Annotated in this window: 82 protein-coding genes; 35 read left to right on the forward strand and 47 right to left on the reverse strand. The window is 61.6% G+C overall.

Features of this window, described 5'->3' with window-relative positions; translation table 11 throughout:
- Positions 1 to 610: 610 nt before the first annotated feature.
- From C487_RS16740 to C487_RS16760, 7 genes are all read right to left on the reverse strand, one after another.
- Positions 611 to 805, reverse strand: a complete 195-nt coding sequence (locus C487_RS16740; RefSeq protein WP_006187014.1) for a hypothetical protein — start codon at positions 803 to 805, stop codon at positions 611 to 613.
- 24 nt (positions 806 to 829) lie between these two features.
- Positions 830 to 982, reverse strand: a complete 153-nt coding sequence (locus C487_RS19810) for a TFIIB-type zinc finger domain-containing protein (protein WP_083864650.1) — start codon at positions 980 to 982, stop codon at positions 830 to 832.
- Complete coding sequence (locus C487_RS16745) at positions 979 to 1,674, reverse strand: GNAT family N-acetyltransferase (protein ID WP_006187015.1); 696 nt, start codon at positions 1,672 to 1,674, stop codon at positions 979 to 981. Before C487_RS16745 ends, C487_RS19810 begins: the two co-directional genes overlap by 4 nt.
- 150 nt (positions 1,675 to 1,824) lie before the next feature.
- Positions 1,825 to 2,745 carry a hypothetical protein gene (locus C487_RS16750; protein ID WP_006187016.1) on the reverse strand — a complete coding sequence of 307 codons (921 nt, stop codon included), beginning with the start codon at positions 2,743 to 2,745 and terminating at the stop codon, positions 1,825 to 1,827.
- Entirely contained in the window at positions 2,742 to 4,007 is a 1,266-nt protein-coding gene (locus C487_RS16755; RefSeq protein ID WP_006187017.1) for a bifunctional DNA primase/polymerase, read from the reverse strand. The genes C487_RS16750 and C487_RS16755 overlap by 4 nt, the downstream gene beginning before the upstream one ends.
- Positions 4,007 to 4,165 (reverse strand): hypothetical protein, encoded by a 159-nt coding sequence (locus tag C487_RS21130; protein WP_006187018.1) that lies wholly within the window; start codon positions 4,163 to 4,165, stop codon positions 4,007 to 4,009. Before C487_RS21130 ends, C487_RS16755 begins: the two co-directional genes overlap by 1 nt.
- Before the next feature lie 126 nt (positions 4,166 to 4,291).
- Positions 4,292 to 4,519, reverse strand: coding sequence for a hypothetical protein (locus tag C487_RS16760; RefSeq protein WP_006187019.1), 228 nt, complete (start codon positions 4,517 to 4,519; stop codon positions 4,292 to 4,294).
- Between the two features lie 164 nt (positions 4,520 to 4,683).
- On the opposite strand from C487_RS16760, the gene C487_RS16765 reads away from it, so the two are divergent.
- The 11 genes from C487_RS16765 (at position 4,684) to C487_RS20725 (ending at position 14,528) form a co-directional block, all read left to right on the forward strand.
- Positions 4,684 to 5,076, forward strand: coding sequence for a hypothetical protein (locus C487_RS16765; protein WP_241431101.1), 393 nt, complete (start codon positions 4,684 to 4,686; stop codon positions 5,074 to 5,076).
- Complete coding sequence (locus C487_RS16770) at positions 5,077 to 5,427, forward strand: hypothetical protein (RefSeq protein WP_006187021.1); 351 nt, start codon at positions 5,077 to 5,079, stop codon at positions 5,425 to 5,427.
- Between the two features lie 4 nt (positions 5,428 to 5,431).
- A complete protein-coding gene (locus C487_RS16775; RefSeq protein ID WP_006187022.1) occupies positions 5,432 to 6,274 on the forward strand; it encodes a hypothetical protein in 843 nt (280 codons plus the stop codon).
- Positions 6,275 to 6,276: 2 nt separating this feature from the next.
- Complete coding sequence (locus C487_RS16780) at positions 6,277 to 8,919, forward strand: outer membrane protein assembly factor BamB family protein (RefSeq protein ID WP_083864652.1); 2,643 nt, start codon at positions 6,277 to 6,279, stop codon at positions 8,917 to 8,919.
- Positions 8,920 to 9,026: 107 nt separating this feature from the next.
- On the forward strand, positions 9,027 to 9,641 hold the full coding sequence (locus C487_RS16785; RefSeq protein ID WP_006187024.1) for a hypothetical protein: 615 nt from the start codon (positions 9,027 to 9,029) through the stop codon (positions 9,639 to 9,641).
- Positions 9,638 to 10,525, forward strand: a complete 888-nt coding sequence (locus C487_RS16790) for a hypothetical protein (protein WP_006187025.1) — start codon at positions 9,638 to 9,640, stop codon at positions 10,523 to 10,525. Before C487_RS16785 ends, C487_RS16790 begins: the two co-directional genes overlap by 4 nt.
- The gene (locus C487_RS20715) at positions 10,518 to 11,726 is read left to right on the forward strand and encodes a hypothetical protein (protein WP_006187026.1); all 1,209 of its coding nucleotides are present in this window, start codon (positions 10,518 to 10,520) and stop codon (positions 11,724 to 11,726) included. The genes C487_RS16790 and C487_RS20715 overlap by 8 nt, the downstream gene beginning before the upstream one ends.
- 439 nt (positions 11,727 to 12,165) lie before the next feature.
- A complete protein-coding gene (locus tag C487_RS20720) occupies positions 12,166 to 12,966 on the forward strand; it encodes an HNH endonuclease (protein WP_161605724.1) in 801 nt (266 codons plus the stop codon).
- Complete coding sequence (locus tag C487_RS16805; protein ID WP_006187028.1) at positions 12,963 to 13,445, forward strand: division/cell wall cluster transcriptional repressor MraZ; 483 nt, start codon at positions 12,963 to 12,965, stop codon at positions 13,443 to 13,445. Before C487_RS20720 ends, C487_RS16805 begins: the two co-directional genes overlap by 4 nt.
- Entirely contained in the window at positions 13,442 to 14,197 is a 756-nt protein-coding gene (locus C487_RS16810) for a hypothetical protein (protein WP_006187029.1), read from the forward strand. Before C487_RS16805 ends, C487_RS16810 begins: the two co-directional genes overlap by 4 nt.
- Positions 14,198 to 14,369: 172 nt before the next feature.
- Positions 14,370 to 14,528 carry a hypothetical protein gene (locus C487_RS20725; protein WP_161605725.1) on the forward strand — a complete coding sequence of 53 codons (159 nt, stop codon included), beginning with the start codon at positions 14,370 to 14,372 and terminating at the stop codon, positions 14,526 to 14,528.
- A gap of 33 nt (positions 14,529 to 14,561) precedes the next feature.
- Here the strand turns inward: C487_RS20725 and C487_RS16820 are convergent, their stop codons facing one another.
- The 4 genes from C487_RS16820 to C487_RS16830 all read right to left on the reverse strand — a co-directional run bounded on the left by C487_RS16820 (position 14,562) and on the right by C487_RS16830 (position 16,604).
- Entirely contained in the window at positions 14,562 to 14,867 is a 306-nt protein-coding gene (locus C487_RS16820; RefSeq protein WP_006187031.1) for a hypothetical protein, read from the reverse strand.
- Entirely contained in the window at positions 14,864 to 14,992 is a 129-nt protein-coding gene (locus C487_RS21770) for a hypothetical protein (RefSeq protein ID WP_275039954.1), read from the reverse strand. Before C487_RS21770 ends, C487_RS16820 begins: the two co-directional genes overlap by 4 nt.
- Before the next feature lie 12 nt (positions 14,993 to 15,004).
- Positions 15,005 to 15,514: a hypothetical protein gene (locus C487_RS16825; RefSeq protein WP_049908234.1), complete on the reverse strand. Its 510-nt coding sequence runs from the start codon at positions 15,512 to 15,514 to the stop codon at positions 15,005 to 15,007.
- Positions 15,515 to 15,809: 295 nt separating this feature from the next.
- On the reverse strand, positions 15,810 to 16,604 hold the full coding sequence (locus C487_RS16830) for a hypothetical protein (RefSeq protein ID WP_006187033.1): 795 nt from the start codon (positions 16,602 to 16,604) through the stop codon (positions 15,810 to 15,812).
- Between the two features lie 314 nt (positions 16,605 to 16,918).
- Here C487_RS16830 and C487_RS16835 point away from each other — a divergent pair, with 314 nt between their 5' ends.
- Both C487_RS16835 and C487_RS16840 read left to right on the forward strand, forming a co-directional pair.
- On the forward strand, positions 16,919 to 17,368 hold the full coding sequence (locus tag C487_RS16835) for a type IV pilin (protein ID WP_006187034.1): 450 nt from the start codon (positions 16,919 to 16,921) through the stop codon (positions 17,366 to 17,368).
- Between the two features lie 49 nt (positions 17,369 to 17,417).
- Complete coding sequence (locus C487_RS16840; protein ID WP_006187035.1) at positions 17,418 to 17,774, forward strand: hypothetical protein; 357 nt, start codon at positions 17,418 to 17,420, stop codon at positions 17,772 to 17,774.
- Here the strand turns inward: C487_RS16840 and C487_RS16845 are convergent, their stop codons facing one another.
- A complete protein-coding gene (locus C487_RS16845) occupies positions 17,775 to 18,149 on the reverse strand; it encodes a hypothetical protein (RefSeq protein ID WP_006187036.1) in 375 nt (124 codons plus the stop codon).
- 123 nt (positions 18,150 to 18,272) lie between these two features.
- Here C487_RS16845 and C487_RS16850 point away from each other — a divergent pair, with 123 nt between their 5' ends.
- Complete coding sequence (locus C487_RS16850) at positions 18,273 to 18,560, forward strand: hypothetical protein (protein WP_152422528.1); 288 nt, start codon at positions 18,273 to 18,275, stop codon at positions 18,558 to 18,560.
- Here C487_RS16850 and C487_RS16855 read toward each other — a convergent pair.
- Positions 18,543 to 18,857, reverse strand: a complete 315-nt coding sequence (locus tag C487_RS16855) for a hypothetical protein (protein ID WP_006187038.1) — start codon at positions 18,855 to 18,857, stop codon at positions 18,543 to 18,545. The genes C487_RS16850 and C487_RS16855 overlap by 18 nt on opposite strands.
- Before the next feature lie 231 nt (positions 18,858 to 19,088).
- The gene (locus tag C487_RS16860) at positions 19,089 to 19,400 is read right to left on the reverse strand and encodes a hypothetical protein (RefSeq protein WP_152422529.1); all 312 of its coding nucleotides are present in this window, start codon (positions 19,398 to 19,400) and stop codon (positions 19,089 to 19,091) included.
- 257 nt (positions 19,401 to 19,657) lie between these two features.
- On the opposite strand from C487_RS16860, the gene C487_RS16865 reads away from it, so the two are divergent.
- Together C487_RS16865 and C487_RS16870 are read left to right on the forward strand one after the other, a co-directional pair.
- A complete protein-coding gene (locus tag C487_RS16865) occupies positions 19,658 to 19,885 on the forward strand; it encodes a hypothetical protein (protein WP_006187040.1) in 228 nt (75 codons plus the stop codon).
- Positions 19,886 to 20,264: 379 nt separating this feature from the next.
- The gene (locus tag C487_RS16870) at positions 20,265 to 21,443 is read left to right on the forward strand and encodes a hypothetical protein (protein ID WP_006187041.1); all 1,179 of its coding nucleotides are present in this window, start codon (positions 20,265 to 20,267) and stop codon (positions 21,441 to 21,443) included.
- An 845-nt stretch (positions 21,444 to 22,288) separates the two neighbouring features.
- On the opposite strand, the gene C487_RS16875 is transcribed toward C487_RS16870, so the two are convergent.
- The gene (locus C487_RS16875) at positions 22,289 to 22,525 is read right to left on the reverse strand and encodes a winged helix-turn-helix domain-containing protein (RefSeq protein WP_006187042.1); all 237 of its coding nucleotides are present in this window, start codon (positions 22,523 to 22,525) and stop codon (positions 22,289 to 22,291) included.
- Positions 22,526 to 22,919: 394 nt separating this feature from the next.
- Here C487_RS16875 and C487_RS16880 point away from each other — a divergent pair, with 394 nt between their 5' ends.
- The 12 genes from C487_RS16880 (at position 22,920) to C487_RS16935 (ending at position 30,104) form a co-directional block, all read left to right on the forward strand.
- Positions 22,920 to 23,627 carry a hypothetical protein gene (locus tag C487_RS16880; RefSeq protein ID WP_006187043.1) on the forward strand — a complete coding sequence of 236 codons (708 nt, stop codon included), beginning with the start codon at positions 22,920 to 22,922 and terminating at the stop codon, positions 23,625 to 23,627.
- Between the two features lies 1 nt (position 23,628).
- Entirely contained in the window at positions 23,629 to 24,360 is a 732-nt protein-coding gene (locus C487_RS16885; RefSeq protein ID WP_006187044.1) for a hypothetical protein, read from the forward strand.
- Positions 24,361 to 24,699 (forward strand): DUF5658 family protein, encoded by a 339-nt coding sequence (locus C487_RS16890; RefSeq protein ID WP_006187045.1) that lies wholly within the window; start codon positions 24,361 to 24,363, stop codon positions 24,697 to 24,699.
- On the forward strand, positions 24,699 to 24,995 hold the full coding sequence (locus C487_RS22100; protein ID WP_006187046.1) for a DUF7563 family protein: 297 nt from the start codon (positions 24,699 to 24,701) through the stop codon (positions 24,993 to 24,995). The genes C487_RS16890 and C487_RS22100 overlap by 1 nt, the downstream gene beginning before the upstream one ends.
- Positions 24,992 to 26,746: a DNA cytosine methyltransferase gene (locus C487_RS16900; protein WP_006187047.1), complete on the forward strand. Its 1,755-nt coding sequence runs from the start codon at positions 24,992 to 24,994 to the stop codon at positions 26,744 to 26,746. Before C487_RS22100 ends, C487_RS16900 begins: the two co-directional genes overlap by 4 nt.
- Complete coding sequence (locus C487_RS16905) at positions 26,739 to 27,068, forward strand: helix-turn-helix domain-containing protein (protein ID WP_006187049.1); 330 nt, start codon at positions 26,739 to 26,741, stop codon at positions 27,066 to 27,068. Before C487_RS16900 ends, C487_RS16905 begins: the two co-directional genes overlap by 8 nt.
- A 23-nt stretch (positions 27,069 to 27,091) precedes the next feature.
- Positions 27,092 to 27,631: a hypothetical protein gene (locus C487_RS16910; protein WP_193787935.1), complete on the forward strand. Its 540-nt coding sequence runs from the start codon at positions 27,092 to 27,094 to the stop codon at positions 27,629 to 27,631.
- 88 nt (positions 27,632 to 27,719) lie between these two features.
- Complete coding sequence (locus C487_RS16915; RefSeq protein ID WP_152422530.1) at positions 27,720 to 28,223, forward strand: hypothetical protein; 504 nt, start codon at positions 27,720 to 27,722, stop codon at positions 28,221 to 28,223.
- Positions 28,220 to 28,834: a hypothetical protein gene (locus C487_RS16920; RefSeq protein WP_006187052.1), complete on the forward strand. Its 615-nt coding sequence runs from the start codon at positions 28,220 to 28,222 to the stop codon at positions 28,832 to 28,834. Before C487_RS16915 ends, C487_RS16920 begins: the two co-directional genes overlap by 4 nt.
- Complete coding sequence (locus C487_RS16925) at positions 28,831 to 29,046, forward strand: hypothetical protein (protein ID WP_006187053.1); 216 nt, start codon at positions 28,831 to 28,833, stop codon at positions 29,044 to 29,046. Before C487_RS16920 ends, C487_RS16925 begins: the two co-directional genes overlap by 4 nt.
- Positions 29,043 to 29,264 (forward strand): DUF7511 domain-containing protein, encoded by a 222-nt coding sequence (locus tag C487_RS16930; protein WP_006187054.1) that lies wholly within the window; start codon positions 29,043 to 29,045, stop codon positions 29,262 to 29,264. The genes C487_RS16925 and C487_RS16930 overlap by 4 nt, the downstream gene beginning before the upstream one ends.
- A gap of 3 nt (positions 29,265 to 29,267) precedes the next feature.
- The gene (locus tag C487_RS16935) at positions 29,268 to 30,104 is read left to right on the forward strand and encodes a DUF6009 family protein (protein WP_006187055.1); all 837 of its coding nucleotides are present in this window, start codon (positions 29,268 to 29,270) and stop codon (positions 30,102 to 30,104) included.
- A gap of 22 nt (positions 30,105 to 30,126) precedes the next feature.
- Here C487_RS16935 and C487_RS16940 read toward each other — a convergent pair whose 3' ends face one another.
- Positions 30,127 to 30,744 carry a hypothetical protein gene (locus tag C487_RS16940; RefSeq protein ID WP_006187056.1) on the reverse strand — a complete coding sequence of 206 codons (618 nt, stop codon included), beginning with the start codon at positions 30,742 to 30,744 and terminating at the stop codon, positions 30,127 to 30,129.
- 116 nt (positions 30,745 to 30,860) lie between these two features.
- Positions 30,861 to 31,115, reverse strand: coding sequence for a hypothetical protein (locus C487_RS20850; RefSeq protein WP_152422531.1), 255 nt, complete (start codon positions 31,113 to 31,115; stop codon positions 30,861 to 30,863).
- Positions 31,116 to 31,265: 150 nt separating this feature from the next.
- Here C487_RS20850 and C487_RS16950 point away from each other — a divergent pair, with 150 nt between their 5' ends.
- The 3 genes from C487_RS16950 to C487_RS16965 all read left to right on the forward strand — a co-directional run bounded on the left by C487_RS16950 (position 31,266) and on the right by C487_RS16965 (position 32,948).
- A complete protein-coding gene (locus C487_RS16950) occupies positions 31,266 to 31,694 on the forward strand; it encodes a hypothetical protein (protein WP_006187059.1) in 429 nt (142 codons plus the stop codon).
- A gap of 460 nt (positions 31,695 to 32,154) precedes the next feature.
- Positions 32,155 to 32,553, forward strand: a complete 399-nt coding sequence (locus C487_RS16960; protein WP_006187061.1) for a hypothetical protein — start codon at positions 32,155 to 32,157, stop codon at positions 32,551 to 32,553.
- Positions 32,553 to 32,948 carry an EF-hand domain-containing protein gene (locus C487_RS16965; protein ID WP_006187062.1) on the forward strand — a complete coding sequence of 132 codons (396 nt, stop codon included), beginning with the start codon at positions 32,553 to 32,555 and terminating at the stop codon, positions 32,946 to 32,948. Before C487_RS16960 ends, C487_RS16965 begins: the two co-directional genes overlap by 1 nt.
- 484 nt (positions 32,949 to 33,432) lie before the next feature.
- Here the strand turns inward: C487_RS16965 and C487_RS16970 are convergent, their stop codons facing one another.
- From C487_RS16970 to C487_RS17035, 14 genes are all read right to left on the reverse strand, one after another.
- Entirely contained in the window at positions 33,433 to 33,822 is a 390-nt protein-coding gene (locus tag C487_RS16970) for a hypothetical protein (RefSeq protein WP_006187063.1), read from the reverse strand.
- A complete protein-coding gene (locus tag C487_RS16975; RefSeq protein ID WP_006187064.1) occupies positions 33,819 to 34,619 on the reverse strand; it encodes a ParA family protein in 801 nt (266 codons plus the stop codon). The genes C487_RS16970 and C487_RS16975 overlap by 4 nt, the downstream gene beginning before the upstream one ends.
- A 57-nt stretch (positions 34,620 to 34,676) precedes the next feature.
- Positions 34,677 to 35,654: a hypothetical protein gene (locus C487_RS16980; RefSeq protein ID WP_006187065.1), complete on the reverse strand. Its 978-nt coding sequence runs from the start codon at positions 35,652 to 35,654 to the stop codon at positions 34,677 to 34,679.
- Entirely contained in the window at positions 35,651 to 35,989 is a 339-nt protein-coding gene (locus C487_RS16985) for a hypothetical protein (protein ID WP_006187066.1), read from the reverse strand. The genes C487_RS16980 and C487_RS16985 overlap by 4 nt, the downstream gene beginning before the upstream one ends.
- Positions 35,982 to 36,581 carry a hypothetical protein gene (locus C487_RS16990; RefSeq protein WP_006187067.1) on the reverse strand — a complete coding sequence of 200 codons (600 nt, stop codon included), beginning with the start codon at positions 36,579 to 36,581 and terminating at the stop codon, positions 35,982 to 35,984. Before C487_RS16990 ends, C487_RS16985 begins: the two co-directional genes overlap by 8 nt.
- Positions 36,578 to 36,760, reverse strand: coding sequence for a hypothetical protein (locus C487_RS16995; protein WP_006187068.1), 183 nt, complete (start codon positions 36,758 to 36,760; stop codon positions 36,578 to 36,580). Before C487_RS16995 ends, C487_RS16990 begins: the two co-directional genes overlap by 4 nt.
- Positions 36,753 to 37,151, reverse strand: coding sequence for a hypothetical protein (locus C487_RS17000; protein ID WP_006187069.1), 399 nt, complete (start codon positions 37,149 to 37,151; stop codon positions 36,753 to 36,755). Before C487_RS17000 ends, C487_RS16995 begins: the two co-directional genes overlap by 8 nt.
- Positions 37,138 to 37,356 carry a ribbon-helix-helix domain-containing protein gene (locus C487_RS17005; RefSeq protein ID WP_006187070.1) on the reverse strand — a complete coding sequence of 73 codons (219 nt, stop codon included), beginning with the start codon at positions 37,354 to 37,356 and terminating at the stop codon, positions 37,138 to 37,140. Before C487_RS17005 ends, C487_RS17000 begins: the two co-directional genes overlap by 14 nt.
- Positions 37,357 to 37,608, reverse strand: coding sequence for a hypothetical protein (locus C487_RS17010; protein WP_006187071.1), 252 nt, complete (start codon positions 37,606 to 37,608; stop codon positions 37,357 to 37,359).
- 108 nt (positions 37,609 to 37,716) lie between these two features.
- A complete protein-coding gene (locus tag C487_RS17015) occupies positions 37,717 to 37,953 on the reverse strand; it encodes a hypothetical protein (protein ID WP_006187072.1) in 237 nt (78 codons plus the stop codon).
- Positions 37,946 to 38,281, reverse strand: a complete 336-nt coding sequence (locus C487_RS17020) for a hypothetical protein (protein WP_006187073.1) — start codon at positions 38,279 to 38,281, stop codon at positions 37,946 to 37,948. Before C487_RS17020 ends, C487_RS17015 begins: the two co-directional genes overlap by 8 nt.
- On the reverse strand, positions 38,274 to 38,681 hold the full coding sequence (locus tag C487_RS17025) for a hypothetical protein (RefSeq protein WP_006187074.1): 408 nt from the start codon (positions 38,679 to 38,681) through the stop codon (positions 38,274 to 38,276). The genes C487_RS17020 and C487_RS17025 overlap by 8 nt, the downstream gene beginning before the upstream one ends.
- Positions 38,674 to 38,895, reverse strand: a complete 222-nt coding sequence (locus C487_RS17030; protein ID WP_006187075.1) for a hypothetical protein — start codon at positions 38,893 to 38,895, stop codon at positions 38,674 to 38,676. Before C487_RS17030 ends, C487_RS17025 begins: the two co-directional genes overlap by 8 nt.
- Positions 38,892 to 39,182, reverse strand: coding sequence for a hypothetical protein (locus C487_RS17035; RefSeq protein ID WP_006187076.1), 291 nt, complete (start codon positions 39,180 to 39,182; stop codon positions 38,892 to 38,894). Before C487_RS17035 ends, C487_RS17030 begins: the two co-directional genes overlap by 4 nt.
- A gap of 320 nt (positions 39,183 to 39,502) precedes the next feature.
- Here C487_RS17035 and C487_RS17040 point away from each other — a divergent pair, with 320 nt between their 5' ends.
- Positions 39,503 to 39,778, forward strand: coding sequence for a hypothetical protein (locus C487_RS17040; protein WP_006187077.1), 276 nt, complete (start codon positions 39,503 to 39,505; stop codon positions 39,776 to 39,778).
- 11 nt (positions 39,779 to 39,789) lie between these two features.
- Here C487_RS17040 and C487_RS17045 read toward each other — a convergent pair whose 3' ends face one another.
- The 16 genes from C487_RS17045 to C487_RS17115 form a co-directional block, all read right to left on the reverse strand.
- Positions 39,790 to 40,065, reverse strand: coding sequence for a DUF3892 domain-containing protein (locus tag C487_RS17045; RefSeq protein ID WP_006187078.1), 276 nt, complete (start codon positions 40,063 to 40,065; stop codon positions 39,790 to 39,792).
- Positions 40,066 to 40,130: 65 nt separating this feature from the next.
- Positions 40,131 to 40,445 (reverse strand): hypothetical protein, encoded by a 315-nt coding sequence (locus tag C487_RS17050; protein ID WP_006187079.1) that lies wholly within the window; start codon positions 40,443 to 40,445, stop codon positions 40,131 to 40,133.
- A complete protein-coding gene (locus C487_RS17055) occupies positions 40,438 to 40,710 on the reverse strand; it encodes a hypothetical protein (protein ID WP_152422533.1) in 273 nt (90 codons plus the stop codon). Before C487_RS17055 ends, C487_RS17050 begins: the two co-directional genes overlap by 8 nt.
- Positions 40,707 to 41,033, reverse strand: coding sequence for a hypothetical protein (locus C487_RS17060; protein ID WP_006187081.1), 327 nt, complete (start codon positions 41,031 to 41,033; stop codon positions 40,707 to 40,709). Before C487_RS17060 ends, C487_RS17055 begins: the two co-directional genes overlap by 4 nt.
- Positions 41,030 to 41,299, reverse strand: a complete 270-nt coding sequence (locus C487_RS17065; protein WP_006187082.1) for a hypothetical protein — start codon at positions 41,297 to 41,299, stop codon at positions 41,030 to 41,032. Before C487_RS17065 ends, C487_RS17060 begins: the two co-directional genes overlap by 4 nt.
- Positions 41,296 to 41,682 carry a hypothetical protein gene (locus tag C487_RS21610; protein WP_241431102.1) on the reverse strand — a complete coding sequence of 129 codons (387 nt, stop codon included), beginning with the start codon at positions 41,680 to 41,682 and terminating at the stop codon, positions 41,296 to 41,298. The genes C487_RS17065 and C487_RS21610 overlap by 4 nt, the downstream gene beginning before the upstream one ends.
- Before the next feature lie 131 nt (positions 41,683 to 41,813).
- The gene (locus C487_RS17075; RefSeq protein ID WP_162831894.1) at positions 41,814 to 42,497 is read right to left on the reverse strand and encodes a hypothetical protein; all 684 of its coding nucleotides are present in this window, start codon (positions 42,495 to 42,497) and stop codon (positions 41,814 to 41,816) included.
- Entirely contained in the window at positions 42,494 to 42,742 is a 249-nt protein-coding gene (locus tag C487_RS17080; RefSeq protein ID WP_006187085.1) for a hypothetical protein, read from the reverse strand. The genes C487_RS17075 and C487_RS17080 overlap by 4 nt, the downstream gene beginning before the upstream one ends.
- Entirely contained in the window at positions 42,739 to 44,025 is a 1,287-nt protein-coding gene (locus tag C487_RS17085) for a phosphoadenosine phosphosulfate reductase family protein (RefSeq protein WP_152422534.1), read from the reverse strand. The genes C487_RS17080 and C487_RS17085 overlap by 4 nt, the downstream gene beginning before the upstream one ends.
- Positions 44,022 to 44,744, reverse strand: coding sequence for a hypothetical protein (locus tag C487_RS17090; RefSeq protein WP_006187087.1), 723 nt, complete (start codon positions 44,742 to 44,744; stop codon positions 44,022 to 44,024). The genes C487_RS17085 and C487_RS17090 overlap by 4 nt, the downstream gene beginning before the upstream one ends.
- Positions 44,745 to 44,747: 3 nt before the next feature.
- Positions 44,748 to 45,257, reverse strand: a complete 510-nt coding sequence (locus tag C487_RS17095) for a DUF6884 domain-containing protein (RefSeq protein ID WP_006187088.1) — start codon at positions 45,255 to 45,257, stop codon at positions 44,748 to 44,750.
- Positions 45,254 to 45,742, reverse strand: coding sequence for a hypothetical protein (locus C487_RS17100; protein ID WP_006187089.1), 489 nt, complete (start codon positions 45,740 to 45,742; stop codon positions 45,254 to 45,256). The genes C487_RS17095 and C487_RS17100 overlap by 4 nt, the downstream gene beginning before the upstream one ends.
- Positions 45,739 to 46,041, reverse strand: coding sequence for a hypothetical protein (locus C487_RS17105; RefSeq protein WP_049908239.1), 303 nt, complete (start codon positions 46,039 to 46,041; stop codon positions 45,739 to 45,741). The genes C487_RS17100 and C487_RS17105 overlap by 4 nt, the downstream gene beginning before the upstream one ends.
- Entirely contained in the window at positions 46,038 to 46,208 is a 171-nt protein-coding gene (locus C487_RS20730; protein WP_161605726.1) for a hypothetical protein, read from the reverse strand. The genes C487_RS17105 and C487_RS20730 overlap by 4 nt, the downstream gene beginning before the upstream one ends.
- 126 nt (positions 46,209 to 46,334) lie before the next feature.
- On the reverse strand, positions 46,335 to 47,015 hold the full coding sequence (locus C487_RS17110) for a PD-(D/E)XK nuclease family protein (protein ID WP_006187091.1): 681 nt from the start codon (positions 47,013 to 47,015) through the stop codon (positions 46,335 to 46,337).
- Complete coding sequence (locus tag C487_RS17115) at positions 47,012 to 47,224, reverse strand: hypothetical protein (RefSeq protein WP_006187092.1); 213 nt, start codon at positions 47,222 to 47,224, stop codon at positions 47,012 to 47,014. The genes C487_RS17110 and C487_RS17115 overlap by 4 nt, the downstream gene beginning before the upstream one ends.
- A 497-nt stretch (positions 47,225 to 47,721) precedes the next feature.
- Here C487_RS17115 and C487_RS17120 point away from each other — a divergent pair, with 497 nt between their 5' ends.
- The 3 genes from C487_RS17120 (at position 47,722) to C487_RS21775 (ending at position 48,333) form a co-directional block, all read left to right on the forward strand.
- Entirely contained in the window at positions 47,722 to 47,937 is a 216-nt protein-coding gene (locus tag C487_RS17120; RefSeq protein WP_241431103.1) for a hypothetical protein, read from the forward strand.
- A gap of 121 nt (positions 47,938 to 48,058) precedes the next feature.
- A complete protein-coding gene (locus C487_RS20735; RefSeq protein ID WP_161605727.1) occupies positions 48,059 to 48,202 on the forward strand; it encodes a hypothetical protein in 144 nt (47 codons plus the stop codon).
- On the forward strand, positions 48,199 to 48,333 hold the full coding sequence (locus tag C487_RS21775) for a hypothetical protein (protein ID WP_152422535.1): 135 nt from the start codon (positions 48,199 to 48,201) through the stop codon (positions 48,331 to 48,333). The genes C487_RS20735 and C487_RS21775 overlap by 4 nt, the downstream gene beginning before the upstream one ends.
- Positions 48,334 to 49,101 lie beyond the last annotated feature (768 nt).

A 49,101-nucleotide genomic window follows, 5' to 3' on the forward strand; every position in this document is an offset into this window, starting at 1 on the left:
GATGTGTATAAGAGACAGATCTGGTACTATAGCAGTAGTATCTGTTTGGTTATGTGTCACCGATCCGGTGGTTTCCGCAGTGTGTCTCCCTACGTATGTGTCTTGAAACTGGTAGCTCGGGCCTACTCCCCACTCCCTTACCTGTCCGGTTTCCGATCGCTTCCTCGAGTGGTGGACCTCCGGCCCACCACTCGACTCCGCTCTCTCCCCTCCTATCCCCGCTATCCCCTCGCTGTCCCGTGGTTTCCCTCACCTACTCCCTCCCCCCTCGGCCCGCTCGGGAGCCCTCCGCGCTCCCTCTCGAGCCTCACTCTCTGCCCATTCCTCTCCCATCTCTGTCATCCCTCGCGCCCCCTCTGTACCCCTCGAGCCCCCAACCCCGATCCCCATCAGCTCACCATCTTCGCTCTGCCGCCTCTCTGCTCTCTCCCACTCAACCCACCGCTCAGCCCCTCTCCCGCCCGTCTCCTACCGCTCCCCGACTCGACCACACAGCCCTCGAGTCCCCTCCGCTACCCGATCCCTATACACCCTATGCCGCTTTACGAAAATTGGAAATTTCGATGAACGCTACTTCCCTATCTCCGGCCTCGAGACTGTAGAAATCAGGCTATCGCCAAATACCGTATCGGCGCTGATCGTAGACCGCGATCGACGCGAGCATCCCCAACGACCCCACCAGCAGCCACAGCAGCACGCTCAGTGTCTCGCCGAGCAGTGCTCTGGTCTGGAGACCGGTCGCAAGCGCCAGCCCACAGACCGCCACGAACGGCAGCACAGCGATTGCGTAGTCAGAGCCAGCCACAGGAACCCCTCGTTTTCGTCGGAATCATCCCTCCGAATCCTCCGGTGCAGTAAGGTCCGAAACCGGTTCCTCGAAGATGAACTTCGATTTGAATCTGTGGCCGCGAATACAAACGCGAGTGCCGTCCTCCCACCCGAGTCGAACGAGGCCGCCACAGACGGGACACTGTTCGCTCATCGGCTCAGTCCCACCGTAGCCGCTAAATCGTCGATCGGCAGGTCACGAGCCCACAACACGGCTTCGCACTCGCAGGTCGCATCGTCGCTGGGCCACACGCCACAGTCCGGACAGGCGTCTCGAGACTCCGCGTAATGATCCGGGAAGCGCTGGATCGGAACGAAGTCGTAGCGGTCAAACAGCGGGCGACTCGTGCGTCCCTCGCGTCGTTCCCAGCCCCACGCGACGACCATGTCCGCGCCCTGGGCCTGTGCCCACTCGAGGCGCTTGCGAAAGAGGGCGCGACCGATGCCAAGACCCCGCCATGCCGGATCAACGAGACCGAACCACAGCATCGCGTTCAGGTCGCCAGCCAACGCCGCCCGCTCGAATCGGCCCTCCGGGAGTTGCTCGACCATTGTGTCGTGATCGAGCAGTTCGACGAGACCGCCACCAATGTCGACCGAGGTTCCGTCGGGTCGCTCCTGGGTCGCAATCACGCCGAGGGCCGGTCGGGCCGGGTCGTCCTCGTCGTCCCACCCGGCAATCTGATACGGCCCGTAGGGGAGGTGATTTGACTCGTACTCGACGCCGAAGTAGTGATGCCAGCGCCGGACGAGGTAGAACGCATCCTCGCGGCCGTCGGCCTCGCGAACGTGCCAGATCGTCGGGTTCGGTCGGGTCGTCGCGCTCGAGGTGTTCGGTGCGATCATCGGTCCTCTGGGTCCTCGATGTACTCGAGCGGGTTATCCAGTTCGTGCGGCTCTACGGGCTGTATGCCTCGCATATGCGAACAGTCCCGAAGAAAAGCCATTTAAACTGCGTCGACAGGCAGGGGTAGAGAGAAAGAGAGACGCCGCCGATTACTCGACATCCACCTTGCTGACTCGGCGACCATCGATCGTCAGATGGGCTTCGCCGTCGCCCTGCTCGAGGCCATACTCAGGCGTCCCACCACGATACTCACCGCCGACTTGTTCGGCGACCGCGGGACCGGCTGCTGAGGATCCATAGACACCGGCCACATCACCCGACTCGTCGCGGACCACGTTGACCGGCGTCGAACTGTCGTTTGCGACATCCGGCTCGTTCGCAGGAGTAACGGTTTCGCTGACCGCTTGGATCTGCGCTCGTTTGTAAGCGGACTCGCTCGGCGCGCCGATCTCTCGCGAAGCCTCGCGGGCCACCTCGTCGACGCGGTCGCTCGAGTCGGCCAGCCCGCTCCCAGCGCTCATGTCCCGTGTGGTCGATTCGACATCCTCGCGGAACACGGGCTCGGAGGATCGGCGCAGATCAGTATCAGGCGATTGAACGACGTCTTCGACGGTGACAATGTCGTCGGCGAGATCTTGGGGGTCGGCCCCGCGGATCTCTTTGTCCATGCCCGAGACCATGGCTTCGGCGTCCGCTCGCGTCAGGGGCCGGTCGCGCTCGATCGCGGCCTCGAAGTCCTCGGTCGTCGCAACACGGTCCGACACCGAATTCAGCACATCCGATTGCCGATCGCCCATTCCAAACTCATCGACGGCCGACGTAATCGCATTGAGCTCACCCGCCGTCGGGAGTTCGCCCGAGGCTTCGATCGCCTGAATGATGCGTTCCTCGGTGACGATCGAGTTCGAAATGCTTTGAGCGTGCTCCCGCGTCACTCGCCCATCGCTCACCGACCGAAGGTCGTTCAGGACCTCCTCAACAGTTGTCGAGTCATCGCTGACTTGCGAGTCGACGATCCGTCTGACAGCATCTGGATGGTCCGTGATATCGGTTTTCCCGGATTGGCTCATTCACATCCACCCCGATGGATGTACCGCGTTTCACCCGCGAACGGGATCTTTTTTGCCTCGGATTCTTTGATTGCCTCCCCACAGCCATTACAGCGCACGTGATCCTCCGGGAGGTCGTCTTTGACCGAGATTTCGTCGCCCGCCGTATCGTCTACGGGTTCATCGACATCGGCCAGATCCTGGTCGATGAGATCGATGATTGTCTCGGCGTCGACGGTCGCGATCGTGGTGTCGTTCACGATCCGATACGTCCCGCGTTCGGGGTCGCAGCACAGTTCACAGCCGCCGGGTTCGCCGGCCGTGTGATCGCCCGTATCACAGCCGTACTCGGACAGTTGTGAACCGGGACCGACGACGTAGCGAGTACCGACCCAGAGGTCGCCCCAACTCAGTGCTTGGGTCCCCCACGCGCCGCCGAGTCGGTCGGCGATCTTCTCTTTGTTCTCACAGTAGAGGTAGATGTGACGCTGGGAGTCGTCGCCGTGGGGACTCGTCACTTCGAACGTGTCCGGGATTTCGATTTCGTCCTCGGGGAACTCGTCGGGATAATCGAGGTCCAACGCAAGCAGCCCCTCGTTGCGCTCTGCGAACTCGACGCCGTAGTTCCCTTTCAGTTCGGAGACGGGAACCGGCTCTCGGGGACTATCGTACGGGTTTTTCTTCCCGAATCTGAGGCGGATGAAGATGTCGTTTGGGTCGCGTCCGATCTCCTCGAATCGGTCGATCAGCCGCTGAATCTCCGGCGGTGGCCCCGCTCCGTAGCCCCACTCGCGACTCGGGTCGATTCCGGGCTCTCGTTTCATCCGTCCCATATCTTGACCGTCGTCGCCTCGGTCCGTGATCTCGCGCTCGAGTAGGAGCTGGGGATCGACGTCGTCGGTAGCAGAAACCAGCAGTGGGCTGGCATCCGCCGCCGAGCCCCGGTTGAGATTCGTCGTCGAGCGGGCGAGCAGTTGGGTCAGCACGTCCGCGACGCCGGATTCGTGAGGCACTGCGAGTCCGTTGCCCGTCAGTTTCAACGAGTCGGCCTCGAAGTCCGCGACGACCGTCCGCAGATCGAAGACTGGAATGTCCATATCCGGGCCGTCATCGATCTGGTCCCACGTCGTGCTCCGAGCCACGACCGCGTAGATCGTCTCGCCCTCCCGACGCGTGACTGCGAGGCCGTGGATCTGGTCGTCCTCGTGGATCAGTTCCTCGAGTCGCTCCCGGACAGCGATCCTTTCGGCGGCGCGATCGCCGCCGTCGGCGGCTCGAGCCATTAGTCGGCCCCCGAGTTGGATCCGGGGGCGTCGACTGTCGTCTCCGTCTGTTCTTCGATCAGGTCCCGGACGACGTCGTCGTAGGTGTCCCCGCGGCTTTTCAGGTCGTGCAGTGCGTCCGCCGTCTCCTCGTACAGTTCGATCGTCGTCTTTCCCATTCTGGTTCTTACTATAGTAGCCATAGTCTTATGCGTTTGGGTGGTTCGTATGGATGTGACTCGAGGCGGCGCTGTTGCTGGTCGGTAGGAAAACGGAAGAACGTGCAGAGGGCCGGCGTCAGCGAGTTAGTCGCCGCCAGCGACGAGCGGGCGTTTGTCGGGTTCCTTCGGCGGGATCGTCGCCGAAAGCTCGCCCGATTCGGTCAGCGTGACGATCACGCTCTCGCCAGCGAGTTCCTCTTTCGAGTAGCCGAGTGCTTTGACCCCATCTACCGGAATGGAGACATGAATTGAGTTCCCGTGAATGGAGAGATCTCGAATCCCACCAGCGAGAACTTCATCGGAGGCTGACATTGTTCTCACTACGAAATTTATCCATATAAATCCTAGGAATGTACGTACAGCGTTGGAACAACGTGGGTACATTCCGGGCTGTAATGTTCTCTACGCACGAGCCACATATCTAGCGTAGTTGATGCTACGCTCGCCCCAGTGAGCGAGGTCACTGATATACATCAATGAAAAAGAAAATGCTGCTTTCCGTCCTGCTGGCAGTCTTCGCTGTCGGCATGGCGGTGTCAGTCGGTATTGTCGTCGCCGAGTTGGATCTCGGCAACGGAAACGTGTATGACATCGCCGAGTTCGCGATTCCGATTGCGTTCCTGACATTGGCTGCCGGGATTTTGATCGCTGGCCGCAGTCCGGACTCAATTCGGAATTGGGAACTCGTTCTCGTCGCCGTCCCGATGCTCGTGCTCGGGGGGCTGTTCCTCGAGGTCGAGTTCATGGTTCGGCTCATCGAGGACGAACATCCCTGGACCGGGCTGATCGCACTCGGGACTGGGTTCTTCGCGTACTGGATGATGGCCTTCGGTGGCCCACGCAGTACCAGTGGGGGAGGCGGATCGTAGATGATCGACCGTCGCGACATCGTCATTATCGCGGGCGGGACGCTGTTCGTCAGTGTCATGGCGCTCTACGGCATGATCGACTTCGAACTCGCAGGCTACTCGACTACCGATGTCGGGTTCATTACGGCTTCGGTGTCGTGGATTATCGGCTACGTCTACTGCGAGGGCGATACGTGGGATGAGGCGGGCTACCTGTCGAAAATCGTCATGGGACTCTCGTGGATCCTCCTCCTTGGTATGGAGTTCACGACTCAGGTCCCCAACCTAATCGATGCGTTGCCGCTCGGTGCCTGGATTCCCGTCCTGATCCACATGTTCAGCTACTACAGAACCGGCGTCTACGAGGGATAAAACAATGAAATTCATCAACATCAACAGCGGTACGATTCGGAGCGGCATCGTGGCGACACTAACTCTCATGCTCGCGGTGAGCATGATCGCAGGCGGCGCAGCGGCACAGATCGATCGGTCGAACGGCTATGTCGCGAACGACACGACCGTCGATGCGGACGGTCCGACGACTGTCGACGTCGATCTGACGGCAGCAACCGATACCTCGCTGGATACGGACCCGCTCGAAGTGACGACCTACGTGGTCGACGGTGACGGCAATGTAGTCGACAACCAGACGGCGTCGCTCAATTCGGAGGGAACGGCGACCCACTCCTACGACGTTGATCGTGGCAGCTACGATGTGGAAGTCGTGACCGCGAATCAAACGCGGGCCGATTCAATGCTGTCCTCGAGTTCGTTTACGACGACCGAGGATCGAAACAGTGCGGCCGAGGTCACTAACAAAACCGTCGAAGTGACGGGAAGTACTGAGCTCATCTACTCGGATCTCTCGGTCGACTCGAACGCCTCGAGCAATGCCTCGATTACGGTCGACCTGCTCGACGGGAACGACTCGACGGTCGCCTTCGATACGGTCAGCGTCGCGCCCAACGAGAGTGGGTCCGTCGAGTTCGACGTGACTGAGGACGAGCTGAACCTCAGCGAGGGGAACTACACCGTCGAAGTCTACACGACTGATTCGACGACCGCAGACTACGTGACCGCCGATATCGGCACCGAAAGCGAATCGATCCTCGCCCCGATCACGTCCGGATCGACTGCTGGCATCCCCAACTGGGGGATCGCCGCTGGGGCAATCGTGCTCATCGGCGGAGGTGTCGTCTACATGCGCCGGAGGGACTGAGCATGTCGGCACGAAGTGGCCCCGATAGCGCAGATAGCCCCCACCCCGATTCGAGTGACCACGACCCGGAGCCCGGCTGTTCGCTCTCTCGGCGACAGGCCATGCAGGCGATGGGTGCGGCGCTCGCGGTCGGTGCGGGGGCGACCGCCTCGAGCGGATCCGCGACGGCCCAAGATAGTGCGGCTGAGGGAGTCCTCTATGGCGTGGCGAGTCCCGCACTCGGGGCCGCGGCACTCGCGAAGGGGGTCGCAGATTGGGAGGATGATCTGAATACTGACGTTTCTGCAGACGAGACAATCATTCACTCGCAGTCGGTTTCCGAAAAAGAGAGCTACGACGCTCATGACGTTGTTTTCGGAAACTACCTCAAGGATATGAACACCGTCGCCTCGCTCGAGGCGCGGAATGCGATTGCGAATGCGTGGCAAGATAACCTCAATTCTTCCGAGGCGTATCAGGCCGCGCTCGAGGCAGTCCGATCCTACTACGCGCAACGTGAAAAGAACCACTGGGAAGTGGTCAACAAGGCGCTCGTACAGCATTCGCACTCGACGAATACGATCCTCGCGGCGGACGGAATTACCGACGACTTCCTGTCGTTCTTCGTCGATAATAGCTCGAATACGGCGACGGACCTCGAGAAAGCGATCATCACTCCCGACCGCGTCGAGACGACGATCACGCTCCATAACGGCGACGAGCATACCATGGAGTCGCCGGAGTTCCACATCCAGACAACCGACGGAACGAACGAGTTCAAGGGTCCGCTCGGCGAGTTCCTCGATTCCTGGGATTCCAGCAACGAGCAATTCACTGTCCAGTGTGACGATACGTCGAACACATGGACGACGAACCTCCGGGCAACAGTTCAGAGCGTCGGTGATCCGACCGACGGCGGACTCGCGTCTCGGACGGTCTTCGACGCAACCGACGTGATGGCGATCGTCGACGAGATCACGTCCCAGAGCGACCGAGTGACTGGTAACTACTCCGAGTCGTTCGTCAGCGATCTCTACGCGGAGTTGGACGCTGGCAACATCGAGCCGTCGGATATCCGCGGTGCGGAGGGTCAGGTCCGGTTCATGGCCGGGACCGACGACATCTCGAGCGATGCGTATCGAATCTCGATGCTCCAGACGCTCGACATGGAGCAGGCGGACTTGAGTAAAACTGCGTCGATGACGGTCACTTACGACGGGTTCTCGGCCGCCGAAAATGTCCAAAATCAGGCAGAAAATAGAAAACAAACGTACTCGGAACAGGTTTCCGATACGTATCGGGGAATGCTGTTCGCTCGCGACATCCCCGACAGTGGCCTCGAAACGGGACTGTCGTATGCTGTCGGCAGGCTCCCGCGCTTGCTGTTCGTTGGGAATACCAGCCCGTCAGTAACCGCGATAGACGCGGTCACTCACGAAGAAGTCTGGTCCGCACCCGGATTTTCTGGAAACATCAAAGAGCGGTACCTTGCCGTCTCTCCAGACAGAACACGGGTTGCGGTTACTGATAACTCGTCGGTCGCGCTGCTCGATGCCGCATCCGGCCAAGAACTCTGGACCACGTCACTCTCGGCTTACGCTGTCGAAATCTATCAGGATGACAGTAACTCGTTCGTGCTCGCAACTGATGACACGAACTGTGTTTGCTTCGACCTCGAGACGGGCGAGCAACAGTGGTCGCTCGGTCTGTCGTCCGACACCGCCCGAGGTGTCGATCCGGCTCCCTCGAAGGGAGTCGCCTTCGTTCAGTACGGGAACACGAACGTCGCTCAAATCGACGTTTCTGATGGCTCGTTCGTCACAGACGACTCTGGGGATGTCGTCCAGTGGACTGCCGCTAACAACCCTCGCGCTATCGCGTATAACGCCAAGAACGACGTGCTCGCCTTGTCGTGCCAGTCCACGGCGTTGCAGGTCTTAGATGCGAGCGACGGGTCGGAAGTGTTCAACCAGTCGCACAGCGGGAATGCCGACACTGCTGAGACGTGGGGCGACTACGCGGCATTCGGAGCCGACGGGTCCGCAACTGTTGTCGATCTCTCCTCGATGGAAGAACTCTGGTCCGTGGACACGGGGAACAACCCGAGATTCGATCCGTCTCAAAATCTCGTTTGGGTTGGTGACATGGATACAGACACGGTTTTCGGCTACGATCTCGATTCCGGAACTGAACAAACCTCGTTCAGCCACGTATCGGCACTTGCGCTCGAGCGGCCACAGGTTGAGGATCCGATGGTCCGCCATGCGGTTATGTACGACGCCGAGGATGGGGAAGAAATCCCGTTCTACAGCGGAACATTCACGATCGACTCGATGACGGACTCGGAGGGTAACGAGGTCGAGACGACCGGCGAGGACTGGGGCGAGCCGCAGTACGACAGCTACGACTCGAGCGAGTTCGTCAAGCAGATGGAGGACACAGAAGACTATCAGATCAACGAGGCGTGGGCCGACGACGACAGTTCAATCGGGATTCCCGGCGTCGGCGGCGATGGCGGGGATTTCATCGATTGGGTCATGAATCAGCTCGGTCTCGATATCGGTCTCGGACCGCTCAGCCGACTCGGAGATAAAATCGCCGGGATTCCGGTCTGGATCCTCGGACTCGGTGGGGCTGCCGTCCTCGCAACCGGAGGTGACGACTAATGTGGTGGGTCTTGGCGCAGTACCTGCCCTTCGGCTACGCAGGCCGGTTCCTGCTGTGGCTCGTCGTCCTCTACGGCGGCTATATCATCGCTGCGGGGGCGATATAGATGGACTCGAAACGAGTCCTCGTCGTCGGTCTCGTCCTCATCCTCGCCATTTCCGGGGCCCTTGTTACGGGGGTAACAGCATCTGTGGCTCAGGATGGCGATCGCGGGGCTGAGACTGACTCGGCGACCACGGACGGCTCCAAGAGCGACGGGAACGAAACCCAGTCCGTCGCGATGGAACTCGATCCGAATACGCGGATTCTCGATTACCGATACTATTCGGAGAATGAAACACTCGAGGTTGATATCGAAAACCGCGGCGACACGCGCGAGCGGGTGATTCTTGTCGAGCGGACCGAAGCCGGATCGGAGTCGTTTGTATTCGAGCAGCGGACGATCCGCGGCGGCGAGACATCGACGATCGTGCTCGAGGGAGTGAAAGATCGCGGCGGCGACGATGCCGTGCTCGTGGCGTCCGAAACTGGGCTGGAGAATCAGGACGCCGAGTGGATCCCGACCGGCGAAGCGTGGTGGCCGTGGGCGGGTGAAATGGCGACGTGGGCGTTCGCCCGGATCGCCGGACTCGGTGGCGCGATTGGCGCGACATCCTTCGGCGTGTTCTACGGCTGGCACGAATACGCAGATAGCAGTAACAAAAGCGAGGATGCGCTATGATCCGAGATTTTGACCCGTCAGAAACCGGACCGATCGATCTGGCCGACCAGACCATCGATGCCGTGCGGCAGCGACCGGTGTGGCAGCCGATTCTGGCGTTCGCACTCGCAGCCGGGATCTGGTTTTATTTCGATCTCTCGGTGCCGGTCGAACTGTGGATCCTACTGTTCTCGGCGATCGGTGGCGTCGCCGTCGCAGCATTCCCGATCAAGAAGGTCATCGACTGGCTTCGGACCGACGACGACGAGATCCTCGAAGCAGTCGACCCGCGAGACGGCCAGAAGCAGATCAAGGCCCTCTCGCCGGATCGGTTCGCGAATCTCGTCGTGATCGACCAATCCGGTCGCGTGCGCGACACGGACTACCTCTACGACGAGTCGATCAACGGCCGGCAGACCTACGAGTGTGATTACTACCTCGAGGAATCGAACATCGCCGTTGCAAGTTGGATGGCCGGTGCTTCGAACAGCGACCTCCGGCGGCACAAACGCGGCGTCGACGCGATCAAGCGCCGACTGTCGATAGAGGCCGAACGCTCGCTCGACGAGCTGATCGAAGCGCCCGAAGCGATCCGGCAACAGGGATCGGCGGCGGTCAACCGAATCGTCCAGATTGCAGAGGGCGAACGCTCGCCCGGTGACGAGGGGTCGGTTGCAGAGACGATGACCGATATCGTCGAGAACGAGCAGGATAACGTCGACTCGATTCTCGAGGACCGGACAATCGGCGATCTCGAAGACGAGATCAAGCAGTTGCGAGACTCGACCTCGATCGAGGTCGACGACGTCCGCGATGAGGAGAGTAGCGGAAGTAGCGGCGAAGCGGCCGATGTGGATCCGATGAGTCGAACGATCGATAAACACACGGAGGACTCCGATGAGTAAAAGCCAGCAACCCGACGAGACACAGCACGATTTGCGCGGCCCGATGCGCGAGTTGCGGGAATACGCTCGCGACGAGTTAGACGTCCCGCACTCGGACGTGAAACGCGTCGCCGGGCTCGTTGAGGACGAGGAAGTCCTTGATTTCCTCATGTTCGCCGAGGCCGTCTACGAGCCGATCGGCGATATGCCACTGGATTTCTGGGATACGGAGTTGGCCCAGGAAATTCTCAGCAATCAGGCAACGCGCACGGCTGCGAAAGCGGTCAAGAACGGCGACCAAGCGACGACGGCCTACCTGACCGGGATTCCCAGCTACGATAGCGATATCTCCGGGATGAAGGCGATCAACACGTTGTGCGACTGGTTGCTCCACTCCGAGCAGTGTAAGGTGATCTACGCAGCGGCACTTATGGGCAGCGGCAAGACTGATTTTTCGCTGCTATTACTAGAGGTAATAGAAGATCACTATCGACGTGTCCAGAAAACGGCCGATGTTGATGTGCCGACGCCAGAGTTCGCGACGAACTTCTACGCCGAACCACCGGACCACGTCGATGCAGAAGTTCACGAGTTCCACAACTACGAGCGATTCCTCGAGTGGGCCGAAAAGGGCTCGAGCGATGATGAGCGGTGGTTCATATTCGACGAGGCATCGACGGAACTGACTGCTCAATCGGGCGCGAACGCACAAGACGTCGCCGAAGTGTTCGCCCCATTTGTCAAGAAGATGAGAAAGATGGGGATCAACATGATCGTGATCGGCCACGATCGTGGCGACGTTCATCCGGCGATTCGATCGCTTGCATCCTTTATCGACAAAACCGGCTTGAAGACGGCTGAGATTTACGAGGGAATCAAGCAGCGCAAACCCTACGGTCACACGCTCAGCATCTCGGGCATTCCAGAGACAGGTTGGAATTTCAAGACCGACGACGTCGCCGAGTGGGAATGGGGCGACGCGCTCGAGGACGAAACGAGCGAGGACGACCTCGCCGATCGCGATGATCTGGTTTCTCAGGACGAGTGGCGCGAGTGGCGCAACCAGACGATCGCCGCGACGTACCACGGCACCGATCTCTCGCAGAACGATGTCGCCAGCGCCTTCGGTGTTGCACAGTCGCTCGTCTCGACAATCGTCAACGAGTACGAGGATATGTCGGTCCAACCGGCACCGAAGACGCCAGAAGCATCTGCTGACTAACATGATAGAGCAAAACCCACAATCGCAAGACGACGGCGCGATCACCGACTATCAATCATCAGGGGAGGCCGGCCAACGCGTACGAGCGCGCGAGCGCGCGAACGACGACGATTCGGCAGAGGCCACCACACCGGACGAGACATACCGGAATCGTGAATGGCTCCACGCCGAATATGTCGGTAATGAGCGGCCGATAACAGAAATTGCGTCGCAACTTGACGTATCGCCATCGACGATTCAGAACTGGTTAGATCGCCACGATATCGAGACTCGAGATCAATCCGTTTCCCGATCGGACGGTGATATCGAGAAGCTGCAAAATGAATCGTGGCTCGAGACCCAGTACGTTGAGCGCGAGTCATCAATCTGCGAGATCGGGGCCGAACTCAACGTGTCGGCATCGACTGTCTCTAACTGGTTAGATCGGCACGGGATCGAGATGCGAACGCAATCCGAGTCGCAAACGGACGGTGATATCTCGTTGCTCCAAGACAGGTCATGGCTTCAGGAACACTACATCGAACAGCAACTGTCGGCACCAGAAGTGGCAGACAAGGCTGGCGTCTCAAAGTCAGCAGTCTATACTTGGTTGGACCAGCACGGGATCGAAACCCGATCAATGTCCGAAGCAAAGGCCGACGGAGACACGGAGCCGCTCCAAGACCCCGAATGGCTTCGTGAGCAGTATCACGATGGGGAGCAATCGACGTACGATATCGCAGCGGAGTGTGGTGTGACCCGGCCGACGGTCTGTAACTGGATGCGCCGCCACGGGATCCAGTTTCGGGACCAAACCGACGGCGACGTCGAGCAGTTACTCGACGGGGAGTGGCTCCGCGAGCAGTACTGCGAACAGGACCGCCCGACGACGGCGATCGCCGATGAGTTGGGCCTCGATCACCGGACCGTCCGGAAGTACATGGACAAGCATGGGATCGACCGGAAGTACCGGGGAAAGCACCACCACATGTGGAAGGGTGGCGGTGTCGAGTACTACGGCCCGTCGTGGCCCCAGCAGCGAGCGAAGACACTCCGACGTGACGACTTCGAGTGTCAGAACTGTGGTATCGGTCGCGACGACCACTACGAGAAGTTCGACCTCGATCTGAACGTGCACCACGTTCAGCCGTTCCGGACCTTCGATTCCGCAGCGATAGCAAACCAGTTGGACAACCTCGTGACGCTGTGTCATAGTTGCCATCTCAAAATCGAGCGCACTAACGAGGTGTCTGAACAGTGACCGACCGGCTCGAGGGACTCGTGACCCAAGTTATCGAGCCCGACGAACGTGGTCGGTTTGCGATTCCTGCTGAAATCCGCGATGGAGTCGCGGACGATGAGGACCTGATCGTCGTCGCAACCGACCCCGATCCCGCGTGGGCGCGGCGGATATACGACATCCCGATTTTCGGATCGATTATTCAGGCGGTCGTTGGAATCCCGCGGTCGGCCCTCACGTTGGTTCCCGGCATCGGCCGAGACGACGTTGCGACGGCTGAGGGCGTGGCCGCAGCCCACGGAACGCTTACCGAAGGTGAGTGGGTCACGCTCGAGGTGCGGGACGCGGTCGTCTCGGAAACCACGGCCCGTGGCGATGTACTCGAGCGGGAGGTGCATCTCCGGGATATCCTCACCGTGTGCGAGCGCTCCGAGACGCGGCCGGCGGACACCGAGTCGGGAGAGGTTGCGACCGTCGTTGATCGGGGGCGATCGACATGAGTGTCGATGTCGACGCGAGCGACGACGACCTACTCGGCCAGCCCGTCGACGAGGCGTTCATCGAACGGATGCGCGAGCGGCTGCTATCGAGTGCCCGCAGCGTCAAGACCGACGGCGACGACCTCGTAAATCTCGCCGAGCAGTTCCAGGCCGAGGCCGACGTGTTGGCCGACGCCTACGACGGCGTCGACGGTGACGAGCTCGAAGCCGAGATTCTCGAGACGTTCGACGAGGCGATCGTGTTACAACATGAGACGGCCAAAGACATCGACGACCGACCGCTCGCCGAGCGAGTCCAAGACCGTGTCGATGCGGTCATCGATCGCGTGCTCGGCAGGACCGTCGGCGAGACCAATGACGCCGGCGAGGGTGACGACCGGGGAGCGGTCGGAGATCCGTTCGGTGGGGAAGCGACCGAGGCCGGATCGGAAACCATCGGAAGCCCATTCGCAGGCGAGGGTGACACGCACCCGGCCGCAGACCCTAACGCAGAGGACGTCGTCGGCCGCTCCGATGAGGACCGGATCGCGACCGAAATCCGAGCGTTGCGAGATCAGCGAATCGCCGCGCTGGCCGACCAAACCGACATGACCTATCGAGAGATCGGCGAGTCGTTCGACGTGACCGCGGCGACCGTCGCGCGGGCCGTTGAACAGTACGGCGAGGCCGTCAATGAAACGGAGGCGGAGACGGAAACGGATATCGCTGGTGCGCTTCCCGAGCAGGCCACCGACGGGGAGGGGAGGCCGTGATCGATACCCTCCGTGAGATCGGCGTCGGCGTTCTCACCGCCGTCCTCGAGCAGGCCGTCGAGATACTCGGGAGGGGGTGCTTCCGCTGGCCGTCGAGACGGTCGGGGTGGTCGTGTGAGCTATTCGGTCGACCGCGAACCGCGTTCGGTCGCGTGGCAGCGGGCGATCGAGGATGATCGACGAGGTAATCGAGGCGTCGATCGGCTTTGCGTTCGGGGCGCTGGCCGTCGCGGTCGTCGTATCCATGACCGGGTGGACGACTATTCAAGCCGGGCTTGGGCTGGCCGTCGGGCCGATCGTTCTGGCGGGTGTCTTCGAAGCTATTCGCTGAGTTTTCGGTCGGATAAAACGTGTGTTCGGGCGGCTATTCCGTTCGATCGATCACGCTCGCACTCGAGAGAATCAACTGCGAGTGGCCCGCGGCGTCGACGGTGCCGGCAACGCGACCCCGTGCTAACAGACACGAGCGTTTAGTCTCGGAGTGGATCGAACCACGAGCACACGACAGACAGCGCGTGGTCGCTGGGTCTATCTCGGTGCCGGCGATCGTCACCAGGACTTCGACGCGATGATTCGGTCGCAGGCACGCCCCGCAGCAATCGCAGTGGGCGATTTGGCCGACGCCGATCGGGAGCCCCGACAGCAAGGCCGCCTCGAGTGAGAGGGTCATCGGTTGACCTCCGGAACGCACGTCGCTTTCGCGCGCTCGATTTCGAGGCGTTCCCGTTCGATGCGTTCGGGCGGCCACTTCTCGAGATTGTGGTCGCGTCGCTGTGGGGGTTCAATTTGGTGCATCTGTGAGCCCTCCTATCGGTCCCCACCGATTCGTGGCTCACTCGGCCGGACGGCGATCGACGCGCGGAAATTTAGCGGTTCCCCGTCGTAGACGGCCGCCGGAATCACGGCGACGTTGGGTTCGGGGGAGAGTGCGTCGTACTCGACGCGGCCCCAGTTGTGTACTCCGATGTCCCCCTCAACGTCGGAGGTCGTCGTCTCGAGCGCGCCGGCATCGGTTTCGACCACGGCCGCGTCGTAGGTGCGTTCGACGGCCTCGGTCGTCCCCGGCTTGCGGTAGGCGACGTGCAGGCGGTGGCGTTCGCGGTGGCCGCCGACGGCGCGGGGATCGCGCTCGAGGACGTATTCGTAACAGACTTTCGCGGCGTAGAAGCGGTCGCGGTCCTCGAGATCGTGTTCGTCCCGGCCGAGTCGCAGCCAATCGGCCGGGACGGCGTGGAACGATCGGTCGTGTCGGAGTGGGTTGTCGTCGGTTCGATTGTCGTCGGTAGCCTTTTTACGGGCTGGCGATTTGCTTTGCATGTTCACTCAATCTCCGGGTGGACTCGAGGTCCGCTGCTAGGAACAGCGGGCCGGGATTCTTCCCGACGATAACCCCCGAGTCCTAGGTGTAGCTCTAGGCAGCGATCCCCATAAGTGTACCGGAACGCTCTGTTTTCTTACTATATCGAATAGTGGGTACGGGTGGCGGTTTCTCGAGAGAACTACCAGATTTCGTATATAGTTTCGCAGTGCGGATACCGGCCCCTCGAGTACCGGCGGCTGACAGCCGAGAGCTAGTCGCAGAACAAATCGATAGCGGCCCGTGGCCCCTCGGTCACGCCGTCTCGACACGCCCGAACCCCAGCGCACGCGCCGCATCGGCCGAAATCACGATGTCGCGCTCCCGCAGCGCAACCCCACCGCCGGCTACGTCGTCGCACAACGCCGCGAGTGACTCGAGATACGTCCGGTTGCGATCTTCCCGCACCGTGAGCGTGGCCTTGCCCTGGTGGGCGACCGCGCGGTTCGCCAGATAGGCACCGACGAACTGCGTGCGGACCGCGTCGGGCGCGCGCTCGAGATAGGTCGGCAGCGCGAGTCGTTGGCCGGCCTTCGGGCCGGCCGGTGCCCCCAGCACGGCCAGCACGCGCCCCAGTACGGTGCCGTCGTCGGTCGGTCGGGCCTCGTCGGCCCGTCCGTCACGATCCGTGACGAGCTGGTACTCGACGCCCGCGCGCTCGAGGGCGTCGGTGACGTGGCTGTCCTCCGCGAGGGCGAAACTCGGCTGGTAGTGCTGTTCGGTGATCGAGCCGCCCGAGAACACGTTCGCGACGAGTGTGTTCAACGCGCGGAACTCCGGGTCGTCGTACTCGGCTCCGAGCCACCCATACGAGCGTGCTGTGTCGATCGCGTTCACGGCGTCGGGTGCCGCGCCGTCGAGCCATGGGCGGACTCTGCCGCGGGGTAACTCCAGGGCCGACGCGATCGCACTCGAGCCCTTGTCCGGGTGCCGCGAGTGATAGGCCAGCACGCGCCGGTAGTCCTGCACCGCGTCGTAGGCGTCGGCGTAGCTGGGTGGATCGTAGGTGCGCGCGAGGTCGCGCTCGGTCACGAGGTCGGCGTCGGGCATGGCACAACGGTTTCCCTGTGGTTTCAAATTCATATCGATTCAACACAGTGTCGGCAAAATCGCCCGCCGGCAGTGCTTCAAGAGGGTGTTGGAACCCGGATAGCACCCGCTGATTATCAGAACTGAAACCCCACGAATCCAGACTATCAGGTACCTATATATGTCCCCAGTTACCTGTCGGTGATAAGCATCGGACGACGGCGGCGAGAAAGCGGGGACGACGGGTGTGTTCTGACTCCCCTACCTGCATGCCTCGCTTTGGAGAGGCCAGCAATAAGCTTTCTCACCGTTCAGGGCCGGTGCGTGATCGAAACATGGACGGAAAAGCAATCCGCAACAAGTTGATCGGATCGGAGGACCAGCGCGCCGTATCCCCAGTTATCGGGGTCATACTGATGGTTGCAATAACTGTCATCTTGGCGGCAGTTATTGCCGCTTTCGTGATGGATCTCGGTAGTAGTGTTGAGTCCAACGTGCAAGCAGGTGTCGATGTGAGTTCAACAAGCTCGAACAGTGGTACGGGTGGCACCATCACCGTGACGTGGGTGAGTGAAGGTAGTGCTGGATCAATTGAAGTTGAAGCAAAGGGAGATAGTTCCACAACCAAGACGCTCAGTGACGTGGGTGGCTCAAAAACAATCAGCGAGGACGCGATTGTCTCAGACGCTACAGTCGATAATGATGTTCAGCTTATCGTCACGGCTGTGAGTGAAGATGGAGAAACCTCGACGGTCATCTCCAACAAGAACGACATAACGCTGTGAGCAGCTGTCAGGAATAGACTTTTTGCCGTTTCTCGTCTTATCTCGCGTAATGAGTTATGCTAACGCAGGCCGCCGACTTACGGCTATCCGCCGACCTTCGCTCGAGCCCGCCTGCTGGCTGTTCGCGATCGCCCTCTTTGGCGTCGGCGATCTCGTCACGACCATCTATTTCATCGTCGAAGCCGGCGCGGTCGAAACCCATCCCATCGGCGCGGTGGCGATCGACCAGTTCGGGCTGTGGGTGCTGGTCCCGTGGAAGGCGGCCGCGCTGGGGCTGTTCTATGGCTTCTATCGGGTCGTCCCGCGGCCGTATGCGCTTGGCGTCCCGATCGGGCTGGCGTTGCTCGGTGCGTTTACCAGTACGTGGAACACACTGATTTCGACGGTTGGCATCCCGGCAGTCTGACTACTCCCCGTCGGGAATCTCCACCCGCACGTCGATCGACAGCTCCCCGCCGTCGTCGGTCTCGCGAAATTCGAGCGCCGCACCGGTTTCCCCACAGACGAAACACACGTCGCCCTCTCCTTCGACGCGCCCGCGAAACGCGCCCGAACTCGCGGCGACGAACTGCTCGAATGTCTCGAGCAAGCCTTCGGGTGTCAACCCGCGCTCGCGTTGTGTGGCGATTTCCCACAGGCCGGCCTTGATGATGTCTTGCTCGGTTTCGGGCGCGGGAAACTGGGCGGCCACCCAGTCCATCTGGCGCGGGTCGCGAGTGAACGTAATCTGGCGCTCGCGTGAGACGCGGTCGTCCGCCGGGGCGTCCTCGAAGCTCGTCATACCCAGCAACAGGGCCGCCAGCGCCGACTACCTTTCGTTCAGGATGGAAAATATTAATCGATATTTCCGGCCAGCGAACCCACACGGGCCATTTTTGAGGGCGTCCTGTGTTATCTCAAGCCGATGTGCGACGAGAACCGCGTCACGGAAACGGTACAGGAGCTAGTCAGTGGGGCCTGTCAAACGGGGGCGCGGGTACGGTATCGAAGCTTGCGGCTGCGGCGACTCGAGTGGCCCGGCAGCGACCGCTGGCGCGTCGAGCGCGCCGACGGCCAGTATGTCGATACGATCTCCATCGATGGGTTTCGCTCCGCGAGCGAGTTAGAGTGTTGGCTGGATCGGGCCCACGAGGGCGGCCCGACCGCGGGGCGGTGTCTCGAGTGTCCGCGTCGCTCACTCCCAGGAGACTGAATACTCGGTCGCCGACTGGATGCGCTCGCGTTGGTCCGGCAGGAGATAGCAGTCGGCGACCGGTTCGATCAATTCGAGGCCGTCTTGGGTGAGCGTCACCGGGCCGGTCTCGGACCCGACGCGCTTGAGGAGGTTCCACTCCTCGATGAGTGTGGTGATGCGAGTCGACGTGTAATCGGCGTTGCGGGCGATCGAATCGGCGATATGGGGCGTCGGGCCTTGGCCGTTGGCATAGCAATAATAGAGGATCAACAGGTCCGCGGGGCGAAGGTCTTCGGGCGAGACAGCCGGGGCCACACTACTGGGGTCGTTGCGACCGACCTATATCAATCTGTTAATTTGAGTTGTAGGGAGCCCCTAAGTAATACTGAGGTTTTATATGGCCCTCGTGAGATGTAGCTGCTAGGAAAGGTGTGGTGCGGTTGCACAACAGGGGGTGGCGGCTCGGGGGAGTCGCTATGATTGGAGGGCACTATCGCAACCCGTCGCAGGGTTGTCCGGCTGCGGGAGGACAGATTTGGGGCGTCGTTAGGCGTCGGTTTCGGCGTCCGCGTCGGGCTCTTGGAGATCGGCCGGCTCGAGTTCACCAGCCAGAAACGCTCGCCCGCGGTCGGTTATTCGGTAGCCCGGTTCGTCGTCGTGGCGTTCGACGAGATCGTGTTCTTCGAGTTTCCGGCACCGCTGCCCAAGCCAATTCCGGGTGTTCGGGAGGTTTAGCGAGAGGCTCTTGGGTGTATGCCATCCGTCGTATTTGGCCAACTCCTGTAGGAGTGGGTAGTCGGATGGCTTCATCCAGTCCACCTCCCGGTACATGTCCTCGGAATTTGGGCGGTTGCTCATAACACCCCATGGTTCCTCTGGATAGAAATGTGTTCGCACTACAGGCGAAGTGCGTTCGGGTGACAAAGACTAAGTACGGGCGGCATAATGGAATGGAGTGTCAACAGATGCGACTCAATGGGCGACTAACTCGTGCGGGAAAATCCTCGGACGAGCGTGTCTTAGGCACACTCGCCCGTCTGTTGACCTTCGACCGCGTTCGGTATTCGAGTGCGCGCGACCAAAGGCGTACTCCCGACGACGCGGATGATCCGACCATGGCAACGACACAAACCCACGCACGAACCCTCGAGCGCGACGGCGACGAGATCGTCGTCACGCAGGTCGCGCCGCAGGTCTATCACTGCGTGCGCGACGGCGTCCGGCACGTCATCGAAGTGAGCTGGCGCGTCGGCGAGCAACGCTTGTCGACGGCCAGCGACCCGACAGCGTGCCCCAGTGGCTCGAGGGCGTCTTGGCCGGGGCGATCGGTCTCGATGGGGTGACGGTCGCGTGGCGAGCGGACGGATCGGTTCCCGACGGCGAGGCCTGCTGCCACAGGCTAGCCGCCGTCGGCGCACTACCCGCAACCACACACGAGATTCCAATGCAATCACAGACCAATCCCACACCGACGCCGGATAGTCCGCCTAGTTTTAAGGCGAGTCGGCGACAACAGAGCCGATATGCACGGCTAATCAACCGTGAGGTCGAAGGGGGCCGATCCCCCCAAGGAACAGGACCTTACAAGTACACCTGTTTCTTGGCGGGATTCGGCCTTATAGCTTTCCCCTCGGCTACTGGCGAGACTCGTCAGTGCCGTTACCAGAGGACGCCCTTCGCGCCTTTCAGGACTAGTCGTGCGACCAACAGAGGTGGTCGCGCATGAGCCAACGAGACACCAAACTCAGTATCCACGTTACGGACATCGAGAAGAAACAGATCGAGGCGCTCGCGGAGATATACGACTGTTCGCAAGCAGCGGCCGGTCGGATGCTTTTCACGAACGCCTACAACGACATTTTCGGCGAGATCCATCCCGAAGCCCTCGAGCGCCACGACGTTGATGTGGACGCACTCGTGCGCGGGGAGATCGGCCCCGACGAGGTCGACGACGAACTCAAGATGGACGCCGACGAGGCACCGAAGGTCCCCGCCGCGGATGGAGGTATGTCGGTCTCGGTCTCGCCCTCAAGTCACTCCGCGACCGAGACCCCACACGGGCTCGCGAAGGCTGGCCCGCAACTGTCGTGGGACGAGCTTCGAGAGGCCGTCAAGTCCCATTGGAGCGACGAGTTTACGATCCATCCCGACCGCGTCGGGACGGACGTGCTGAAAAGCAGTCGCGAAATGTCGGCGAAGATCCTTGCTGCCGTGTTACGCAGCGAGGAGGACGTGATTGTCGACCGGCTTATCGAGGATCGGATCGAGGACTACCTCGGCCACCAGATCGATCGGCCCGACGACGAATACGACGAGGCGCTCCAATGGAAAATCAGCCGGTACAAACCGCTGATTGTCGACCACTTAGAAGCCCACCCCGGCACCCGGACAGACCTGCATTTCGCGTCGCCGGAGGCCGCCGAACGTGGCCTGCCGAGTTTCGTTACGAACACCCTCGAGTCCCTCCAAGAGAGCCAGCACGTCTTAGCGATCGACGAGTGGGCCGACGAAAAGGACCTTCGAAAAGGGCAGATCCAGGGCAAAGAGATCGAACTATGGCTCGAGGCGCTTGCGGATTTCAGACACGACCTCTTGGACCTCAAGCGCGTGTACAAGGACCCGGCGTTCATCCAGGCGCTCATAGACAGCGACATCGACTACCCCGAAGACAGTTACCAAGATCCGGTCAAATGGCTCAAGGCCGAGTGTGAATCGTGGCGCGACCAGTACGCCGACGTGGAACCACTGGCCCGCTACGCGGCCGTCCACACTGTCGGTGAGACAGACGGTGCCCTCCTCGAGTCGGAGATCGACGGACCGGCCGAGGCGGTGAGCCGATTCGACGGCGGCGAGAAACCCAGAGCCCAACAGTTCGCGGCGATCCGCGACGCGGTCGTCTAACTGACAGATGGGGATGCGTGGTCGCCCGCCGATAGCCGTCGGTCTATCCTGCGAAAAGATTCTCCGATAGTTGCGCACCTTTCGAGGAATTTTTTGGGTCGTGACTGTCCCCCGAGCGGTGGGTGTGCCGTCGAAGTGACCACGATCGTCACGGCGACGAGCTGTCCGAACCGTGAACGGCCGACGATCGGGACTGCGGCGAGTAACTGGGTGTCGAGTACTCGGCGAGTGTATCACAATCCAGAGAGATGGGCAAAACTTTGTCCCGCTCAGAATGCGATCCGGCAAAGATTGTCACGAGTTTTCTTTTCCGAGTTATGAGAAAAGCCGCCCCGGGTGGCGGTTTCAGGTTGATACGAATCGAGAGTGACGCAAGAGCAACTAAAATTTTTTTCTTGGACCGATCGTCTCCGAGAGTGTGGGCGGGGATAGAGACTACCGTAACCGACCAGAGAGAGTTTGTGGCGCGCGAATACCGGAGATACGGAAAACAGCAAGGAGAGTGGCGGAAGAAGCCGGCTGCGGCTACGTTCCACTTCACCTTGCCTCAAAGGATCTACTGCGGTCTAGTAGGATACTACAGGTTAAAAGAGTTTCGGTAGAAACTCAATATGGTAGTAGATACCATATCTTTAGTTTCGGAGGGGTTCGTGGCGAGTCTGTCTTGGGCGATCCCACTGCGGAATCTACTCTCGCCGGCCGTCTCGAGGGCTGTCCGCTCTATCCTTCCCTTTGCCGCACTCTTGTCGTTCTCTCACCCCTCCCCACACTCTCGGAGCGGATTTACCCAAGAAAAAAATTTACCCCGATAGTTGCGCACCTGTATCGAGAATCAGAGAGGTTCGTTACCCGTCGTCGATGTACCACACCTTCGCTTTCCCGCTGACCTTCTTGTGGCCGACTTCGCCTTGCTCCTCGAGCTTGCCCAACCGCGCAAGCACGGTCTTTCGATAGCATCCGACCGCGTCGGCGATCTCCCCAGTTGATGCAACCGGACACTCTCGGATCGCCTTGAGAAAGTCGTCGTCGGTGTATTCCTGGTTGAACTGCTTGGTCTCGTCGTCGCGAGTCCGATCACTCATTACGCGTACCCACGCACGCAACCACCAAAAAGCCACTCCACGCGGTCGGAGTATGGCAAGGATTAAGTCACTCCAACTGAATGTAATAGCTAACGAAGGATCGCGCTACGCGGCGAGTTTCAGCGAGGAATCGTCGCAAAAGCAGTGTGCTGCCACACACTGCAACCGCGGTGCTTCGTGCGACGACTAATCACAGACCAATCCCACGAAGCATGAGCACGTTACAGAGAGACCGACTTAAATCTAGTCGGACCGAAACGCAGTCGGAGAATCGTTCACAGACCACGCATCAGCCACGCGACCGGCACGCGTCCGACGGCATCACACTCGCAGCCGCTCCAGCCTACGATCGCGCGTACGACCAGCTACTCACGCTCGAGGAGGCGGTCCGCCAATGACGGTCAACGCCTACAACGCCTCGAGCGACCGCTACGAGTGCGACGACGACATTCTCGCTTCCGCGCCCGAGAACCCGGTCCGATTCCTCGCGACCCACAACGACGATTTCGTCTGGCAGGGCATGATCGACGGGATCGACGACCTCGATCGGCTCGAAGCCTACCGGCAGGCAGAGAAGCGCCACATCGACGGCCGCTACGACAAGACGAAGGTCCACAAGTACATCGACGCTCGCGAGCGCGAGCTGACCGACGGGCAGACACCCGACGCCACGGCCGACCCCGTCCCGGCAACGGATGGCGGCAAGACCGTCACGGAATCGGCCACGCGCGAGGAAATCGTGACTCACGAAGACGACCACGATGAGCCACACCCGGTTTTCAACATCCCACACACGCCCGTTCGCGTCCCGGTGAAACGAGACGACGCGGACGACGCCGACACTCTCCACCCCGACGTGAAAGGACTCGACGCTGGCGAGGTCCTGGTCCTCGAGCGCGTCGAGCCAACGGAATACATCTTCCCGGCGACCACGCAGGCCGACGCGCCGTACCTCCTTCGGACCGAGACCGACGAGACGGTCGAGCAACTCACGTTCGACCGTGTTCTCGCGCGACTCGAGGGAAGCCCCGATCCGTCGCCACTTACAGCAACCGACGTGCGACCACCTGCGAACGCGGCAACGAACGGGGGTGGCGAGTAAGATGGATCGCCACCCGAATCACTACAACACGCAGAAAGTCTCCGACGCCGAACTCCGCGAGCGCGTCAGGGAGTGCTACGCAAACGGCGACACGCTCGCGGCCGGCGGCGTCACAGCCGAAGTGGTCGCCGCCGACCTCCCGATCGTCCCCGAGACCGCGAAGGGCCGTCTCCGCGATCTCGCCGACGAGGGCGACCTCGAGCGTGATTGGGGATTCGAGGACGACGGCCAGCAACGACTCGGCTACCGACCGGCGACCGCTGAGGAAAAACGGCTCGTGACCGACGGCGGTCGCGACGTTCGATCCTCGGACGATACTGACCGCTATCTCGTCACCGTAGACAGTGAGACGCACGAGGGAGAGTGGCTCCGGATGGTTTCCTGTCCGATTCCTCACTGCGATGCAGTCCAGGGTGAGGATTACGGACGGTTCTCGAGCCATCTGGCCGCCGAGCACGACCCCGAAGATGTCGGGCTGTCGTCTGACGGACGCCGCGTCGCTACCGATGGCGGCGTCGATCAGTCCTCGAGCGGTACTGAGCGTTCATGTCCATCGTGTGGGTGGGAAGTTCCTGAGTCACAGTCTCAACTGCTGGACCCAACACACGGTCGTGTGTGGACTTGCGAAGATGACTCGTGTCGTGTTCGGAGATTCGTTGACCGATCACAAGAGACGGATACTGAACGCGAGGATCACGACGAATCGGGGCGAAACAATGGGGGTGACGCGTAGATGTCGACCCGAACCGTCACCATTGAGATTCCGATCCCGCGACTCACGCCCGAGTCCGCCTGTTGGCTCCTCGTCGCAGCGGCGATCGCGGTGGACCTCATCACGACCCAGATCGGCTTGCAGGCTGGCCTCATCGAGAGCAACCCTGTCGCACGCGACGCCCTCGAGTACGGCGTCGCCGGAGCACTCGCGCTGAAAGCCGGCGCGATCGGCGTCGGGGTGGCCTGCCGCCCGCTGCTCGCACACCCCTACCGACCGCTCATCCCGCTCGGGCTGGCACTGCCGTGGCTCGCCGCCGGAGCCTGGAACTGGGTGGCGATTACGGGGGTGCTCGCCTAATGTCGTCTGACGACAGCCACGCGAGTCGCGTCGCCGCCCAACTCGCCGAAGCCGAGGACGCGGACCTCGAGACACCTACGGAGGATGATCGAACCCGCTCGGAGCGTCCTCAGTGGACGCCGACCGGCACCGAGTCCGCGAGCGCACCGACCTGCCAGAACTGCGGCGCACAGGTCACGCCCCGCTTCGCCCGTGTGTTCGGGGACAACGACGACATCGCTCACGCCTGCCCCGACTGTACCGACAACCGACGACTGGCGCGTGACGCCGCCCAAGCAGGGGGTGGACTGCGATGACCGACACGTTCGTCGCGGTCGACCTGTTCGCGGGCGCTGGCGGACTCTCGACGGGACTCGTCAAGGCGATCATCGACACGCACGCGGAGACGATCGCCCGCGAAACCGGACTCACACCCACCGAGATCACGATGAGTCACACCCGCGTTCACTGGTGGCTCGAGCAACACGTCGAACTCCATGCGGTCAACCACTGGGAACCGGCGATTGCCACGCACGAACAGAACCATCCGTGGGCCGAGCACTACCACGCGAAGATCGAAGAACTGCACCCGCCGGACGTCGTCGCACCGGGCGAGGTCGACCTCCTGGTCGGCGGCCCCTCCTGTACTCACCACAGCAAAGCACGCGGCGGCAAGCCCGTCAACGAACAGAAACGCGCGAGCGGCTGGCACGTGCTTCACTGGGTTGAACACCTCCAGCCCGACCACATCATGCTCGAGAACGTCCCCGAGTTTCGCGACTGGGGGCCGATCGAGGACGGGCAGTCGACCAACGACGGCTCGATCTTCCAGCGCTGGATCGGGATGCTCGAGGCACTCGGCTACTCGGTCCTGTTCGACGACGAAGACGACGACTACGGAACAGTCCTGAACGCTGCCGACTACGGCGAGGCCCAGTCCCGAAAGCGCCTGTTCATCGTCGCGTCGCAGGATCACCGCCCGACCGCGCCTGATCCGACTCACGACGATGCCGATCCCGACAAGCCCGATCGCCGAACGGCGGCCGACATCATCGACTGGTCGGATCTCGGCGACTCGCTGTGGACGCGAGACCTCGAGAACCCGCGCGTGCAACCACTCGCGAAGAACACGATGGCCCGGATCGCTGAGGGCATCCGGCGGCACTGTGGTGACCGACTCGAGCCGCTGGCCGACGCCCTCGCCGAGATCGGCAAGGACGAACTCCGCGACCTCCGTGAGACGATCGTCCCCGTCGAGTACGCGGCCACCGTCGCCGACGCCGTGGACACGCCGTTCCTGGTCCGAATCCCGAACGGCCGGACGACGCTCACGACGCCGGAGACGTTCTGCCTTCGCCAACAGTCCGGCGGCGTTCCGCCGTCGACCGACACGCCGCTCCCGACCGTCGCGACGAAAGGTGCGATTTCGGTGGCCGCCGCCGAGCCGACGCCACTGATCCAACCGCGAAACGGCTCGCGTGGGGACCTGCATTCGAACGCGTTGTACGAACCCGACGCGCGGCCGCTGCACACGGTCACGGCGTCGAACCACGACGGCCACCTTGTGACGCCGTACCTCTGTCCGATGTACAGCGCGTCAAACTCACAGCGCCCGCGAACACGAACGATCGGGAGACCTCTGCCGACGGTAACAGCACAGAAATCGGCACCCGCCTGCCTTGCGACGCCGTTCCTGACGAAGTACTACAAGAACTCGGACGTGACCGATATCGACGCGCCACTCCCGACGGTCACGAAGAAACTCCGCTTCGGACTCTGCGTGCCGGAGGTGTTCCCGTTCGGACTCGACGTGCGCTACCGGATGCTCGAGCCCGACGAACTCAAGCAAGCGCAGGGGTTCCCCGAAGGCTACGACCTCGCGGGTGAGACGAAAACGGACGTCACTGAGCAGATCGGCAACGCAGTCCCGGTCAATCTCGCACGGGCGCTGTGCCGGCATCTCCTGGTCGACGAGACGCCGAGCCTATCGACGTTCGGCGGCGGGATCACGGCCGATCCCGACGCTGAGGTCCCGGAGTACTCGGAGGTGATCGAGAGCGATGATTGATGTCTCGCCCGACGAGTTCCCCGGCCGCGGCGACCTCCCCGACGCGCTGGCGTTCGTGAAACCAAATCGCGCCCGTGCATACATCGCCCTCGAGCGTGCCGACGGCCCGGTGACCGCCACGGAACTCAAGGACGCACTCGGCTGTTCGAACGCGACGGCCTATCGGTGTCTGAACGACCTGCAAGAGATCGACCTCGTCTGTGAGTCGATCCGCCTCGGCGGGGAGTACAGCCCAAAAACGGCCTACACGACGGTTGCAGACGCGCCGTCGTGGGACCGCGCCCGCGCCGACGGCCCTACTCCGGCAGAATCGGACCGATGACCACCCAGTACACGACTCGACCCATGGCGACACGCAACCCAACCCCGACCGACAGTACCGACGACCAACTGACGCTTTCGGCTTACGATCACACCGCTGCGTTCCCAGCACAAGACACCGACACCGAGGGCTGCCGACCCGACAAACTCGACGCCGACGACGATGTCGACACGCGACTCGTGAAACTCACCGGCGACGATGGGTGGACCGACGACGAACTCGCGACGTTCTACGAGCGGGGCTACTTCCCACTCGAGATCGCGACCGACCTCGGCCTCGAGCGCTCGGAGGTGGCCGATCGATTGCGACGGGCGGGCCACCTGCAACCGCATGACGACTACCGAACGCTCGCTGAACTCTACGACGAGCGGGGCTACTCGACCACCGAAATCGCGGAGACGGCCTGCGACGGGCAGGTCAGTTCGGAGACGGTCGCCGAGCGACTGCACCGCTTTGGACTGCACCAGGAGTCGGCCCAAGACAAACTCGCGGCGATGGACCCCGACGAGTTGGATCTTACAACCGATGCTGACGACCGCGAGGAGCGGAGGGTTCGGGCATGATCGAAGCCGACGACGCGGACGTTGAGCGAGCGATTCGACAACTCGAAACCGACGAACAGCGCCGCGAGGAATCCGAGAGGTTCTACCAATGAGTACGCACACCGACACCCCAACCGACGTACCGCTACTCCATGAGGGAATGCACCACTGCGAGGATTGCGGCCAGACTGTCCTCATGCCCTCGAGCCGGCGCTACGAAGGTCTCGAGTGCGATGACGCAGTTTACTGTCCGCGCTGTGCCCGCGACCATATAGCAGCCGACGAGTGGAACCTTCGCTGGGGCCGCGAGATCGCCCTGTTAGACGAGATTCGCGAGGACCGCTCGCTCGCACTCAAGTACGTCTTGCCGGGCTGTCCGGCCCACTACATCGTTCACGACGAGGACCACGTCTACAACCAGTGGTTTCGCTGCGAGGACGACGAACAGCGGTACACGACGATGGGCGAGACGTATATCGTCTCGGCGATGAAACGCGCGGTTTTCAGCGCATACGCCGACGACCCGCCGAAGACGGTCCGAATCGTGAACGCACCGATCAACGCCGACCACCCGGAGACGAACGCGGTCCCAATGAGCTACGAGCAAGCATGACCACCGAAACCGACACCGACGACCTCGAGTACGCCGAACGCTGTACCGCTGACCTGCTCTGGCGAGCGTCGAAAGCGAACACCCACCTTGCCGGAATCGAATCGAACGCCGCCCCGGTCGCATCGCTACAATCGGCCCATTCGGATCTCTGCCAGACTCTTGCGAACACGAACCGGGCGATCGCCCAAGTCGAACAGGCGATCACCGCTCGTCGCGACGGCCACGGGCGGGCAATGCCCCGCGAGATTACGAGCGAACACGCCGACCGCTTCGACGAGATTTACGACGGTCCGGTGTACTACCTGGCGATCCAACTACTCGAGAAGAATCGCCACGAGTACCTGTACGCGACGCCGGATACGTACGGCGCGGAACAGATCGAACGCCACGGGCTGACCGAGAACCAGCGCAAGTGGCTCCGCGAGTTACAGGATGCATGGCAGGCACACGACGAGGTGTACGACCCGCGGACGATCGACGACGACCGACTCTCGAATCACCTTCGGACAGTCGTCTCGGAGTCGCGCAACGAGAACTGGGGAAACGTCCGGGCGAATCTCGAATCGGCGCTCGAGGCCGTCGACGAACTCGCGGAGGACGATTCGGAATGAGTGACCACCGTCACGCAACGGACCGAAAGCGCGTCACTGTCGTTGCGGGCTGTCCGAACGGCTGCCAGCAGTACGAACTCGAGACGGAAGGCAAGGCCGAGTCGGTCGAATCGCTCATCGAGGACGTGACCGACAGTTTCGGCGAGTGTACCAAATGCGGCGCGTCGATGGGCGTGCTCCGCGACGAGGAACCCAGCGAGGTCTTGGAATGACCGAAACCGAATCCGATCCCTTCGACTACGTGGACCGCTCGGATCTCGAGACGCCGCACGCCACCCAGCCCCGACCCACGCTCGAGGCCGTCCGCGTCGAACACGACGACCGCCCGGACGAACTCGGCGTCACGCCGGTTGACATGGCCCCGGGCGTACTGACCGAATGGATCACGATCGACGAGGCGGACGTGTGCGACCTCGCGGAGTGGAGATAACACATGACTACGAAATCACTTGAACACGAAACGAAGATCGTTTGGGAGATCGACCCGACTGAGGTAGAATACGTCCGTGAACACTGGTTTCAAACCGGAACGCGGACCCGACCGATCCCAATGCAGCGGGACGACTACACGCGGTGTGGCTACGCCGTACTCGAGGCCGACGCGCCGAAAGCTCACTCCCCACACGTATTCAATCGGCGCGGATTCTACCTCAAAGACAGCGACCGCCACTTGAGCGACGATGTGGACGTGTTCCAATATCAGTCGCCGGCCGAGGGCGTCGATCCGCTTACCGTTCGGCCCGGACAGCGGGGCGAAAAGACCTCGCGAACGGACGACGACCGCGAGAACGCGCCACCAAGGGATACGCTCGAGGCCGAGAACATCGTTCTCAATCTGGATGGGAACGACCCGGTTCCCGAATCGGGCCGCGAGCATGAAATCCCGTTCGTAACGACACAACACGAACGATTCGACGCATACGAACAGTTCAACGACCAAATGAAACCGGCACTATTGGTTCGCCAGATTCGACTCCGAACGTGGTCTTACATCGAGATCCAAATGCCGTATGGCGAAAGCGCAGCCTCGGAACACGACCACCTGCGGCTAACGGAGGCGGCGATCGAGGAAGCAAACCGCGTGATTGATAGCTACGAAGACAAATCTCGCGACTCTGGTTTCGGTTACATGGGCGCTCCGAGCGTCTCTGACTCAGACTACATTTCACTCCCCCATATGCGGCCGAAGGCTGCGATGGATCTAGCGAGCGAATTGTATCCGATCGTCATGGACGATTCAAACCTCGAGTTCCATAAAGAAAACCTCTGATAGCGGACCGGCGCTCTTTCTCCTACCCGCGTACCACCCGGCCGATCCCCAGGACGGGCACCACAACGCCGCCTAACCAGTAGGGCACTTCGGGCGACGGCAGCGTGTGGTCGATCCAGTGGCGTGCCCGCTGAATCGGCCCGGGCGAATTTGAGATCCCGACCGTGACCTGTCCGTCGGCGTTCGTATACGTCCGAATCACCTTCTTGCTGTCCGACGACGACGCGCCACCGCGCTCGAGGACTTCGCCGTAGCGACTCGAGCCGTCGGTCGGCATGGCCTCGCCGTTTCGCCAGACAAGTCCCTGCTCCCCAGAGAGAGCCGTTTCGGTATGGGCCGCGATACCGATATTCGACTGCACCGCGGTTTCCGACGCGCCTCTGACCACCTCGAGAGACAGGTCCGAATCCGCACTTGCCAGCACGGCGTCGGGCATCACATGAATCTCGGGCGGTGTGGCATCCCCACCGACGACGACAGTGAGATCCACGCTCCCGCCACCACTGTCGACCCGCGCCGACCCGACGCCAGAGGCGACCACGTACTCGCCGGCCGGACCACTCGCGGCCCGCAGCGTCGGCGGATCGGAGCGTGCGACGGGTTCGGCCCGCAGGCGTTCCGAGAGGACATACGTCTTCAAACTCGTCCCTTGGCGTTATATGATGTACGTCTGTACCGTCTCCACAGCCACACCGCTGGCACGTATGGTCGTCGCGATCCAATACCGCTTGCCGTGTCTTCTCGTACTCTGTGCCTCTATTCATCGGTTTCCTCAAGCCTTTCCCGCAGTTCGGAAAACTCGCGCTCGAGGCGATCTACCCGTTCGTCGTATTCTTCCTCCACGAACGCTTCGCGGAGCGTTTCATACAATTCTGGCCGGTTCTCTCGGAGTATCCGGGCGTCTTCCCGCAGCCGATCTTCTTTAGAGCGAATCCGTGAGAGGTGCGTCGATTCCGTCCCCGAATTCATTTCATCTACGCCACGCACCGCATCCCGCTCACCGTCGGTCAACAATGCCCTCGTCATTCGTCCCGGAGCAGTGTCTTGGCTCAACATATACGGTGTGGTTTACAGCATCCAGTGATAAAAGAATACCGTTAGAATAACTGTATCCCTTTAACCACAACAAATATGTTTATCCAGTCCGTAACTGTGAGTGTAATGTCGGCTGCTAATTCCGAGCGACTGACGGACGGAACGACGGTCGAACTGTCGTCGGTCATGCGCGTGACCGAGGGCGGTGAGATCCAGACCAAACGCTCTCCCGAATGGGTTTCAATCACCGATACGGGCCACGACCGACTCCATGCCGAACTTGCGGCCGAGGTCGGCGCGTCGATCGACGACCGCGACACGCTCGCGACTGTCATCGATGCCGAGTACGACGGACTGGTCAAGTTCGACGCGACCGTGTCCGAGACTTCGGTCGACGTGACCGTGACCGGCGGGAAAGAGGGTCGATACGTCGGCTACTGCCCGTCGTGTGGCGAAGTCGAATCCGAGGGCGGCTTTACGACCGACGAACACGGCGCGCCGCGGTGTAACGGACACGAATGTCTCCGAACTCTCGAAAAGGTCGTGGAGGTGTAACTATGCAGGACAGCGAAACTCAAGACAAATTCAAAACGGTCGAACGGGACCTCGAAATGGGCGAAATGACGGTTACGATGGCCTTCGGCGGCGTCTGTCACCGGTGTGGTGATGAGACGCTCGAGGCTGCCAATCACGAGGAATTCGGACGGATGCGGTGTTCGTCTTGCGGGTTGGTCATTGGGCCAACGGTCCGACCGACAGTCGGGGAGGACGGGGAACCCGCAACCGAGGATGAAGAATGGCCGTATGAGCGGCTCGAATTCGAACTTAATGACGCGCCCGCTACGGTCGGCGTCCGAGCGCGTGGCGACTGTTCCTGCGGTGGCACTCTCCGCAGTAATACTGAAGACGCCCAGTTCGGCCGCGACCCACTAACGTGTTCATCGTGTCACGGTACGGTCGGGTGGGCTGTACAGTACAATATCGTCAAGGACCCTGCAAGCGAGGCCGATTCGGAATGACGGACTCCGACAGCCCCGAGTGGTTGCCCGACGAGTACGATCCCGACGGCAACCTCCGCGAGCGGCTGCCGATCATGGCTGAGATCGACCGGCTGCGCGGTGCCGAACTTCATGCGGCCGACGACCGCGGACTCACCAAAATACTCGGCACGCCGTTCGATCTCGAAGAAAACCCGACCGGGACACTGACGCTGCACGTCGGCGGTTCACAGTACAATTGGGACTACGAGGTCGTCGTCCCCAGTAGCGACACGCCGCCGTTCGTCCGCTCCGTCGATATGGAGCAAGATATCGAGGACTACGAACGGGCGAAGAAAACCGAACTCGAGAACGTCGACGTTCGGATCTACGACGTTGACCACGACCGACTCGAGGCAACGGAGGCATCTGCGTAATGTCCGAAAGCATCGACGGCGCGACACTCGGCAACGCCCTCGAGACGCTATTCGACGTGGTCGACGGCGACGGGGAGATCGACCGCGCCGAGTACGACCGCGCCATGGAACCCGGCCTGACCGACGCCCAACGCGAAGTCGCCGCCGAGTACGCGGGCACGGGCCGGATCGAAGTCGAGAGCAGCACGGTCCCGAATCTCGCGGAGAAACTCGCGGCGGGCAAAAAGCTCCCGTGGACGTTCACGATCGACGGCGTGCGATTCGTCAAGAAGACGAGTATGGGGTCGGGCTCGAGCGTCGCCGATAGCGAATGGCGGTGGGTCGACGGCGACTACGGATTCACGTTCTACCGCCACACCGACGGGACAGACGAGGTGTCGATTCGTGAGACGTGAGCTGTCCGACTCGATCGACTGCGTGCTGTGTGACGCGACACACACGACTATTCCGACCTCATATATCAATATCAGGCCAGCGAGTGCATGTGACGCGTGGTTTGAGAATCAAATCGCGGATGGTCTGGCGGCGGGCGGTAGGTGGGTGGGTCGTGCCCGCCGCCTGGATCATCGCAGGGTGTCGGTAGGTAGTCAGGCGCGTGTCGCGTGGGTCACACGACACTGTCTTGTTCGGGCCAGTGATTATCAACTTCTACCCGATTCCCAGCCGTTTAGAATGGTACCGAAGGCCGCCACAATACCTATTTCACGACAGTCGAAAGCAACTCATGACCGTCGTGTCTGCCGGCCTGTCGGGCCAATCATGTTGTCCCCGACCGAAGCCGTCACGGCGACGGTCGCCTTTGGCCCGTGATAGCGACCTGTATCTGCTTATTACCGAATTCAAAACGATCTTACTCAGAAATAATACGATTTATACGTCTCAATAGTCCAATCCCTCAAGCATTTCTTGTACGTCGTGTGCGTCCGCACTGTCCAAACCGTCCAAACCGTACTCGACTAACAGCGGGTAGAAGTGACGATTCTTCTCGAGGTCTTCGCCGAACTCCCGTTCGTACTCGGCACTAAGCATCTTGTAGCGGTACCGGAGTTCATCACGCTGGTCTTCGGGGAGATAGAAGTACGTCCCGACCTGCTCGTCTTTCACGCGCTCGGTGTTTGTCTCGTCGTTCTCGTCCGGTTCGTCCGTCTCGCTTGGTTTGTCTGTCTGTTCTGGTTTGTCCGTCTCGGACGGTTTGGACGCTTGGGACTGTGCCTTTTCGCGCGACTGATTGCGCTTTTCACTCAGCCGGGCGGCGCGATCGTCGCTCATGCGCGCACCTCCGTATCGGCGTATCCGAATCGCTCGTCTAACCCGGCGGCGATCGACAGGAACACGTCACACATGTCGTTCTCGTCGTTGTACTCGAGCAACGACACGCCCGCCTCGAGCGCATACTGAATGTCGGCCCGCTCGCGCACTTCCCAAACTGGCACGTCGTCGAACGCTTCGGCGATCCACTCCACCATGTGTTGGGCCTGATTTTTGCGGACATCGATCCGGTTGGTGACGACGCCGACCTCGTCGATCTCGATCTCATAATCTAACTCGAGTTGGTGGACGTGATCGAACAGCAGCTCGAAGGCGCGCTTACTCGTCGATTCGGCCAGCGCTGGAATGAGGATGTTCTGGGTCGCGTACAGTGCGTTGTCGGTGAGGTTCCCGAGGTTCGGTGGACAGTCAACGATCACGTAGTCGTAGTCGTCGGCGACGTACTCGAGGAGCAAGTCGAGTTGTTCCCCGCCGCGCCGGGAAAGCGTCAACTCGGGCTCGGCGGCAGTCATGTCGATGTTCGACGGAATCACGTCCATCTCGTCATGCTCGCGCACGATCTCGGTGACGCGCTCGCGTTCCTCGGGCTTGGTGAGACAGTCGAACAGATTTGGCGACTCATCGTCGTAGGCCTCGGGCATCCCCAGGTCCTCGGTGGCGTTACCCTGTGGATCGATATCGACAAAGAGCACGTCTCGACCGCGCTGATTCAATGCCCCCGCGACGTTGATCGCGACCGTCGACTTCCCGACGCCGCCCTTCTGATTCGTGACTGCTATCTTGGCCGGTTGTGCCATACAAACTCGTTTGGACGGCAGTGATATAAACGATATGCTGACTGTCCAAACAAAGAATCAGTACTCGCCGCTGAGGTTTCGCTGGCCGCCCTCGCGTTGTGCCCGTTCATCTCGTGCTTCGGCGACGTTCTCCGGAGTGTAGGTCTTGCACCCGCCGTACCCGGCTTTCCGATCGGCACACCGATCACAGACCCGCCGCCGACCGTCCCGTCGCTCGAGGTCGACATGCAGGAACGTCTCGGCCGGTGCGACCGCGCCACACTCCCGACAGTGGGTCCACTCGTCACGGCCGACGACGCCGAGTCCGAGGATATCCCATGGCTCGAGATCGGGTTCGTACCAGTCAAGCACTCGCGATCGCGCGTACCAGAACGCCCAGTACTCGAAGCCGGCGACAGACTCGAAATCGTGTTTGTGGGCATCCTTCCGCGAGCGGGCCATATCATACAAATGCTCGCGGGTCTTCCCGTCGTTGTGGTCGTTTTCCGGGTTGCACTCTGGCGGGACGTCGGTGATAATCCCTTCCCGCGGATGCAACTGATTCGCCAGCACGCGCACGTCTTCAATTTGCTCCTGAAAGTCAGTGAGCACGTCGTGACGGCGGTCATGGTTTTCGATCACGGCCTCGAGACAGTGGACTCGTGCGAGGTCGTGGTCGGCGATCGCCGCCCGAATCTCCTCCGGGTGGGGCATCGAAAACTCGACGACTGACTCGACACCGGAGTACATCATGTGCTCGTCGCAGTAGGCGCGTTCGGCGTCGGACAGCTCGCGCTCGGTGAGCGGCACCTCAGCATAGATTCCGTTCGCCCCGTGGATCTGCCACTCGGAACCGTCGCCGTAGCGGGCGGCGCTGGCGATTCGGACTCGCTCGGGACCACCCTTCGCGGGGACACACGTCACGAACAGGCCCGGATACTCGCGCTCGAGGATGCTGGCCGATCGATAGTCGTACAGGTCCGAGAGGTTGCGCGTGACGACGCGGACGCCGCCTGCGATGTCTTCAACGCGGCGGATTGGTTTCGGGTCGGTCATTCCGAGTCAACACCCCGTCCAAGAACAAGCGCACTGGGCGTCTCGCCACAGAGCGGACAGGACAGCACGCCGTCACCGGGCCGGGAGACGCCGCGTACGGGTTCGTCACAGTCGGGACAGTGGTAGTTCGCGCCGGTATCGGCGGGCCGGCAGCGCACGTCGAACGTCAGCCGATCGGCTGGTGAGCCGAGTGCACCGACCGCGACGGCGAACTTCTGGTGGAACGCAAGCAGGGACAGCGCCAACTCGGTGTCGCCGTAACCTCGATAGGGTCCGACCTTCTCGGCCAGCGTCGGGCGCTCGAGATCGTCGAGTGGGCCCGATCGGTCACTCACTGTCGCCCACCCGGATTTCTTCGATCGCATCCCGAATCTCGTCGACCAAGTCCTCGGCACGGGCTTGAGCGTCGCTCCCCTCTGGGAACTGTTCGGCCGCGGCTTCGGCACGCTCGAGTGCCTCTTTCAGTGAACTCACGCCCCACATCTCCCCGCCACTCGTCGCTTCGACGCGGGGCTTGTGGTACTTCTCCCACCGATTCTCGCCACCCTCGTCGATTAACCGTGACCCCGAATCCAGCGCGTCGGGGCCGTCGACCGGCAGGGCGGCCGCAATCTGCTCGCGAACGGGGCCGGGTGCGTCCCGCCAATCCAGGTCGGTCACGTCCCGCCAGTAGTTCCCCTTCCAGCGGTGTTTGACGACGAATAGGATGTACGGATCGCCGGTCTCGTCGTCGTACCGAATCGTCGCCGAGTACTTTTCCCGACCGTAGCCGCCCGTTTCGCCGGGATCGATCGTATAAATCACGTCAATCGTGTGGCTGACGACCGACGTCCGCTCAAGGGCGTCCGGTTCGGTCTCTCCGTCGGAGTCGTCCCACTCGTGGTCTTCGAGTTGGTCGCCGTACTTGGTGTTGGATCGGTCGGTCATGCCGAATCACGCTCGAAACCACTGATAATCGTATACTCGTGGCCGAACACGTCGTGTAGAAACGCGACCGTATTCGGGTTGTACGTCAGTTGGGGCCGCCCGTGCTTGTCGTAGTACTTCCAGAGATAGCCCTTGCGGGAGGCTTCGGATTCGACAAAATAGTCCTCGAATTCAGGCATCGAAATCACCGTCCGCGGGCCGATCGACCCACAGCATGATCCGGCCCCAAATCTCGGTCTGAAACGGCTCGTAGGCATCCTCGCGCCAGTAGTTCAACCCGCGCTCGATCGGATCGTCCCAGTCTTCGGGGTCGTGATACGAGTCGTTCGTGTGGACGTACAGATCGGCCGGCCGATCGGGGTTGGGCACATCGAACGCATAGGTTCCGTGGTGGTCGATCGATTCCGAGAGCATCACGCGCTCGTCGTCGGCGACCTCCCATACTTTCCCGAACTCGGTCTCGGCGACGGGCACCTCGTAGATGTCTGGGTCGCGCTCGAGAAGGTAGTCGTAGCTGTCGCGACGATCGCCTTGCCAGACGTGGACCGTGATGGTATCACTCACCGTCATCACCCCGCGTTTCCGCTGTATTCTCGCTCGTGACGAGCTGCCCGATAGCCGCCCGGATCGCCGCGCTCCGATTCGGGAACGCGCCGGCATCGACGAGGGCGTCAAGCGCTTCGAGTCGTGATTTACTCGCTCGGAAGCTTACCCGTTCCATCGGCTCGCCAGTCCGTTCGCGATCGCGGTGGGTCGTCGTGTGTTGGGTGGACATCTACACAGCACCTCCCGGCGTGACCGAGACCGTCTCGGCGGCCCGCTTTCGACACCACCAACAGACGAAGTAGCCCTTGCGTCCGAGGTCCCGATACTCGGTTTTCGGGCGGCTACACTCCCCGCAGGGCTCGAGTAGCGTATGATATTTGACGTTGTTTGCGACGTAGCGATGGCCGTCGTCGGTGTAGACATACTCCGAACCAACACACTCGTAGCACTCACACGGCCCGTTGGGAACGATATCCAGCATCGTTAGTCGTCACCTCCGAACACGCGATCGACGGATGCGTGCCGATCGTCACACCAGCGCGTGAGACACCGGTCACCGATTTTCTCGAGGCCACAGGTCGGACAGGTCTCACCGGGCATCGGTGGCACCTCCGGTCATATCGAACTCGACTGTCGCGGTTTGGCCCCACTCCTCGCCCGTCGAGTCACACCGAAAGGCGTGCGAGCGCACGACGCGTTCGGCGATCTCCCGGTTCTCTGTCGGCGAGAGGCCGTCGCCGGCCTCAAGTGAGCGTTCGTACTCCCAGTCACAGTCCTCGCAGTGGGCGGTCATCGTCGCGTCGGGGCCAAGGACGGGACTACCCATTACTGCCCTCCGTCTCGAGTGAACGATCGTCATCTTCGAACACCTCGGGATAGAACGCCGGATTCCACCGTTTCATCGGGTGCTCGTTGACGTGATGATCTTCGATTAGTGCCTGTGCCACCTCGTCGCCGCAGTGGACACATTCAACCGACGGAACGCCCTCGAAGTAGACCGTTGGGTCTTCTCCGTCTATATCTCCTAGGTAGTATCCATAGTGCCCTTCGCCCGACACGTCCCCTTCGCATGTCGCTCCGATGAGTCGAACTCTGACCGGGGTTCCGTCGGGGAGGTAGACAATCGGCGCGCGGTCAGTATCGTTGCTACTCATCGTCACCCCCGTCGATGTACCGCTCGAGACCTGCCCGTCGAAGGACGTCGTCGGGCACGTCCGCTGGCGACGAGTACGCGAGCGAACTGTGGATCGCGCTCCTGTAGTTACTCAGCCGGTAGCTGTTCTCGAGACACTTCCCACAGGGCTCGAGGTCGTACTTCAACACGGCCTCGGCAGGATTCTCGGCATCGACATGGGACCACAGCGACCCGGCGGGCAACCGCTGGCCGCATTTCGGGTGATATTCGTAGTCGTACTCGCCGTGGTCGCACGCAGCGCGTTCGTGGACGGTCCCCGACGACGAGGACACGAATCGACAGTCGCCGGCCTCGTAGATCGTGTCGCCGTTCGGGGCAGGTTTGGTTCGGCGCTCCGGCCGGTCGATCTCGCTACTCATCGGTCTCACCTCGCGTACAGAGGTCCGTCACCCACTCGCGAAGGTCTTCGGCCAACTGTTCGTCGTCGGTTTCCTCGGCGTACCGAATCAGGGCCTCGCGGGCGGCCGAATCCGATTCGGGCTCGAGGACGAAACACGATTCGACGGGGTCGCCGTCCTTGCGGACCTCGTATTTCTCATAGAGGCTGCCGTCGGGGTCCGTCTCGGCGCTCATTCGCCCGCCCCCCGGAGCATCGCAAGGTGTTGCTCCCCAACCCTCGCCACGTCGCCGGCCCGCGCGATCGTCTCGGCGGCCTCGGTCCGCGAGACGAGTTCCGGCGCGTAGCCGTGGAAACAGTGGTACTTGCGGACGATACCGTTTCGCACGTCGTAGAACCACACCCACCCGGTCGCCGGGTCCCGGCATTTCAGGACCTCGTCCTCTGCGAGTTGTGCCAGCGGGTCATCCCGCGGGGGCTGTTCGACACCGCTCGATTCCGTCGGTCGGTGGTCAACACTCATACTCGTATCCTGTGATTCCGGCGTGCTCGTGTATGCGAGCCGCCCGAATCCTATTTCAATTATTTGTGTAATTTACGGATAAGTGTTATCCAGACAGACGCGGGTCTCGACTGGTCGAGCCCACCGAAATCAACGGAATCGATGGTTGCGAGAGCCTCACCCCTCGAGCCCTGCAATCGGCCCCAAGGGATATGCCCGCCGACAGTGACGACCATCATGGCCGGTTGACAGTCCGGCCGGAAGACAGGGCAGGCGGCTTTTCCCGGGCCGTTGGCTTTCACGCCGATGGAACTACGCCCCTCGAGTCCCGACTGTCGGATATGTCCCAGTCCCGAACCGCACGCTTTCGTGGTCGCCCCCCACCCGATCGCGACGCCGAGTGGGAGGTCTCGACAGTCGCCCGGCGGGGAACGAATCACGACGGGAGCGCTGTCTGTGCGGTCACCGGCACGACTGTGGCACTGTCGGACGCCCACTATCTGGTGACGTTGCGCAAGCCCGCGCTGGGGGTCTTGAACGACTACGAGTTCGACGAGTTGATCGTCGCCGACGGCGCGCTCGAGGAACTGGACGTGTGGCTCGTGCCGGAAGAATAGTCGGTGGCCGCTCAGCAACTCGGCTGCTGGAGCAGGTTGTCCCTGCTCGTGTCGTTGGCCTCTGTGCGAACGTACTTCGTCCCGTTTCGTTCGGCTGCCTCGAGGTAGGTTTTCGAGCCGTTCTCTTTCACGTAGAACTCGGTTCCGCTGTTGATCTTGTCGTGGATCTCAGCGGGCGTCTTCTGGGTCGTTGATCCGAGTACTTCGTAGCCGATCGTCTCGATACAGCGGCAGTCGTCGTAGTCTGAACCGCTATCGGTCGTAACGCAGGTGACTTGCAGTGCCACATGTCGCTACAGGAACGTATCACAAATAAGGGTTCCCGTACCGCGGTGAAAGTAAAACGGACCGATCAGTCTTCGAGCGTCTGTGCTAACGCTTCGGCCAGCATCTCGAATTGCCCCTCACCGTTTGGGATGCGGAACCCGTCGCCGCGTTGGTAGTTCCAGACGAACACCCAGCCACCGAACCCGTAGAGATCGACGCGGAATACGCGCCACGCGTGTGTCTCCGCGAGGACAGTCATGTACGTCGACCGGAGCACGTCGGGATGGGGCACGTCCTCTCGATCGTCGAACGAGGGATGATCCGAGAAAACGTCGCGGGCGGTCTCGTGATCGGTCGGAAGCGGGTGCATCTCGAGGGGCTGGATCGACGACTCACTCATTGGTCTCACTCCGGTCCGGCCAGTGGTGTGTGGATTCTTCCGGATCGTACCGCTCCTGTCCGTGGAAGGTACCGTCCGGTGCGCCTTCGACGAACCACTGTTCGAACTCACGCGCACAGTCGGGACACAGGTCGTGCGTCCCGAAGAACTCGGTGTAGATGTGGATTCCGCCTTCTGGATCGAAGAACATCCAACTACTCGCGCTCGGGAGCTCCCAATCTTGTTTCGCCCCACACCGGTCGCAGATATGCCGTTCCTGTTTCATCGTCTGACCTCCGGGCCGCGAGTCCCGTCCGTAACGCCGGCCAGATACTGCGCGAGCGGGAGTGGTCCCTCGGAGACGTCCGGGACGCAACCGTCGTGGTAGAACGATCCGAAGGCTGCCCCCATCATCTCGCCGTCGCCGATCTCGTCGTCACATTTCTGGCAGACGATCACGACCTCGTCGGGCAACTCGCCGCGGCCGTACTCGAGGTCGGGGAGATCGGCCAGCGTCTCGAGGACCGCGACGTCTCGGATCCCACTCTCCTGTAGGTGGACAGCGGTGGTATCGACTTGCTCCTGGGCGAGATCGACGGTCGGGCTCATTCGGAATCACCATCTCCGAAGACCACGTCCGCGGGTTTGAAATGGAGATCGGCCACGTTCGACCCGGCGCTCCCATCGAAGGGGACCACCCCATACCGGACGGCCGTCTCGAAAATCGGCTCGAGATCGGCGACGAGATCCGACTCGTCACCGACGACCGAGACCGCGACCTCTGACTCGTAGTTCGTGGCGTCGACGTTCTCGAGACTGTTCGCTTCGGCAGCGAACCCCTCGAGTCGGTCGGCGGGTGTGCGTGGGTCGGTCATTCGGAATCACGCTCCGGAGTCGTAATCTGCATCTCCTGATAGACGACCGGCGTCACGGCGATCAGCGCCCGGTCCTCGTTGGGGTCATTACACACCCACAGATCAAGTTCGACGCCGTCGGCGGCATCGCTCCGATCGATATCCAAGTGCTCGAGGCCGGCCGGTGGAATCGCGACGGACTTGACCGAACGCGAGCCAAACTCGTTGATCGCGCGGGCCAGCTCGTGCCTTCGACCATCGGGCCGATTGTCGACGACTTCGCCGGTGAGCCCCTTTGGCGAGTCGCGGTGGAAGACAATCCCGTTCCCACCGGCGTTGCCCGATTGATCGACCGCGTCTTGCACGGGGATCACGATCGAACCGTTCTGATCTCTCGTCGTCACTGTGCCTACGTTCCGGTACGTCGGTTTCGGTTTCGTCATTAGCTCTGGCATTGGAAGCACCGGGAGCATTCTCCCGTACGAATACTTTGTATTGGTATACTACTTAGAACTGTCGACGACAGACGGCGTGGCTACGCCGACCACTCGGTGATGGCAGCCTGTTCGCTACCGGCCTCGCCGGGCTCTGGATCGGGCGAGTGTGTTTCCTCGGTCGCCTCCTCGAGTTTCTCGAGGTAGTGCCAGTACCCGTTCTGGAAAATCGTAGTCGTATCGCAGCTATCGAACCCGGTTCGGTAGGCCCATACGAGCCCGTCCGCGCCGCCGGGATTCCCGACGTGAGCCCGGAGGTCACGTTCGCGAGCCTCGGCCACGATTTGCTCGCCGTGCGCCCGTTTCCACCGTTTCGGACCACCGACGAAGACGCCTTGACAGCCTTCGATCGCGTCGAACTGTTCTGCGAGCGGCCGGCCGGGCTGGAGCACCCAGTAGCGGGCAAGTTCACCGGACCGCAGCGGGAGCGGCCGGTCGTACAGCCACTCCCGGTGGCGGTCGATCGTTGCCTCGGCGTCGCCGTACACGTCCGGTAAGACGATGAAATCCGGTACCGTCGGCATTTCGAGCAAGGACTGTTCGACCGTCTCGAGCCACTTCTCGGCGTCGAAGGAATCGGTGTATGCGCCGTTGTCGACGAAGTACGGGCCGTCGTGGGGCGTCATCTTCTGTGGGGTCCATCCGAACCCGTGCGTGTGCGATGGGGCGTGCTCGCGGGCCTTCCGGAGGTTATCAGGAGACGCGCCGGTGTAGTAGAGCCTCACGGCGATGCACCTCCCGCAGCGGCGAAGTCCTCGAGCGAGCGCTGGCCCGTTGCAACCGTCTCGTCGTACTGTCGTTCGATTGCCTGCCAGAACACAGCCCACCAATCTGGGCCGTCGCCGTCGTATGCGAGTTCGTCCGGCGCGTAGTATTCGAAGCCACAGGCATCGGCGAGCGCCATGCGGATGATCTCCCGTTCCCGATCGGCGTCGCGAAGTCGACCGGCCGGCCCACAGTAGACCGTCACCGTTGTTCACCTCCATCGGCCCGTGCCGGCTCGAGCGCCCGATCTTCGACGAGGTCCTGGTGGCCCTCGTAGCCGAGCCGATCGGCGACCTCGTCGAGCGCATCGTACGCACGCCGGAGGACGTCGAGCGGGTGTTCGTCACTGTTGTCGGGGATCGCCTGCGTCAAGTCGAACGCGTCTCGGAATGCCGTTTCCGAGTCGGGAACCTCCGATTCATCCAGTCCCAACGCGGCTTCGGTGAGAGTCTGATAGGCGTCGCCGGATCCGAGCCCGGGCGCTGCGGGTTCGCACGACTGACAGAGCGTCATCTCTCGGTTGCCGAGGCGCTGGTCTAATTCCCGCTCGGTCGTCGAGCCGTGGCCCCAGAGGACGAAGTCCTCGTAGGATTCCTTCTTCATGTTCCCGTTGCGGGCCGAGTCGATCACACGAGCCTCGAGCGACTGGATGTACGCCCACATGTACGGCCACTCGTCGTGGATCACGTCGAGTTCCAACCAGCGGTCGGCGTAGGCCCCACAGAGACAGTCGCCGCTGTGAGAGAGTTCGTCGACGACTTCCGAGCGCGGGATGCCCTGGTCGTCGATGTAGTCCCGTACGTCCGCGGGTGTCCACGCAGCTAGCGGCGAGGCGTACAGATGGCCGTCCTTGACCTCGAGCCCGTCGGCGTTGACCTTCTCGAATCGGGCCTCGCTTTCCTCTCGAGTCGCGCCGGAGATCAACAGCGTCGTGCCGTCGAACTGGGAGAGGAGCGTCTGTAACGGCTTGTCCTTGTTGTTGACCCACTCCCACTTGCGCGCCGTTTCGTTCGCGCCGGGAAATCCGTAGGTTTCGATTCGGGTCGCGTACTCGTCCTCGTCGCGGCGGACGTCTGCCACGTGCAACTCGAGTCCGAGATCGTCGGCGAACGTCTCGACGTAGTCGGTCGTCTCTCGCAGCCCGATCGACGTATCGATGTGGATGATCCCATCGAGAGCGAACGGCGCGTTGTGGTAGGTGTAGTAGGCCGCGGCGACCGAGTCGTAGCCGCCGCTGACCAACGCGAAGGCCTGGTCCCAGTCCCGAGACTGGGCGTCATGGAGGATCTCGTCTGGGTCGTTTGTCTCGGGCGTCTCCTCCTCGAGCGAACCCCACGATTCGGATTCACCGTCGGTCCGATCGCCGAGGCCCGGTTCCGACGGGCCAGTGCCAGGGTTCGGCGTCGCCGGTTCGGTGTCTCCGGAGTCGGCACACGGCGCGGTGCGACCGCACGGGCAGCGGAAGCAATCGGATGGATCGCAGGTCATGCCGACCACCTCTCGAGGGCTGCCTGTCCACTCGCGTCGGTGTCGATCTCCTTATCGGCGTACTCACGTGCCCACCGTCGCGCCATCGTAACCGCAACCTCGAGCCCGCATTCGCTAGGCGTTTCGACGACAGGCGTGATATCGGGATGCTTCGATCCCGGTCCGTGAGCCTCGGTCCACGGCGCGAGCGCGACGGTCGCGTTCCCGCTGCCGCGCCACTCGTGGACGTACAGGTACGGTGCGTTCGCGTGGGATAGCCCCTCGGGCCCGTCGGACCCACGGACGTCGATATCGACGCCGTCGTCGGCCCCCTCACGGCGGTAATAGACGATCGCCTCTCGGTTCTCGTGATAGTACGTCTCGAGCGTGTAGCCGACCGGCGCGTCGAACACTGCCTCGCACACTTCGGGGTGAGCCCACGCCGCCGGATCGGTCTCGCCCATCCAGCCACGGGCCGCGTCGATCCCCTCGAGTAGCACACCGTCTCGGCGGTCGCGATCGTAGTCGATCCGCTCGAGTTCCTCGTAACTCGCGAAGCCGTCGACGCGATCGTCGGTGACGCGAACCGAGATGCTGCCAATGTTGTCGTAGACGCCGACCGAACACTCGTGTTCGTCCGACCGCCAGACGTGACCGTTCGACGAGTCGTCGGCGTCGTACTGCCAGCCGTCGATCGACAGGGACAGCTCGTAGTCGGCGGGAAGCGCTGGTTTCGGCATGGGCTATCCCTCCGAGACCACGCGGCCGATGTCGTCCGCGCTCGAGACATTTTCGGGCCAGTTGAGTTCGTCGTTGCACCAGGACATCCCGCGACCGACGCCGGTCACGAACCCGGACGTCTGCCACGGTGTGAGGACGTCGGCCGGCAGACGCTCGAAATGAGGCTCGAGCGCGCCGACGTAGGTCTCGCTCCCGATGAGCACGACCGCGTCGAAGTCCCCATCCGCGAGTACGTCCCGGAGGTCGCAGGCCACTTCCCGCGCCCACGCTTTCACCTGCAGGTCGTCCATGGCGTCGAGTGTGCGGTCGTAGTAGGCGAGTTCCGTGTCGTGTCGCACCAGTCCGTACTCGGCGCTCATGATGTAGTAGCCGTCCGAGTGCCGCCCGTAGCGATCCTTACAGGTGTGAACCGGACTCGAGTAGAGTTCGCGAGCGGGGACCGTTTCGCCGGCCGAGAGGTCCTGCTTACTCGCGCCACAGGAGACGACGGTACACACGCGGGGCCGGTTCATCGTTCACCTCGAGCACGGACGGCGTCTTTCCGCGGTGCATCGGCGTAGCCGGCGACGTGCTCACAACACCACTCACGGGCGGCCTCGAGTGAGTCGAAGGCGTCGCTGTCGCGGCACGATCCGATCCGACTCACCGAGTCGACGTGCTCGCCGGCGTGGAACTGCCGAAGCGTCTCAATGTAGGCGTAGTGGCGAATCACGACGTACTTGCCGTCGATCGCCTCGCCGGGCCGGTGGGGGTGGACCTGAACGCTCGAGAGGACACGGTCGTCCGCGTCGTCGAAGTCGGCGAACGTGATCTCACCGGGAAGGCTGTAGCATTCGCGGCCGTCTCGCGGATCGTACCAGATCGTTTCCGATTCGTCATGTCCGGCGTATCGGGTGTGCGCTCGGTGGGTGTGCGTCTCGAGCGTGACGCCGATTTCCGGCGCGTCGGTGCCGGTCAGGTCGGACGTCGTCTCGAGGGTGGACTGGTCGGCGTTCATCGGCTGTCCTCCGTGGGCCGCCAGCGTGGGCGCTCGCGAAGCTTCACCGTCGACTTGACGACCGTCGCGCCGAAGTCAGGGGCTCGCGGGTGGTCGTTGCCGTGGGTGACGGTCAGCGTCACGATGCCGCCCGAGACGTCGTCGACGAGCGCGGTAAAGCGCGGGTGGTCGTCCCACAGGGCGTCACTGTGGGGATCGGCCACGGCGTCGGGGTCGGCCCGCGCTTCGTTGCACCGCCACGTCTGTCCGCGTTCAATCTCGAGCGCGTCGACGTCGTCGGTCTCGGGTTGGACCGTCATCGTCCCACCCATCCGTCGGTACAGCGGTGTGCGCCACCGCGTCGGTGTAGCGTCCCGCACTCGGCACACTCGGCGATTTCGGAGTCTGGGGTGCCCATTTCGTCCCGCCCGTCGGGCGTGTCCATGAGTTGCGTTACGTCGATCGCTGTTCTGCTTGAGTCCTGCATTGGAAGCACCGGGAGAGTAGTTCTCTCCCTATACACATACAATGTATTTGTATGCTATTAAGTCTATTGGAGACTAACCGATAGCGCTCTCGAGCGACGCGAAAAACAGAAAATCAGCGGTCGGGGTCAGTCGCCGAACTGCAGCGTCTCGTTATCGCAGAGGAAACAGCCACAGCGGTCGAACGGCACCTCGTCCTCGCTCGAGGCGATGCCGTGGTCCCGGACCGCGTCGCGGACCTGCTGCGCTTTCGCGACGATCGCCCCGAAGCGCTCGGGGTCGAACTCGAATAGCCCGTCTTCGGGCCACGTCCGAACTTCGAGGTCGCCCTTGTTCACGTAGACGACTTGTCCGTACTCCGCGCCGGTCGCGGCCATGTAGACGTGCATCTGATCGAGGTGCCGGTCTTTCGGCGGGTCGAAGCGATACCACCCGTTCCGGCTCTTGACGTCGTAGACGGCGTTTGCGGCCGGATCGTAGCAGTCAGTGTGACCGACGAATCGCACGCCGTCGCGCTCGAGTTCGACCGCTTTCTCAAATTCGGCGTCGACGTGGCCGCCAACGTGGTCCTCGATGAACTCGTGAATCAGCGTGCCGGTCTGGAATGTTCCGAGAATGTCGGTGTGGTCCTTGAGTCCGAGTTTGCCGAGGTACGCCTGCCGCTTGCACGCGGCGATCTGCGACGGGTGCATGGTTTCGGCGTCGTGCTCGACGTGACTCTCGTCGTCGTTCGCTCGCTCGAGCGCGAGCTGTAGTTCGCTCTCGAAGTCGATCGCCTCGGGTTCGGTCGCTTGCTTTGCGTCGCTCATGCGTCACCACATCCGGCACAGATCCAGAGGTCGGAGTCGGTCTCGGCCTCGTCCCACTCGGAGTATCGAATGATCGCCTCCGGCGGCCCGTCGTAGCCGCAACCGCACGATATGGTCTCGTGGTCGGGTTCGTCGAGATAGCCGTGCTCCTCTGCTGCCTCCGCGTACTTGCGGACGCTTCCGTCGATGTTGCTAAAGTTGATAGTCATGCTTTCTGAACCTTGATATCGATCGTCTTGTCTGTTGTCTCTGTCATCGGAAGCACCGGGCGTTTGCCCGTACCAATACAGTGTATTTGTAGGGTTGTAAAACTATCGATCACTACGGCGTTGCCACTCTGGGGCTGTCGAAATGGCGACGCCGAAAGTAACTCCCGGTGCTTCCATACAACGGTGTGCCGGCGTCGCCAGACGAGCGTTCTGGAGCGAGGGTGAAAACCCTGCCGACAGCTACCGATCCCTCACGACCGATTCTCGAGCCGAGAGCCGGGCCTCTACCGCTCGGCGGAAATCCGGAAATCGGATGCCGTACTGCGGGTTCCAGTAGTTTTATTATACTACAAATACACTGTATTGGTACGGGGGGACGAACCCTCCCGGTGCTTCCAATGAGTTTCAGCAAACCGTCGAATCTGGATCCGGTCGAGTACAACGAGCAAATCGAGAAGCTAACGGCCCTGAAATCGGCTTTAGCGTCTACGCGCTGTGTGGAATCGTTCGACGTGAACCTCTCGAAGAACGGCCGCATTCGCGGGCGTGTGTCGCTGCGACACTCGGAGACGTTCCACGAGTTCAACGACCTGCTGCTCGATCACCCGGTCCGAGTGATTAGCCTGACGAGCGAGGACCGCGTTGAGGACGCGCCGGACGGCGGCAAGCGCCAAGCCGTCGAAATCCGCGTGGTCATCCTCGAGACGCAATAGGACGAACGGCCGTCCCACGGCCGCCTCGAGTGGTCTAACCAGCGTTCGATTCGCTGGCGAGGCGTATGGCTAACTCAATCAGCCAGCTCATCGAGATCGCCACTCTCGAGGAGGGGTCCCGATGAGCGATTTCTGCGTTCAGTGCGGCGACGCTGAGAGCACCACAGACGCCGGTGAGTACGTCGAAGTATCGGACGAGGCGTTGGGCATCTACACGGACGTCTGGGTGTGTGACGGCTGTCTCCCGGAGGACTCGGACCGATGAGTAGCACCGAGCAGTACGTCGATCTGTGCGCGGAGTGTGCGGCGTTGATCGATCCGGAGAGCCACCTGTACAATCCGCAGACGAGCGAGTGTTTCTGTTCGCCCGACTGCTGGGCTGAACGAGTCCTGTAGCGGAAACGCCGGAGAGCGGCGTCACGCGGCCACTGACGCAGGAATAGCTTTTCGAGACACTCCCTGATTTCTGTATAGCAGCATATGGTTATAGCGACGGTTGAGCAGAGCGCTGCGAACGACCTCGGTGACGGCGATCGCGACGTCGCTGGGAAACCAAATTTTTCGCGAAACGCTCAACACACAGTACAGCGCCTGACGCTACGGTTCTCGCCAAGTCGAAGCGGAGAGCCGAGAGCACTTGGTGCTCGAGGCGCGGAGCGCTGCGGCGATCGGGACGAGCTGGCGGCGACCAGGAAGCGCTGAGTAACGGAACCGATCGGCCTAACTCCTCTGTCGCACTGACACAACAAGACGTCTGAGCACGGAGAGAGGCTCGAGAGCGAGCGCGGTGTGCTCGCGATCGGGCCGAGCGACAGATAAAGCGGGATCGAAAACCGCACGATAGCGTGGGGGTAGAGCCGGCGCTACGGCCGGCAGAAATATTTACTCGGACTCGAGTACGGCGACCGAATTAGACTCGAGATAGCAGACAGATTGTGGACACATAATCGATGAGTCATTTCACGGATCTACCAGCCAACGAACACATATCGAAATAGACAATTCATCGAACTACCAGAAATATTAGACTATCAGAAACCAAACACATAATTTGAGCCACATTATATGTTTTCGGAGAAAAACGGCTTGTAATTAACCCGACTTAGTTTCATGCGGTGCGGTGGTTGTGTTTTCTGCCGGTTGCTATGCTGTCTCTTATACACA

Source organism: Natrinema pallidum DSM 3751 (assembly GCF_000337615.1).
In the GTDB taxonomy this organism is placed as follows: domain Archaea; phylum Halobacteriota; class Halobacteria; order Halobacteriales; family Natrialbaceae; genus Natrinema; species Natrinema pallidum.

What these genes read in the sequence shown, in the direction of transcription:
- C487_RS19810 (WP_083864650.1), bottom strand. Translation starts at nt 982, where the DNA reads ATGAGCGAACAGTGTCCCGTCTGTGGCGGCCTCGTTCGACTCGGGTGG.
- C487_RS16745 (WP_006187015.1), bottom strand. Translation starts at nt 1,674, where the DNA reads ATGATCGCACCGAACACCTCGAGCGCGACGACCCGACCGAACCCGACG.
- C487_RS16750 (WP_006187016.1), bottom strand. Translation starts at nt 2,745, where the DNA reads ATGAGCCAATCCGGGAAAACCGATATCACGGACCATCCAGATGCTGTC.
- C487_RS16755 (WP_006187017.1), bottom strand. Translation starts at nt 4,007, where the DNA reads ATGGCTCGAGCCGCCGACGGCGGCGATCGCGCCGCCGAAAGGATCGCT.
- C487_RS21130 (WP_006187018.1), bottom strand. Translation starts at nt 4,165, where the DNA reads ATGGGAAAGACGACGATCGAACTGTACGAGGAGACGGCGGACGCACTG.
- C487_RS16760 (WP_006187019.1), bottom strand. Translation starts at nt 4,519, where the DNA reads ATGTCAGCCTCCGATGAAGTTCTCGCTGGTGGGATTCGAGATCTCTCC.
- C487_RS16765 (WP_241431101.1), top strand. Translation starts at nt 4,684, where the DNA reads ATGAAAAAGAAAATGCTGCTTTCCGTCCTGCTGGCAGTCTTCGCTGTC.
- C487_RS16770 (WP_006187021.1), top strand. Translation starts at nt 5,077, where the DNA reads ATGATCGACCGTCGCGACATCGTCATTATCGCGGGCGGGACGCTGTTC.
- C487_RS16775 (WP_006187022.1), top strand. Translation starts at nt 5,432, where the DNA reads ATGAAATTCATCAACATCAACAGCGGTACGATTCGGAGCGGCATCGTG.
- C487_RS16780 (WP_083864652.1), top strand. Translation starts at nt 6,277, where the DNA reads ATGTCGGCACGAAGTGGCCCCGATAGCGCAGATAGCCCCCACCCCGAT.
- C487_RS16785 (WP_006187024.1), top strand. Translation starts at nt 9,027, where the DNA reads ATGGACTCGAAACGAGTCCTCGTCGTCGGTCTCGTCCTCATCCTCGCC.
- C487_RS16790 (WP_006187025.1), top strand. Translation starts at nt 9,638, where the DNA reads ATGATCCGAGATTTTGACCCGTCAGAAACCGGACCGATCGATCTGGCC.
- C487_RS20715 (WP_006187026.1), top strand. Translation starts at nt 10,518, where the DNA reads ATGAGTAAAAGCCAGCAACCCGACGAGACACAGCACGATTTGCGCGGC.
- C487_RS20720 (WP_161605724.1), top strand. Translation starts at nt 12,166, where the DNA reads ATGCGAACGCAATCCGAGTCGCAAACGGACGGTGATATCTCGTTGCTC.
- C487_RS16810 (WP_006187029.1), top strand. Translation starts at nt 13,442, where the DNA reads ATGAGTGTCGATGTCGACGCGAGCGACGACGACCTACTCGGCCAGCCC.
- C487_RS20725 (WP_161605725.1), top strand. Translation starts at nt 14,370, where the DNA reads ATGATCGACGAGGTAATCGAGGCGTCGATCGGCTTTGCGTTCGGGGCG.
- C487_RS16820 (WP_006187031.1), bottom strand. Translation starts at nt 14,867, where the DNA reads ATGACCCTCTCACTCGAGGCGGCCTTGCTGTCGGGGCTCCCGATCGGC.
- C487_RS21770 (WP_275039954.1), bottom strand. Translation starts at nt 14,992, where the DNA reads ATGCACCAAATTGAACCCCCACAGCGACGCGACCACAATCTCGAGAAG.
- C487_RS16825 (WP_049908234.1), bottom strand. Translation starts at nt 15,514, where the DNA reads ATGCAAAGCAAATCGCCAGCCCGTAAAAAGGCTACCGACGACAATCGA.
- C487_RS16830 (WP_006187033.1), bottom strand. Translation starts at nt 16,604, where the DNA reads ATGCCCGACGCCGACCTCGTGACCGAGCGCGACCTCGCGCGCACCTAC.
- C487_RS16835 (WP_006187034.1), top strand. Translation starts at nt 16,919, where the DNA reads ATGGACGGAAAAGCAATCCGCAACAAGTTGATCGGATCGGAGGACCAG.
- C487_RS16840 (WP_006187035.1), top strand. Translation starts at nt 17,418, where the DNA reads ATGAGTTATGCTAACGCAGGCCGCCGACTTACGGCTATCCGCCGACCT.
- C487_RS16845 (WP_006187036.1), bottom strand. Translation starts at nt 18,149, where the DNA reads ATGACGAGCTTCGAGGACGCCCCGGCGGACGACCGCGTCTCACGCGAG.
- C487_RS16850 (WP_152422528.1), top strand. Translation starts at nt 18,273, where the DNA reads ATGTGCGACGAGAACCGCGTCACGGAAACGGTACAGGAGCTAGTCAGT.
- C487_RS16860 (WP_152422529.1), bottom strand. Translation starts at nt 19,400, where the DNA reads ATGAGCAACCGCCCAAATTCCGAGGACATGTACCGGGAGGTGGACTGG.
- C487_RS16865 (WP_006187040.1), top strand. Translation starts at nt 19,658, where the DNA reads ATGGCAACGACACAAACCCACGCACGAACCCTCGAGCGCGACGGCGAC.
- C487_RS16870 (WP_006187041.1), top strand. Translation starts at nt 20,265, where the DNA reads ATGAGCCAACGAGACACCAAACTCAGTATCCACGTTACGGACATCGAG.
- C487_RS16875 (WP_006187042.1), bottom strand. Translation starts at nt 22,525, where the DNA reads ATGAGTGATCGGACTCGCGACGACGAGACCAAGCAGTTCAACCAGGAA.
- C487_RS16880 (WP_006187043.1), top strand. Translation starts at nt 22,920, where the DNA reads ATGACGGTCAACGCCTACAACGCCTCGAGCGACCGCTACGAGTGCGAC.
- C487_RS16885 (WP_006187044.1), top strand. Translation starts at nt 23,629, where the DNA reads ATGGATCGCCACCCGAATCACTACAACACGCAGAAAGTCTCCGACGCC.
- C487_RS16890 (WP_006187045.1), top strand. Translation starts at nt 24,361, where the DNA reads ATGTCGACCCGAACCGTCACCATTGAGATTCCGATCCCGCGACTCACG.
- C487_RS22100 (WP_006187046.1), top strand. Translation starts at nt 24,699, where the DNA reads ATGTCGTCTGACGACAGCCACGCGAGTCGCGTCGCCGCCCAACTCGCC.
- C487_RS16900 (WP_006187047.1), top strand. Translation starts at nt 24,992, where the DNA reads ATGACCGACACGTTCGTCGCGGTCGACCTGTTCGCGGGCGCTGGCGGA.
- C487_RS16905 (WP_006187049.1), top strand. Translation starts at nt 26,739, where the DNA reads ATGATTGATGTCTCGCCCGACGAGTTCCCCGGCCGCGGCGACCTCCCC.
- C487_RS16910 (WP_193787935.1), top strand. Translation starts at nt 27,092, where the DNA reads ATGGCGACACGCAACCCAACCCCGACCGACAGTACCGACGACCAACTG.
- C487_RS16915 (WP_152422530.1), top strand. Translation starts at nt 27,720, where the DNA reads ATGAGTACGCACACCGACACCCCAACCGACGTACCGCTACTCCATGAG.
- C487_RS16920 (WP_006187052.1), top strand. Translation starts at nt 28,220, where the DNA reads ATGACCACCGAAACCGACACCGACGACCTCGAGTACGCCGAACGCTGT.
- C487_RS16925 (WP_006187053.1), top strand. Translation starts at nt 28,831, where the DNA reads ATGAGTGACCACCGTCACGCAACGGACCGAAAGCGCGTCACTGTCGTT.
- C487_RS16930 (WP_006187054.1), top strand. Translation starts at nt 29,043, where the DNA reads ATGACCGAAACCGAATCCGATCCCTTCGACTACGTGGACCGCTCGGAT.
- C487_RS16935 (WP_006187055.1), top strand. Translation starts at nt 29,268, where the DNA reads ATGACTACGAAATCACTTGAACACGAAACGAAGATCGTTTGGGAGATC.
- C487_RS16950 (WP_006187059.1), top strand. Translation starts at nt 31,266, where the DNA reads ATGTCGGCTGCTAATTCCGAGCGACTGACGGACGGAACGACGGTCGAA.
- C487_RS16960 (WP_006187061.1), top strand. Translation starts at nt 32,155, where the DNA reads ATGACGGACTCCGACAGCCCCGAGTGGTTGCCCGACGAGTACGATCCC.
- C487_RS16965 (WP_006187062.1), top strand. Translation starts at nt 32,553, where the DNA reads ATGTCCGAAAGCATCGACGGCGCGACACTCGGCAACGCCCTCGAGACG.
- C487_RS16970 (WP_006187063.1), bottom strand. Translation starts at nt 33,822, where the DNA reads ATGAGCGACGATCGCGCCGCCCGGCTGAGTGAAAAGCGCAATCAGTCG.
- C487_RS16975 (WP_006187064.1), bottom strand. Translation starts at nt 34,619, where the DNA reads ATGGCACAACCGGCCAAGATAGCAGTCACGAATCAGAAGGGCGGCGTC.
- C487_RS16980 (WP_006187065.1), bottom strand. Translation starts at nt 35,654, where the DNA reads ATGACCGACCCGAAACCAATCCGCCGCGTTGAAGACATCGCAGGCGGC.
- C487_RS16990 (WP_006187067.1), bottom strand. Translation starts at nt 36,581, where the DNA reads ATGACCGACCGATCCAACACCAAGTACGGCGACCAACTCGAAGACCAC.
- C487_RS16995 (WP_006187068.1), bottom strand. Translation starts at nt 36,760, where the DNA reads ATGCCTGAATTCGAGGACTATTTTGTCGAATCCGAAGCCTCCCGCAAG.
- C487_RS17000 (WP_006187069.1), bottom strand. Translation starts at nt 37,151, where the DNA reads ATGACGGTGAGTGATACCATCACGGTCCACGTCTGGCAAGGCGATCGT.
- C487_RS17005 (WP_006187070.1), bottom strand. Translation starts at nt 37,356, where the DNA reads ATGTCCACCCAACACACGACGACCCACCGCGATCGCGAACGGACTGGC.
- C487_RS17010 (WP_006187071.1), bottom strand. Translation starts at nt 37,608, where the DNA reads ATGCTGGATATCGTTCCCAACGGGCCGTGTGAGTGCTACGAGTGTGTT.
- C487_RS17015 (WP_006187072.1), bottom strand. Translation starts at nt 37,953, where the DNA reads ATGGGTAGTCCCGTCCTTGGCCCCGACGCGACGATGACCGCCCACTGC.
- C487_RS17020 (WP_006187073.1), bottom strand. Translation starts at nt 38,281, where the DNA reads ATGAGTAGCAACGATACTGACCGCGCGCCGATTGTCTACCTCCCCGAC.
- C487_RS17025 (WP_006187074.1), bottom strand. Translation starts at nt 38,681, where the DNA reads ATGAGTAGCGAGATCGACCGGCCGGAGCGCCGAACCAAACCTGCCCCG.
- C487_RS17030 (WP_006187075.1), bottom strand. Translation starts at nt 38,895, where the DNA reads ATGAGCGCCGAGACGGACCCCGACGGCAGCCTCTATGAGAAATACGAG.
- C487_RS17035 (WP_006187076.1), bottom strand. Translation starts at nt 39,182, where the DNA reads ATGAGTGTTGACCACCGACCGACGGAATCGAGCGGTGTCGAACAGCCC.
- C487_RS17040 (WP_006187077.1), top strand. Translation starts at nt 39,503, where the DNA reads ATGTCCCAGTCCCGAACCGCACGCTTTCGTGGTCGCCCCCCACCCGAT.
- C487_RS17050 (WP_006187079.1), bottom strand. Translation starts at nt 40,445, where the DNA reads ATGAGTGAGTCGTCGATCCAGCCCCTCGAGATGCACCCGCTTCCGACC.
- C487_RS17055 (WP_152422533.1), bottom strand. Translation starts at nt 40,710, where the DNA reads ATGAAACAGGAACGGCATATCTGCGACCGGTGTGGGGCGAAACAAGAT.
- C487_RS17060 (WP_006187081.1), bottom strand. Translation starts at nt 41,033, where the DNA reads ATGAGCCCGACCGTCGATCTCGCCCAGGAGCAAGTCGATACCACCGCT.
- C487_RS17065 (WP_006187082.1), bottom strand. Translation starts at nt 41,299, where the DNA reads ATGACCGACCCACGCACACCCGCCGACCGACTCGAGGGGTTCGCTGCC.
- C487_RS17085 (WP_152422534.1), bottom strand. Translation starts at nt 44,025, where the DNA reads ATGACCTGCGATCCATCCGATTGCTTCCGCTGCCCGTGCGGTCGCACC.
- C487_RS17090 (WP_006187087.1), bottom strand. Translation starts at nt 44,744, where the DNA reads ATGCCGAAACCAGCGCTTCCCGCCGACTACGAGCTGTCCCTGTCGATC.
- C487_RS17095 (WP_006187088.1), bottom strand. Translation starts at nt 45,257, where the DNA reads ATGAACCGGCCCCGCGTGTGTACCGTCGTCTCCTGTGGCGCGAGTAAG.
- C487_RS17100 (WP_006187089.1), bottom strand. Translation starts at nt 45,742, where the DNA reads ATGAACGCCGACCAGTCCACCCTCGAGACGACGTCCGACCTGACCGGC.
- C487_RS17105 (WP_049908239.1), bottom strand. Translation starts at nt 46,041, where the DNA reads ATGACGGTCCAACCCGAGACCGACGACGTCGACGCGCTCGAGATTGAA.
- C487_RS20730 (WP_161605726.1), bottom strand. Translation starts at nt 46,208, where the DNA reads ATGCAGGACTCAAGCAGAACAGCGATCGACGTAACGCAACTCATGGAC.
- C487_RS17110 (WP_006187091.1), bottom strand. Translation starts at nt 47,015, where the DNA reads ATGAGCGACGCAAAGCAAGCGACCGAACCCGAGGCGATCGACTTCGAG.
- C487_RS17115 (WP_006187092.1), bottom strand. Translation starts at nt 47,224, where the DNA reads ATGACTATCAACTTTAGCAACATCGACGGAAGCGTCCGCAAGTACGCG.
- C487_RS20735 (WP_161605727.1), top strand. Translation starts at nt 48,059, where the DNA reads ATGAGCGATTTCTGCGTTCAGTGCGGCGACGCTGAGAGCACCACAGAC.
- C487_RS21775 (WP_152422535.1), top strand. Translation starts at nt 48,199, where the DNA reads ATGAGTAGCACCGAGCAGTACGTCGATCTGTGCGCGGAGTGTGCGGCG.